41 protein-coding genes and 2 pseudogenes are annotated in these 48,863 nt (G+C 43.9%); 28 read left to right on the top strand and 15 right to left on the bottom strand.

Annotated elements, in window-relative coordinates; all coding sequences use genetic code 11:
- Positions 1 to 213 precede the first annotated feature (213 nt).
- The 5 genes from FFM80_RS10905 to FFM80_RS10885 all read left to right on the top strand — a co-directional run bounded on the left by FFM80_RS10905 (position 214) and on the right by FFM80_RS10885 (position 4,342).
- Positions 214 to 954: an amino acid ABC transporter ATP-binding protein gene (locus FFM80_RS10905; protein WP_137640818.1), complete on the top strand. Its 741-nt coding sequence runs from the start codon at positions 214 to 216 to the stop codon at positions 952 to 954.
- Between the two features lie 21 nt (positions 955 to 975).
- Positions 976 to 1,812 carry a glutamate ABC transporter substrate-binding protein gene (locus tag FFM80_RS10900; protein ID WP_137640817.1) on the top strand — a complete coding sequence of 279 codons (837 nt, stop codon included), beginning with the start codon at positions 976 to 978 and terminating at the stop codon, positions 1,810 to 1,812.
- Positions 1,812 to 2,453 carry an amino acid ABC transporter permease gene (locus FFM80_RS10895; protein WP_137640816.1) on the top strand — a complete coding sequence of 214 codons (642 nt, stop codon included), beginning with the start codon at positions 1,812 to 1,814 and terminating at the stop codon, positions 2,451 to 2,453. Before FFM80_RS10900 ends, FFM80_RS10895 begins: the two co-directional genes overlap by 1 nt.
- 17 nt (positions 2,454 to 2,470) lie before the next feature.
- The gene (locus FFM80_RS10890) at positions 2,471 to 3,124 is read left to right on the top strand and encodes an amino acid ABC transporter permease (RefSeq protein WP_137635964.1); all 654 of its coding nucleotides are present in this window, start codon (positions 2,471 to 2,473) and stop codon (positions 3,122 to 3,124) included.
- A 447-nt stretch (positions 3,125 to 3,571) separates the two neighbouring features.
- On the top strand, positions 3,572 to 4,342 hold the full coding sequence (locus FFM80_RS10885) for a formate/nitrite transporter family protein (RefSeq protein ID WP_137640815.1): 771 nt from the start codon (positions 3,572 to 3,574) through the stop codon (positions 4,340 to 4,342).
- Between the two features lie 198 nt (positions 4,343 to 4,540).
- Here the strand turns inward: FFM80_RS10885 and FFM80_RS10880 are convergent, their stop codons facing one another.
- Positions 4,541 to 5,866, bottom strand: coding sequence for an APC family permease (locus FFM80_RS10880; RefSeq protein ID WP_137640814.1), 1,326 nt, complete (start codon positions 5,864 to 5,866; stop codon positions 4,541 to 4,543).
- A 290-nt stretch (positions 5,867 to 6,156) separates the two neighbouring features.
- Between FFM80_RS10880 and FFM80_RS10875 the strand changes: the two genes are divergently transcribed.
- Both FFM80_RS10875 and asnS read left to right on the top strand, forming a co-directional pair.
- Complete coding sequence (locus FFM80_RS10875) at positions 6,157 to 7,038, top strand: sulfite exporter TauE/SafE family protein (protein WP_137640813.1); 882 nt, start codon at positions 6,157 to 6,159, stop codon at positions 7,036 to 7,038.
- An 800-nt stretch (positions 7,039 to 7,838) separates the two neighbouring features.
- A complete protein-coding gene (asnS, locus tag FFM80_RS10870) occupies positions 7,839 to 9,230 on the top strand; it encodes an asparagine--tRNA ligase (protein ID WP_137640812.1) in 1,392 nt (463 codons plus the stop codon).
- A 704-nt stretch (positions 9,231 to 9,934) separates the two neighbouring features.
- Here the strand turns inward: asnS and FFM80_RS10865 are convergent.
- The gene (locus tag FFM80_RS10865; protein ID WP_137640811.1) at positions 9,935 to 10,741 is read right to left on the bottom strand and encodes a MerR family transcriptional regulator; all 807 of its coding nucleotides are present in this window, start codon (positions 10,739 to 10,741) and stop codon (positions 9,935 to 9,937) included.
- A gap of 91 nt (positions 10,742 to 10,832) precedes the next feature.
- Here FFM80_RS10865 and FFM80_RS10860 point away from each other — a divergent pair, with 91 nt between their 5' ends.
- From FFM80_RS10860 to FFM80_RS10850, 3 genes are all read left to right on the top strand, one after another.
- Complete coding sequence (locus FFM80_RS10860) at positions 10,833 to 11,777, top strand: zinc-binding dehydrogenase (RefSeq protein ID WP_137640810.1); 945 nt, start codon at positions 10,833 to 10,835, stop codon at positions 11,775 to 11,777.
- A complete protein-coding gene (locus FFM80_RS10855) occupies positions 11,770 to 12,111 on the top strand; it encodes an MmcQ/YjbR family DNA-binding protein (protein ID WP_137640820.1) in 342 nt (113 codons plus the stop codon). Before FFM80_RS10860 ends, FFM80_RS10855 begins: the two co-directional genes overlap by 8 nt.
- Before the next feature lie 166 nt (positions 12,112 to 12,277).
- On the top strand, positions 12,278 to 12,835 hold the full coding sequence (locus FFM80_RS10850) for a biotin transporter BioY (RefSeq protein WP_137640809.1): 558 nt from the start codon (positions 12,278 to 12,280) through the stop codon (positions 12,833 to 12,835).
- An 83-nt stretch (positions 12,836 to 12,918) separates the two neighbouring features.
- Here the strand turns inward: FFM80_RS10850 and hflX are convergent, their stop codons facing one another.
- A complete protein-coding gene (gene hflX, locus FFM80_RS10845) occupies positions 12,919 to 14,205 on the bottom strand; it encodes a GTPase HflX (RefSeq protein WP_137640808.1) in 1,287 nt (428 codons plus the stop codon).
- Between the two features lie 202 nt (positions 14,206 to 14,407).
- On the bottom strand, positions 14,408 to 15,559 hold the full coding sequence (locus FFM80_RS10840) for an RNA-guided endonuclease InsQ/TnpB family protein (protein ID WP_137640807.1): 1,152 nt from the start codon (positions 15,557 to 15,559) through the stop codon (positions 14,408 to 14,410).
- Between the two features lie 330 nt (positions 15,560 to 15,889).
- Here FFM80_RS10840 and FFM80_RS10835 point away from each other — a divergent pair, with 330 nt between their 5' ends.
- Entirely contained in the window at positions 15,890 to 16,327 is a 438-nt protein-coding gene (locus tag FFM80_RS10835) for an NUDIX hydrolase (RefSeq protein WP_137640806.1), read from the top strand.
- A gap of 141 nt (positions 16,328 to 16,468) precedes the next feature.
- Positions 16,469 to 16,783 (top strand): DMT family transporter, encoded by a 315-nt coding sequence (locus FFM80_RS10830; protein ID WP_137640805.1) that lies wholly within the window; start codon positions 16,469 to 16,471, stop codon positions 16,781 to 16,783.
- Between the two features lie 306 nt (positions 16,784 to 17,089).
- Here the strand turns inward: FFM80_RS10830 and FFM80_RS10825 are convergent, their stop codons facing one another.
- The 6 genes from FFM80_RS10825 to FFM80_RS10800 all read right to left on the bottom strand — a co-directional run bounded on the left by FFM80_RS10825 (position 17,090) and on the right by FFM80_RS10800 (position 24,234).
- Positions 17,090 to 17,743, bottom strand: a complete 654-nt coding sequence (locus FFM80_RS10825; RefSeq protein ID WP_137640804.1) for a histidine phosphatase family protein — start codon at positions 17,741 to 17,743, stop codon at positions 17,090 to 17,092.
- 11 nt (positions 17,744 to 17,754) lie between these two features.
- Positions 17,755 to 18,411, bottom strand: coding sequence for a histidine phosphatase family protein (locus tag FFM80_RS10820; protein WP_137636052.1), 657 nt, complete (start codon positions 18,409 to 18,411; stop codon positions 17,755 to 17,757).
- A 174-nt stretch (positions 18,412 to 18,585) separates the two neighbouring features.
- Entirely contained in the window at positions 18,586 to 20,118 is a 1,533-nt protein-coding gene (locus FFM80_RS10815) for a hypothetical protein (RefSeq protein WP_137640803.1), read from the bottom strand.
- Positions 20,108 to 21,190: a hypothetical protein gene (locus FFM80_RS10810; RefSeq protein WP_137640802.1), complete on the bottom strand. Its 1,083-nt coding sequence runs from the start codon at positions 21,188 to 21,190 to the stop codon at positions 20,108 to 20,110. The genes FFM80_RS10815 and FFM80_RS10810 overlap by 11 nt, the downstream gene beginning before the upstream one ends.
- A 245-nt stretch (positions 21,191 to 21,435) precedes the next feature.
- On the bottom strand, positions 21,436 to 23,292 hold the full coding sequence (locus FFM80_RS10805; RefSeq protein ID WP_137640801.1) for a cation:proton antiporter family protein: 1,857 nt from the start codon (positions 23,290 to 23,292) through the stop codon (positions 21,436 to 21,438).
- Positions 23,293 to 23,310: 18 nt separating this feature from the next.
- On the bottom strand, positions 23,311 to 24,234 hold the full coding sequence (locus tag FFM80_RS10800; protein ID WP_137640800.1) for a GrpB family protein: 924 nt from the start codon (positions 24,232 to 24,234) through the stop codon (positions 23,311 to 23,313).
- A 242-nt stretch (positions 24,235 to 24,476) separates the two neighbouring features.
- Here FFM80_RS10800 and FFM80_RS10795 point away from each other — a divergent pair, with 242 nt between their 5' ends.
- Positions 24,477 to 25,490, top strand: a complete 1,014-nt coding sequence (locus FFM80_RS10795) for an ATP-binding protein (protein ID WP_171001088.1) — start codon at positions 24,477 to 24,479, stop codon at positions 25,488 to 25,490.
- Positions 25,491 to 25,588: 98 nt separating this feature from the next.
- Here FFM80_RS10795 and FFM80_RS10790 read toward each other — a convergent pair whose 3' ends face one another.
- Entirely contained in the window at positions 25,589 to 26,227 is a 639-nt protein-coding gene (locus FFM80_RS10790) for a DedA family protein (protein ID WP_137640798.1), read from the bottom strand.
- Between the two features lie 321 nt (positions 26,228 to 26,548).
- Between FFM80_RS10790 and helD the strand changes: the two genes are divergently transcribed.
- The 4 genes from helD (at position 26,549) to FFM80_RS10770 (ending at position 32,749) form a co-directional block, all read left to right on the top strand.
- Positions 26,549 to 28,855 carry an RNA polymerase recycling motor HelD gene (gene helD, locus FFM80_RS10785; protein WP_137640797.1) on the top strand — a complete coding sequence of 769 codons (2,307 nt, stop codon included), beginning with the start codon at positions 26,549 to 26,551 and terminating at the stop codon, positions 28,853 to 28,855.
- 675 nt (positions 28,856 to 29,530) lie between these two features.
- The gene (gene coaA, locus FFM80_RS10780) at positions 29,531 to 30,454 is read left to right on the top strand and encodes a type I pantothenate kinase (protein ID WP_137640796.1); all 924 of its coding nucleotides are present in this window, start codon (positions 29,531 to 29,533) and stop codon (positions 30,452 to 30,454) included.
- 94 nt (positions 30,455 to 30,548) lie between these two features.
- Positions 30,549 to 32,105 carry a glutamine-hydrolyzing GMP synthase gene (gene guaA / locus FFM80_RS10775; protein WP_137640795.1) on the top strand — a complete coding sequence of 519 codons (1,557 nt, stop codon included), beginning with the start codon at positions 30,549 to 30,551 and terminating at the stop codon, positions 32,103 to 32,105.
- Between the two features lie 233 nt (positions 32,106 to 32,338).
- Complete coding sequence (locus FFM80_RS10770; RefSeq protein WP_137640794.1) at positions 32,339 to 32,749, top strand: DUF6508 domain-containing protein; 411 nt, start codon at positions 32,339 to 32,341, stop codon at positions 32,747 to 32,749.
- Positions 32,750 to 33,236: 487 nt separating this feature from the next.
- Here FFM80_RS10770 and FFM80_RS10765 read toward each other — a convergent pair whose 3' ends face one another.
- On the bottom strand, positions 33,237 to 34,646 hold the full coding sequence (locus FFM80_RS10765) for an MFS transporter (protein WP_171001087.1): 1,410 nt from the start codon (positions 34,644 to 34,646) through the stop codon (positions 33,237 to 33,239).
- Between the two features lie 109 nt (positions 34,647 to 34,755).
- Here FFM80_RS10765 and FFM80_RS10760 point away from each other — a divergent pair, with 109 nt between their 5' ends.
- A complete protein-coding gene (locus FFM80_RS10760) occupies positions 34,756 to 35,181 on the top strand; it encodes a MerR family transcriptional regulator (RefSeq protein ID WP_171001086.1) in 426 nt (141 codons plus the stop codon).
- Between the two features lie 500 nt (positions 35,182 to 35,681).
- Here the strand turns inward: FFM80_RS10760 and FFM80_RS10755 are convergent, their stop codons facing one another.
- The gene (locus FFM80_RS10755; protein ID WP_137640791.1) at positions 35,682 to 36,551 is read right to left on the bottom strand and encodes a LysR family transcriptional regulator; all 870 of its coding nucleotides are present in this window, start codon (positions 36,549 to 36,551) and stop codon (positions 35,682 to 35,684) included.
- A gap of 191 nt (positions 36,552 to 36,742) precedes the next feature.
- On the opposite strand from FFM80_RS10755, the pseudogene citD reads away from it, so the two are divergent.
- The 7 genes and pseudogenes from citD to nadC all read left to right on the top strand — a co-directional run bounded on the left by citD (position 36,743) and on the right by nadC (position 44,244).
- Positions 36,743 to 37,025 (top strand): annotated as a pseudogene (citD, locus tag FFM80_RS14760) (citrate lyase acyl carrier protein).
- Positions 37,026 to 37,925, top strand: a pseudogene (locus FFM80_RS10745) (aldolase/citrate lyase family protein).
- On the top strand, positions 37,922 to 39,469 hold the full coding sequence (gene citF / locus FFM80_RS10740) for a citrate lyase subunit alpha (RefSeq protein WP_137640790.1): 1,548 nt from the start codon (positions 37,922 to 37,924) through the stop codon (positions 39,467 to 39,469). The pseudogene FFM80_RS10745 and the gene citF overlap by 4 nt, the downstream one beginning before the upstream one ends.
- 178 nt (positions 39,470 to 39,647) lie before the next feature.
- The gene (gene citC, locus FFM80_RS10735) at positions 39,648 to 40,706 is read left to right on the top strand and encodes a [citrate (pro-3S)-lyase] ligase (protein ID WP_137640789.1); all 1,059 of its coding nucleotides are present in this window, start codon (positions 39,648 to 39,650) and stop codon (positions 40,704 to 40,706) included.
- A 350-nt stretch (positions 40,707 to 41,056) separates the two neighbouring features.
- The gene (locus FFM80_RS10730; RefSeq protein ID WP_137640788.1) at positions 41,057 to 41,860 is read left to right on the top strand and encodes a metallophosphoesterase; all 804 of its coding nucleotides are present in this window, start codon (positions 41,057 to 41,059) and stop codon (positions 41,858 to 41,860) included.
- Between the two features lie 361 nt (positions 41,861 to 42,221).
- Entirely contained in the window at positions 42,222 to 43,421 is a 1,200-nt protein-coding gene (locus FFM80_RS10725) for an MFS transporter (protein ID WP_137640787.1), read from the top strand.
- Positions 43,405 to 44,244, top strand: a complete 840-nt coding sequence (gene nadC / locus FFM80_RS10720; RefSeq protein WP_223877343.1) for a carboxylating nicotinate-nucleotide diphosphorylase — start codon at positions 43,405 to 43,407, stop codon at positions 44,242 to 44,244. The genes FFM80_RS10725 and nadC overlap by 17 nt, the downstream gene beginning before the upstream one ends.
- A gap of 88 nt (positions 44,245 to 44,332) precedes the next feature.
- On the opposite strand, the gene FFM80_RS10715 is transcribed toward nadC, so the two are convergent.
- Both FFM80_RS10715 and FFM80_RS10710 read right to left on the bottom strand, forming a co-directional pair.
- On the bottom strand, positions 44,333 to 44,635 hold the full coding sequence (locus tag FFM80_RS10715; RefSeq protein WP_137640785.1) for a hypothetical protein: 303 nt from the start codon (positions 44,633 to 44,635) through the stop codon (positions 44,333 to 44,335).
- 115 nt (positions 44,636 to 44,750) lie between these two features.
- Complete coding sequence (locus FFM80_RS10710) at positions 44,751 to 45,293, bottom strand: sigma-70 RNA polymerase sigma factor region 4 domain-containing protein (protein ID WP_137640784.1); 543 nt, start codon at positions 45,291 to 45,293, stop codon at positions 44,751 to 44,753.
- A gap of 267 nt (positions 45,294 to 45,560) precedes the next feature.
- Here FFM80_RS10710 and FFM80_RS10705 point away from each other — a divergent pair, with 267 nt between their 5' ends.
- The 3 genes from FFM80_RS10705 (at position 45,561) to FFM80_RS10695 (ending at position 48,651) form a co-directional block, all read left to right on the top strand.
- Entirely contained in the window at positions 45,561 to 46,319 is a 759-nt protein-coding gene (locus tag FFM80_RS10705; RefSeq protein WP_137640783.1) for a hypothetical protein, read from the top strand.
- Positions 46,320 to 46,548: 229 nt separating this feature from the next.
- Entirely contained in the window at positions 46,549 to 48,363 is a 1,815-nt protein-coding gene (locus FFM80_RS10700) for a DUF2075 domain-containing protein (protein ID WP_223877342.1), read from the top strand.
- Positions 48,364 to 48,651 carry a nucleotide pyrophosphohydrolase gene (locus tag FFM80_RS10695; RefSeq protein WP_137640782.1) on the top strand — a complete coding sequence of 96 codons (288 nt, stop codon included), beginning with the start codon at positions 48,364 to 48,366 and terminating at the stop codon, positions 48,649 to 48,651.
- Positions 48,652 to 48,863: the final 212 nt, after the last annotated feature.

Below are 48,863 nucleotides of genomic sequence, written 5' to 3'. Positions count from 1 at the left end.
AGCGCCTTGAGACGCTGGCCAGTACATAGGGCTTATAGCCCTGGAGCAAACCACCCGTTTTACGGGTGGTTATGATTTTGACAAAATGACTAATTATGTATTAAACTATTTAAATAGCATTAACGAAGAATAAGAATTCTTTAACATCAAATATTAATGCAATAATTCTAAACGTCAGTCTCAGACTGATTGGAAAGCGAAGGTGACTGTTATATGTCAATGATCGAATTTCACAACGTCGAAAAGTATTATGGTGATTTTCACGCCCTCACGAATATTAATTTAACGATTAATGAAGGTGAAAAGGTTGTTTTGATCGGGCCGTCTGGTTCCGGGAAGAGTACCTTGATTCGAACCGTTAATGGGTTGGAACGGGTTCAGTCAGGACAGTTGCTAGTTAATGGTTTTGATTTGGCGGACAAGAAGACCGACATGAATAAGATTCGTAAAAACGTCGGCATGGTCTTCCAACATTTTAATTTATATGCGAATAAAACTGTTTTAGAAAATATTATGATTGCACCGCGACTCGTCTTAAAACGACCAGAAGCTGAAAATAAAAAGTTAGCGATGGATTTACTGGACAGTGTTGGTCTGGCTGATAAAGCCGGTAATTTACCAAGCCAACTCTCCGGGGGCCAATCACAACGTATCGCGATTGCGCGGTCGCTTGCGATGAAGCCTAAATGTTTGTTATTTGACGAACCAACTTCTGCACTTGATCCAGAAATGATCGATGATGTGTTGAACGTAATGAAAAACGTCGCAGCTGATTCCAGTATGACAATGCTCGTTGTGACCCATGAAATGGGCTTCGCGCGTGAAGTTGCCGATCGCGTGGTCTTTATGGCGGATGGTCAGATTTTGGAAGATGACCGGAAAGAACAATTCTTTGATGGCGAACCGACCAATGAACGGGCCCGTCAATTCTTAAGCAAAATTATTACACACTAAGCAGCCAGGGGAGGTTATTTGATGAAAAAGTTAAAACGTTACCTGGGCGTGCTCGGCATGTTGGGCGTCTTAACGCTCGTCTTAACCGCATGCGGTGGTCGCAAATCGTTATCACAACAAGATGTTTTAACGAATGATCGGACCAGCAATACGATTACTTGGGGCGTCAAAGCCGACACCAAGCTGTTTGGGTTAATGGACGTTCAGGACAATACGATTAAGGGATTCGATGCCGATGTGGCGACGGCCATTACGAAACAGATCTTAGGTAAAAATGGCAAAACCAAGTTTGTGCAAGTTACAAGTCAAACCCGGATTCCGTTGTTAAAGAATGGGAATATCGATGCGATTATCGCAACGATGACGATTAGTCCGGAACGGAAGAAGCAAGTTGATTTCTCGGACTCCTACTTCGATGCCGGCCAAGCCTTATTAGTCAAAAAGGGCAGTGCTGTGAAGTCGGTCAAAGATTTGAATAAAGCCGGCACTAAGGTCCTAGGAGTAACGGGTTCTAGTTCAGTTGCGAATATTAGAAAGTTCGCCCCTAAAGCTAAAGTCCTGGAATTATCAGATTACGCGCAAGCGATGACCGCCCTTAAGTCTGGTCAAGGGGTCGCGTTAACGACTGATAATGGGATCTTGTATGGGATGGCGACTGAAAACCCTGGTTACGAAGTCGTCGGGGGCACGTTTACCAAAGAACCTTATGGGATTGCCATCAATAAAGGGCAAGCACCATTCAAAAATAAAGTGAATGCAGCACTTAAAGAAATCGAAGCTAATGGGACTTATAACCGTTTATTGAAGAAATGGTTCGGAAATGTCACTGGCTTCAACTATAAGGAGGCGTCGCGCTAATGGCTTACATTCTAACGCACTACTGGTCAGAGTTGATTCAGGGGCTCGGCTATACCTTATTATCCAGTGTGATTGCACTGGTTTTCAGTACCGTCATTGGAACGATGTTTGCGATTTTTGAAGTCTTGCCGAATCGGGCGATGCGGATTATTGGTCGGATTTATATTGAAATTTTCCGGAATATCCCATTGCTAGTGATTGCGATGTTCTTCTATGTCATCATTCCGATGTATGTGGCCAAGATTGATGGTTTCACGGCCGGGACGATTGGGTTGACGATCTATACGTCGTCCTTTATCGCCGAAACGGTCCGAGCCGGAATTCAATCGGTTGATAACGGTCAGATGGAAGGTGCCCGTTCGAACGGGTTAACTTACTGGCAAGCGATGCGCTATATCGTGTTGCCGCAAGCCTTTAAGATTGTGATTCCGCCGTTGGGTAACCAGTTCATCAACTTGGTGAAGAATTCATCCGTGTTAGCTTTCGTGGCCGGATTCGACTTGATGTACCAAGGTAACTCGATCGCGTCGTTATCACTCGATACGATTAATAGTTACGTGGTCGTTGGGTTATTCTACTTAGTAATCACGTTACCACTCAGTTATTACATGCAGCATTTAGAAAAACGGTTAGCTAATTAAAAAGGAGGCGGCGTTGAATGCAAAACTTTATTGAAGCCTATTCGTGGGTCAACATGCGTTTCTTGCTGGAAGGCCTCTGGGTGACCGTCGAAGTGTCGATTATCTCGATTATTGCCAGCTTTATTATTGGTTCAATTTTGGGTGTCTTACGCTATGTTAAGATTAAATACTTATCAAGAGTGGTAGGCTTTGTAGTTGATATTGTGCGGAACTTACCGTTGATTTTGATCATCTTCTTCACTTACTTCGGCCTACCACATCTGGGGTTTAAACCTGGGATCATCTTTGCGGCCGTCTTGGCGATGACAATCTTCGAATCCGCAATGTTGGCAGAAATCATTCGTTCCGGGATTTTGGCTGTTGATTACGGTCAAATGGAAGGGGCGCGGGCTAACGGGATGTCTTATGTTCAAGCCCTCTGGCACATTGTCTTTCCACAAGCGATTAAGAAGACGATTCCGACGATTGTGAGTCAGTTTATCTCACTGATTAAGGATACGTCATTGGCCACGATTATCGTGTTGCCAGAATTACTGAACCATGCTCAGATTATTTACGGGCAAAACTCCGCGTACATTATTCCAATGTTTGTCATGATTGCGGTCATGTACTTCATTATTTGTTACGCGTTGTCGGTCTTATCACGGGTATTGGACAAGAAATTAGCATAAGCAGTTGCGAGCGTTCTGGGGCGATGACCTTGGAACGTTTTTTATTGGATTTGAATTGCCGTTTGGGTTGGTTCAGCATCGGCAGGAACGTGGTGACCACGTTTATTGCTAGCTATCAGAAGCTGATAAATAATTCCCCATAGCTATTGGAATGACTAGTAACCAAAGTCAACAGTGGCTGCTAGATTCAGTGTCAGAGTGATGAATGTCGAGACGCATGCGTAAAAGTGACTGACATTTAGTTTCGTTAAGTTGCCTAACAAGGGCGAAGCAAGGTGTGCCATAGTATATTGTGTTATTCCGAGCAAAAGGGCAAATATCATTTTAACTTATAACCTGACTAATTGACTGAAATGTTGAAATTAGTATGATTACCTATTCCAATTGAAAACGCTTTCATATATAATAGTGGCATATTGAGCAAAAAGCTACTAAGGGGATGCTAAGATGTTTAGTCCAGAAGAAATATTAACGCAGAGTATAGCCAAAGGAACCGCCAAGACCCAACGTTCACTGTTCACCAAGTTCCTGTTAGGGATGATTGGTGGGGCTTTGATTGGGATTAGCTTTCTGGCTAACGTCCGCGTGTCGGCGTCGATTCCAGCTAGTTTGGGAAGTGTCGCAACCTTGGTCGGGGCGACCGTCTTTCCAATTGGGTTGGTAATGATTTGCTTGGCCGGGGGGGAGTTAGCGACTGGAAATATGATGACGATCAGTACGGCGATGTATGCTAAGAAGATTAGTATCGGTAAGTATGTCGTTAATTTACTAGAGATTACCGTAGCTAACTTGGTCGGGGCAATCTTAGTGGCCTATTTCTTTGGGCACTTTGTCGGGTTGACGCACATTGGGGTCTTTAAGACGACTTTGATTACTATGGCACAATCCAAAGTCACCGCGTCGTTTTGGCAGAGTTTTGTGTCCGGTATTGGCTGTAACTGGCTAGTGGGCTTAGCGGTCTGGATGTCATTTGGGGCCAAAGATGCGGCTGGCAAAATTTTAGGCGTTTGGTTCCCAACGATGATCTTTGTCGCGGCTGGCTTCCAACATAGTATTGCCAATTGTTTCTTGATTCCGGCCGCCGTTTTCGAAGGTGGCGCGACTTGGGGTCAATTTATTAGTAACCTAATTCCCGTTTACCTTGGTAATATTGTCGGAGGTGCCATTATTGTGGGTGCAGTCTATTACTTGAGTTTTAAAGCGAAAGCAACTAAATAGCGTCAACGTTTGGTTAAAATATCACTCTGGTTGGGCCCAGCACTAGCTAACGAGTATTTAAAAACTTACGATTGATTAGTTTTAGTTCAGCCATTTAGCCGAGCGTTTTAGGAATCAACTGGCAGGTGATATTAGCTAGCACCAAGCGTAGAGACACAAAAAGGTCATCCGAGTGGATGGCCTTTTTATGTGCCGTGTTTAGGCGGTTTGATGTTGTTTGTAGTAATAAATTGGAATCCCTACGAGGACGATGATGAACGATAATAAGACGCCCGGTAGATCGGAGCCAATCTCACTGACAATCACGAACAGCGCCCCGAGAATCGCGATAATGGGCGTTACTGGAAAGCCTGGTGTTGAGAATGGCCGGACACGGTCATGATTTCGTTTGCGGAGCAAGAAGACGCCGACAAACGTTGCGACATAGAAGCAATAGACTGTAAAGATACATAAATCAGATAACCGGTCAGGATTGAAGAATGAAATCATAATGCTGGCTAAAATCAAAATCACAATTGTCGCCACAATTGGTTCGTGTGACTGGCGATTGATATAACGCAGTTGCTTAGAGAAAGGCAATTGATTCCGTTCCGCCATGGCATACATGATACGGGGGAACGTCATGATCTTCCCATTCAGACAACCGACCATCGACACAATGACGCCAATATTTAAGAGGCGCCCGCCAATAGTTCCGAAGGCGGCTTGAGCAAAGTAGACAGTCGTTTGTTGACCTAAAGCGTGAATCTTGGCAGCGGGGATAAAGTGTAAAATCCCATAAGTTACTAACGTATACGCAATCAAAACGAGTGAGATGCCTAAGATAATGGCTTGGGGCAAGACTTTTTGTGGTTCTTTAATCTCACCGCCCAAGTTGGCGACTAGAATCCAGCCATCATAGGCGAACAGGGTGGCTAGAACCGCGACCCCAAAACTACCTGTTGATTGGGTAACGGTCTTTAAAGATTGACCGAACGCATTTTGATCACCGAAGAACAAACCAAAGATGATAATGGCCGCAATCGGTAGTAATTTACCCAAAGTAGTGACAATTTGAAAAGCGGCGCCCCAGCGATTTTCAAACATATTTAAAACACCGATGAGGATGATGACCCCAATCGCTAGTGGGGCTTGCCACCAACTGGCTAAGTGGAAGAATCCAACTAATAAGATACCTAAGTAAGACGCAATTGAAGCAATAATCGCGGGACCATAGATGGAGACTTGCATCCACCCGGATAAGAAGCCCCAAATCTTCCCGTAGATTTTTTCCATATAAACATAGAGCCCACCAGTATGGGGCATTTGTGCCCCAACTTCGGCGATGGTCAGCCCGGCGGTTAAGGTGATGACCCCACCGAGTAACCAGGCTAATAGCGCGTTAGTCGTTGAACCGGCACTGTCTAAAACGGATGATTGCTTGAAGAAAATCCCGGACCCAATAACGGTCCCCACGACTAAGGATAACGCCGACCAGAATCCGAGCGAGCGATTCAGGGTTGGTGCTGTTTTTTCAGATGACATGCCTGCACGACCTCACTTTCGCTGTAGAAGCCAGCGTAAATAATTGAATGCATTTAGCATACCAAATAATACGGTTGGTGACAATTAGAAATCACGCGAAAAGGGGCATTTTTAAGCTGAATTACGAACTAATAGTTAAATTATGTTCCTAAAAGTTCGATAAATATAATTATACGGATTATAACTGTTTTGAAATGTTCGGGTCAATCAGTCGAGGAGCATGGCTAATCTTTTGGCAGCTAAATTAAAGTCAGGTATAATCTGAAAGGTGAGAGAGAAGAGGAACGAAAATGGTAATTGCAATTGTGAGTTTCCTGACGCTAAGCAGCGTGGGGTTATTTGGGTTGTTATGGCACGGTGCCCGCCAACAGCAGCATCAGACGACTGGCCGTGAGTTTGGGGCGGGGATGGCGATTGGTGCCGTGACTGACTTTTTAGACACGTTAGGCATTGGAAGCTTTGTAACGACGACGGCCATTTTTCAAGCGAGTCATTATTTAAAAGACGAACGCAAGTTGCCGGGAACTTTAAATACGGTCCATGCGATTCCTACGGCCGTTGAAGCCTTGTTCTTTGTGACGACGGTTAATGTGGAGCCATGGACGTTAATCAGCTTAGTCGTGGCAGCGGCGGTCGGGGCGGTTATCGGCAGTGAAGTGATGGTCAAGCTGAATCAACGGCGGATTCAATTAATTATGGCGGTGGCGTTAATTGTGACGGCCTTAATGATGGCAGCCAAGTTATTAGGCTGGATCAGTCTACTCGGCATCGCTAATCATGCGACCGGTCTACGCGGTTGGCCATTAGCGATTGGGATTGGTGGTAATTTTATCCTCGGGCTATTAATGGCGGCGGGGGTCGGCCTGTACGCGCCATGTATGGTGATGGTTTACTTTTTAGGACTGACGCCAATTGCGGCTTTTCCGATTATGATGTTATCTTGTGCGCTATTAATGCCAAGTTCGGCGGTTAATTTTATTCGCCGTGATCGGGTTGACTATCGAGGTTTGTTCGGCATTATTGTCGGTGGTATGGTCGGCGTGGTCATTGCCGCAACGGTGGTCAAGTCATTATCGTTAACTGCGCTCAGTTGGCTAATTGTGATCGTCAGTCTATGGACGGCGCGGTCATTATGGCGCGCAGCCGTGCGACAAAAACATCAAATGGTTTAACGTAGTATCGTATTAATAGTTGTCCGTCTCCGTTGACCAGCATGATTGCGGTGGGGCAGACCTGCAGCCGAAGTGCGGTCTGCAGGGCGCTTTCAAGCCGAAAACCACGTCTTAAAAGTCGGCCCAGACACTAACCAGGGTAAAAGTCACCCTGCTAAGTGTCTCGACACGGCAATTATGCTGGTCACTGCGACTATTGTCGGTGTCCTTATTAGTTAATCGTATAAGGTCAGCATAAGTTTGAATGGGTATAAACATATTATTTAGCGTAGGGTGGGCTGGATGATGCTCAGTGGTGTCGTTTATCTTGGCTGGTGATTTTCCAGCTTAGATAAAGCCCGGCTTATGAGACCGCTCTGTGGCTCATAAACGCGGCCACCACGTTCCAGCATCAGTCCAGACGACCCGGAGTGGCAAGTGTGAGCACAATCGCTGATTTTTTTAACCTGAAACTTCGGTTGTTTCAAAGTCAGTTCTGTGCTAATCTAACAATAGTTATATATCATTAAAAACAATAACAGCGGATAACGCCACATCGAAAACACCGTTTTAGCGAACTAAGGATAGTGCAAGCTTAGTCGAGTGATCGATGCTGGATAACCCCGTTGCTGTTGCGGGCTGAAAGATTACAAGTAAGCCTAGCCGTGTCCACCACGTTATCAAGTGGGAGCGTATGTTAGTACGTGAGTTAAAGTTGATTTTTAAATTAAAAATAATTTGGGTGGTACCGCGGAAAGACCTTTCGTCCCTTGTGATAGGGATGTTGGGTCTTTTTTTGTGCCACACGAAAGGGGTTTATTATGCAGGAAGTGTTAGTTAAAGATTTATTCGCTGGCGAACAAATCGCCGAAGACGTGACCGTTGTCTTGACCGGTTGGGTTAAGACCGTGCGGGGGTCTAAGCGCGTTGGGTTTATTGAATTAAGTGATGGGACAACCATCAAGAATGCTCAAATCGTCATGCAAAGTGACCTGGACAACTATGACGACTTGAAGAAGTTGCCATTAAGTTCCACGATCCGGGTTGAAGGGACGGTCGTTTATACGCCTGATGCCAAACAACCTTTTGAAATTCATGCGCAAAAGATTGAACTGGTTGGGGCTTCTGACAACGACTATCCGTTACAAAAGAAGAAGCATTCTTATGAATACTTGCGGACGATGGCACATTTACGTCCTCGGACCAACACATTTTATGCGGTGTTCCGGATTCGCTCATTAGCTGCTTTTGCCATCCATCAGTATTTGCAAGAACATGGCTTTACCTATGTGAACACCCCAATTATCACCAGCAGTGATAGTGAAGGTGCCGGTGAAATGTTCCGGGTCACGACTTTGGATATGAACGACTTGCCAAAGACTGATGACGGTAAAGTTGATGACAGTAAAGATTTCTTCAAGAAAGAAACTAACTTAACGGTTAGTGGTCAACTACCAGTTGAATCATTTGCGTTAGCTTTACGGAACGTTTATACCTTTGGCCCAACTTTCCGGGCTGAAAACTCACATACGTCTCGGCATGCCAGTGAATTCTGGATGATTGAACCTGAAATGGCCTTTGCTGATTTGGATGACACGATTGTCGTTTCTGAAGAATTATTAAAGTATGTAGTTAGTTATTTATTAGACCATGCCAAAGACGAACTCGATTTCTTGAACGGTGCCGTTGATGAACACTTACTTGATCGGTTACACAACACGATTGATGAAAAGTTTGCGCGGATTACGTATACGCAAGCGATTGAAGAATTGAAAAAAGCACCGGTTAAGTTCGACGTCCCTGTCTCATGGGGCTTGGACTTACAAGCTGAACATGAACGTTACTTGTGTGAACAAGTTTACAAACGCCCAACCTTCTTGACCGATTATCCACGCGAAATCAAAGCATTTTACATGCGTGATAACGATGACGGTAAAACGGTCGCTGCTGCTGACTTGTTAGTGCCACAAATCGGTGAATTAATTGGTGGGAGCCAACGTGAAGAACGGCAAGCCCAATTAGCTGAAAAGATTAAAGAATATAACTTGCCACCCGAAGAATACGCTTGGTATTTGGAACTTCGGAAGTACGGTGAAACTGTACATTCTGGTTTCGGGATTGGCTTTGAACGCCTCTTGATGTATGTCACTGGGATGGAAAACATTCGCGATGTGATCCCTTACCCACGGACACCAGGTAACGCTGAATTCTAATTGATTAATGATGATTCCTCGCAATTATTGCGGGGGACTTTTTTCTGTTAATTTGAAATGGCTAGTGATCGGTGTTAACTTGCCGCTCCGGGTGGCCTGGATTGACGCTGGAACGTGGTGGCCGCAGTTGCAAGCCAAAGGGCGGTCTCGCAAACTGGGCTTTGACTAACCCGAGTAAATCACTCGGCTAAGTCAAATTTTACCACTGAGCGTCATCCAGTCCGCCCTGCGCTAGTTGAGTGCCAGCTAATGAATTAGTATCATTGATTAAATAGGTTGATTTTGCGTAGTAGATTTGGTCGTCATGGTTATGTTGATTGCTGGTAAGTTGGTGATTAGTCTCAATTTAGATAGTGTTTAAATTGAAATTCACGGAATACTTGGTACTAGTTAGGCTACGGGATACTTTCCGAAGATACGGCTAAATGTTTTAGGCATAGCCTCTAATTTTATTGGTGACTTCATGACTATTCACTTAATTAACGTCGGGCGGTCCAGAATTGGCTCAGTGGTGTCGTTTGACTTAGCCGGTGATTTTCCGGGTTAGTCAACCCCCGGCTTATGAGACCGTACTGTGGCTCATAAACGTGGCCACCACGTTCCAGCCGATTCTGGGCCAACCAAAGTGGCAAAAAATGCTAACTTAGAACTTAACAAGCCGTACACTTTGCTATCAAAGTGTACGGCTTGTTAATTGGAATTGGTTATTGAAGTTGATATTGTAAGCGGACTAAATCAGAAGCGCCTTTACTAGTGAATTGTTCATTCAAATTCATTTGCCAGAGTTGATCACTGATTTTAAGTTGCTTTTTCTGGATATATTCGGCTAAGATCTGTAAGGAAATACAGATATTTTTCATATCATTAGTCGTGTCGATGGCGACATATTGACCGGCTGGCTTTTGTAATAGTGGTAAGTCGCCCGTATCGGTGCGGGCATCGATGGCTTTTAAGATACAGAAGGATGCCGTGGGATAACCGTTGGCGTCACTCTGGGGTAATTGTGTTAAAAAGCCGGAATCTTGTTGGTTGACAAGTTTGAGTTTGCCTAATTGCGCATAAAAGTCCGTGTAGATTTCGGCGACTTCGGCTTCGGTACAGGCGACCGATTGACGTGACCGACAGAACTGGGTCGCCGGCGTGGTGGTGATGAACGGTTGATTTTTTGTCACGGATTCGGTCGGAGTCACTTGATCAAAGCGTGTTTGCAGGGTCGTTTTAAGAATACTCAAATTGTCGATCTGCGCATCGATTTTTGTAAGGACAGCTTTTAAGTCCGTGTCCAGTGAGTTGGTCTGACGGTCGTTGCTTAGTTGTTGAATGGCAGCAATCGACAGGCCTAAGTGCCGTAATTCCAAAATAAAAGTTAATTCGTAAAGTTGGTCATAGGCGTAATACCGGTAGCCGTTTTCAGCGACCTGTTTGGGCTTAAACAAGCCCTTTTCATCATAAAAAATTAGTGTCCGCCGGGTCGTCCCCGCTAACTTGGCAAATTTCTGAATAGTTAACATCAAAGCACCTCAAATTAAAACTTGACTGTAACGTTACGTTACACTCTATACTTAGTTTATTGAAAAAGCAAAATAATTGGAGGATGATTTTATGCGTGCAGTGGTTATTGATAAGCCTGGAGATCCTGATGTGATGCACTTAGTTAACCGGCCCATTCCAGTGGCAACCGACCATCAATCCGTGATGCGGATTCATGCGTTTGGCGTCCATCGCTATGAAGCATTGACTCGAGCAGGCGGATCGCCATCAGTCAAGTTTCCCCGGGTAATTGGGGTCGAAGCTGTTGGTGAGCTTAGTCAAGTCTCAGCCAATAGTCCTTTAAAAGTTGGTCAAAAAGTGATGACGATGATGGGTGGCTTTGGTCGTGAAGTCGATGGTAGTTATCAAGACTATGCGTTAGTTGACGATGCCAATCTGTATCCAGTTGATTTTGCTGGTGATTGGGTGACCTTAGCCCAGTACCCAGAGAACTTTTACACGGCCATCGGAGCGATTGACTCACTAAAGCTAAAAGCCGGGCAGACCTTATTAGTTCGCGGTGGGACGAGTGCGGTTGGACTAGCGGCGATTAAGTTAGCCAAAGTCATGGGCTTAACGGTCACGGCGACGACACGCCGGCAAACTCAATTAGCGGCACTGATTGATAATGGTGCGGATCAAGCGGTGCTAGATGTGGATAATCAGTTGGATACGGATGCCCAATTCGATGGAATTATTGAGCTAGTTGGCACGGTCACGTTAACGAATTCGATTGCGCACCTGAATCCTGGTGGCGGGGTTTCTTTAATTGGCTTGTTAGCAGGCGAATGGATTGTGAAAAACTTCAATCCTTTCACGTTGGCAGGGAAGACGTTAACCGTCTTTGATTCCACAATTGTCCAGCAATCGCTGATTGATGAGATGTTCAAGTTGATCAATCAGTATCAGCTTGCAATTCCAATTCCGCGGGTCTTCAAGCTGGCAGACATTGTGGCGGCTCATAAGTATGTGATGGCGAGTCGTGAACTGGGGCAAGTCATTGTGGACAATGACTGAAACTGAGCTGATTAAGCTGGTACTTGATCAGACGGATGGTTATTTGGATTTTCCGTTTAATCGACCTGGTCAAAAAGCAACGGTCATCTTTTCGGTAATCAAACACCGCCGTAACGGTAAAATCGTGGCGATGGTGTATACCCAAGACGCTCAAGTGTTGATTGATGTTAAATTAACGCCGGCTCAAAATGAGGCGTTACGCTTGTCAGCGGGTGTTGAACCGGGACGTCATCTGAACAATCAGTACTGGACGACGATTAAGGTTAACGAGACGGTGGTTTCAACTGTCGAATTGAAAAATATTATTAGGGAAAGCGCGCGGTTGACGCGTTAAGAATTAAATTTAAGGTAGCTAAAACTTGCAGCATGGTGCGTTTTAGCTACTTTTTGTGTGCTTAAATTGTTTTTATTCACAAAAGGAATTGTCGCCGTTAAAAAAGTATGTTATTTTGTTGTTAACCAATAATTTAATAAAGGTTAACAACTTAGGAGTGAGCAAAATGGACAAATCAACGGCACCGCTTACATCACGCACGATTACTCAAATGGGTCTATTCTTAGCGCTAATTATTGTTTCAGGCATGTTTGCATTACCCATCCCGGGGTTGGGGGTGCCAGTCGTGCTACAAAATATGGTCATTATGCTAGCCGGGGGCTTACTGGGAAAGAAGGTAGGTCTGTTGACGAATGGCCTCTTTTTACTATTGGCTTTCGCTGGGCTACCGTTATTAGCTGGTGGTCGTGGGGGTGCGGCGGTTTTCTTAAGTCCCAGTAGTGGCTTTTTGTTAGGTTATCTAGTTTGTGTGCCAGTCATTAGCAGTTTATCGGGCTGGCTTGGAACTCAGCACTTCTGGCAGTTGTTTATTGTCTATGTCATCGGTGGCGCCCTGTGTATTAACTTTTTTGGCAGTTTTTCGTTGGCTTATTATAGTCATTTAAGCTGGGCAAACGGCTTGAAGATGGCGGCAGCCTTTGTACCCTTGGATATGGTCAAAGCCGCTCTGGCAGCATGGTTACAATTACGGTTGCAAGGCATCTTACATTTTGAAACTAAATGATGGGCTATGTTTTTTAGCACTCAAAAAAGCTACTCATGACAAGCAATCCGCTTATCATGAGTAGCTTTAGTTAACCGATCAGCTTAGGCTGGTGTGACGATGTATTTAGCATAGCGTTGGGCGTCAACCGCGTTCAGTTCAACGGTGAGTTGCGTCCCGTCAGCCAAGTAATCAGTCTTCAAAATATTAGCATGGTCGTTCAAGTAAGCCACCACATCACCATCATTGAATGGAATCAAGAGGGTTGTCGTGATGTAGTCCTTGAAGACTTTTGCTTTGATCATTTTGGTTAAGACTTGAATGGATTTTTCATCTTTAGCTGCATAAATCAATTGATCGTCGGTTTGGTTCGGATAATTAGCTTCGGTCAGATCGGCCTTGTTGTAAGCATACAACATCGGCACATCATGAACGCCGATTGCTTTTAAGGTCTCTTCAGTTGTCGCCATCATTTCCTTGTAATGTGGGTCGGCATAGTCGATGACTTGGATCAATAAGTCAGCGTTAGCGGCCTCGGATAAGGTCGAACGGAAAGCATTGATCAAGTTATGCGGCAAGTTGCTGACGAACCCAACGGTATCGCTCAGTAACAATTGTTTGTTATCTGGGAAAGTGAGTTGGCGAATACTGGTATCCAAAGTGGCGAACAACATGTTCTTTTCAAAGACTTGCTTATCTTCACCTTTACCAAAAAGTTTAACTAGGCCGTTCATCGTTGTCGATTTACCAGCGTTGGTATAGCCAACTAATGCAACGTTTGGTAAGCCGGCTTTGTCACGTTGCGCACGACGGACTTCTTCGTCTTTGTTCAATTCCTTCAGTTCATGCTTGGCATGGCTGATTCGGTCTTGAATCGTCCGGCGATTTAATTCAAGTTGGGTTTCACCAGAACCACGGTTGGTAAAGCCCCCGCCACCACCAGCAGCGGCCCCAGCTTGTTGATCCAGCCGGTTAGAAATGCTAGTCCGTAAACGTGGTAATTGATATTGTAATTGGGCAATTTTAACTTGTAACTTGGCTTCTTTACTGCGAGCGCGGTTACCAAAGATTTCCAAAATCAATCCCGTGCGGTCGATGATTTGTAACCCAGTCTCGGTCTCTAAGTTCCGAATCTGGCTAGGCGTCAAATCAGCATTAACAATCATGATGTTCAATTCTTTGGCTTCCGCCATTTCTTTAATTTCGACAACTTTTCCTTTACCGAAGAAAGTCGCAGGATTGGGTTTTTCTAGGTTTTGATCGATGCGTAAAGCCGCTTCCATGTGGTTCGCTTCGACTAACGCTTCTAGTTCTGACATCGCATAGTCATAGTTGGCGACAGTCTTGTTCATGCCGGCGATAATGACTGGTTGGACAAATATTTCGGACATTCAATCACGCTGCTATGCAAAACATGGAGAAACGTAGAAAAACAGCTTCTGCTTCTACATTCAGAGAGGTTGCATATTTCCTTTCTTTTATTTTGCTTACTACCGTTATAACGTTGGCATTCCAGTATTCCTAGTTAGAAATACCACATTGACCAGCTATGATAGTTTAAGGGCTAAGCCAGCCCCTTCGTATTATATTTGTTTAGATCAAAGCTAATAGATTAGCCACGGCGTTTTCGTCGCGCTCAAGTTTAGCCCCACAATGGTAACAATCGTATTCATTATGACGGGTACCATGTTGTTGATTACCTTGTAAACCAACTTTATCTTTACCTTGCTTAATATAACCGCAAATTGAACAACGTTGTGTGGATGGATAGAGTCGATCTGCTAGGACCAACTTTTTCCCATACCATTGGCATTTATAAGTTAGTAGCTGACGGAAATACCCGAACATTGATCGATGCAAGCCTTTCGATGCGACATGCGTCATTTGCATTTTCTTCACGGATAAATCCTCAATCACAATCGTATCAAACTGGGTAACCAGCATGGTCGTGAACTTATGCATCAAGTCATGTTGACAATCAGCAACTTGACGATAGTCTCGTTGCAACTTGTTTTTCATTGCAAGATAAGCTTTCGTTTTAGTTGCCTGTTTCCCATTAACTTGACGTTTACGTGCCAATTGACGTTGATAGAACTTAATCCGGTTGTACAAGCGACTCAATTTGAGTGGCAATGTTTTTAACACACCCAACGTATAGTTCAGGTGGCCAACATTTACATCCACGGCCGTCACTTGATTAGTCTTGATTTTCAGTTCAATAGTCACTTCAAAATTCAAGCAGGCCCAATAAATACCATTCTCACGATAAATACTAACGAACTTTAAGTTTCCACTTAAATCGACCTGCCTATTAAAACGGATATCATACCAATCTTTGGCATTATGTGGTTTATCCAACCGTAATTTACCCGCGACTAACTTAGCACGGTCAGTTTTGAATCCTTGGCGCGGTGCCCGCTTAGACTTAAACTTTGGTCGCCCCCAATCAGGTTGAGCTTGATCAAAGAAGTTCTGCCAAGCATTTCCTAAATCAGCAACCGCTAATTGCAAGGTTCGCGCTGACAAACCGTACTGCCAGTCAGCTTTATTCGCCACTAATTCATTGCGAACTAGCCATTGACTAGGCCTGGGATTATCGTCAGCGCTTAAGCAATAGGCTTCGTATAAATCGTTCCAGGTTGCTAGTGCGTTGTTCCAACAATACCGTCGATAATTACATAAATCATTGAGAGCCATCTGCATATGACTGTTAGGAAATAATCTGACCTTCTGGGTTCTAATCATGCTAATAAGCACCTCAACATCGGTAAAAGTTAGCGTAAACAATCACTCATTACGTTACTTAATCAATATAGCATAATAACTCGAAGCTAATCCTAAATTTACACAATCAATACCTACTTTACACGATTAATACAAAGGTGGCTGACCATTGTGGTGATCATATTCATACTATCCAACTCCATGTTTGCTTTCTTTAGATAATATGAATATTTTTTTATAAAACACTATATTTTAGCTAACAGTCAACACCTCCCCATGCTATAGTAGTAGTTTAAGTATAACATGGCGCATCGAAATATTAATGATGTGAGTATTATGGGAGTGATAAGGTTGGGATATGTCTTAGACTTACGGCAAAAAGTGGGGCACCAGCCACTCGTAGTGGTCGGTGCCGCGGTGATAGCGACTAATTCGGCTGGACAATTATTGTTAGTTAAGCGGACTGACAATAACCAGTGGGGGTTGCCTGCTGGTTCCACGGAACCGGGCGAGACTACCGTCCAGACGGCCCAGCGTGAATTACGTGAGGAAACTGGTTTAACGGTGGCCGACCTGCGATTAGTCAACGTGTACAGTGGGCCAAAGATGCATTATGTCTATCCGAATGGGGATGTAATCGACAGCGTGACGATCTTGTATCGTGGGCAGGTTGCTGGTGGGCAATTGGTAACTACCACTAATGAAACATCGCAGGCCAAGTACTTTGACCCAGCCAAACTGCCGACAGCGTTGACACCCTTAACGGCTTATATGCTGTCAAGCCTGTGAACTTGACGGGTAATTTTAAATTTGCTAGAGTAAGGGTATTAATTAAATAATAACTGTCGCCGGACAGCGTGCGTCAACTTCCATAGGTCATTGCGGAAGTTGGCAATCGTTGGCCGGTTTTTTATTTAGGAGGAAATGAGCATGACATGGATTTATTTAGTAGTTGCCGGGTTGTTTGAAGTGGTTTGGGCAACGATGATGAAGTTAAGTAATGGATTTAGTCACTTAGGTTATGCGGCTGCCACGGTGATTGGGATGATTTTAAGCTTCGGCTTTTTAGCGTTAGCAACGAAACATCTGCCGTTAAGTATCGCTTATCCCATCTGGACCGGGATTGGCGCAGTCGGGGCGATTCTTGTGGGGCTGGTATTCTTTAAGGAACCTATTGCGCCGATGACGTGGGTCTTTATTGCGATGCTGATTATTGGGATTATCGGTATTAAAGTGACGGGTTAGTCTCACTGCGAGTTAGCTTGCTGATTGGCCGGTCACTACGACTTAAACTAGTTTTTTAAATTGAAAGATTGGTTTTGACCGTAATGGGTTGATCCGGTCGTTTAGTGCAGGGTGGGCGGGATGATGCTCAGTGGTGTCGTTTTACTTGGGCGAGCGATTTTTAGTAAAAGCCCGGCTTGCGAGGCTGTTCTATGGCTCGCAAACGTGGCCACCACGTTCCAGCATCAATCCAGCCCAACCGGAACGGAAAACTCAGACTATCAAAAAAAGCCGCACTGCCAACTATTGACAACGCGACTGCTGAGCTTAGATTAAATCTTGCGCATAACTAACAACTTTAATGTCATCACCATCGACATCTAAGCGGGTGAGACTGCCGTTTTTCGGCCCAGTGGTAATATCGACATCGGGGCCAAAGTGAGAGACGATACTCCGAATCGTCGTCCCATGTGAGACGACCAATACCTTTTCACCGTGGTCATGATGGGACTTTAGGTAATCAAAGCCACCGTTGAGCCGTTGCCAATAAGTGGCATTATCTTCGGCTTCGTGCATCGGATCAATGGCTTTCATCATGTCACGAGTCTGTTCGATCTTGATGTGAGCGAGCAGTTCGTGCAAACTAGTCACATTGTATTGCTTACCGACCAGTGACCAGACGCGACTGCAATCGTCACCTTCATAATAGCCATAAAAGACTTCCCGAAAGTTGGCGAGCGGTGTCAACGGTTCGTCAGCGTGATTGGCGGCCGCTTTGATTAGGGTAGCGGTGTCCATTGCACGCTTGGAATCACTAGAATAGTAATGGCTGAAGTCGACATCGGCTAGGGCCTGCCCAACTTTGGTGGCGATAGCTTTGCCGTTATCAGTTAGCGGTGAATCAGACCAGCCTTGCATCCGATTGTAGAGGTTAAAATAAGTCTGGCCGTGCCGGACGAGATAAATTGAAAATTTTGACATGATTGCTCCTATTATTCGATGTGGTCTTTTTTACCGAGATAGTCCAAAGTGATGGTGTCGTCGGTAATCGTGAACTTCGTGACGCTCCCATTTTGGGGCCGAGCTGGCGACGTTAAGTTAGCAACTTCAGCGGCAATACTGTAGATCGTGTTGCCGTGACTGACGAGCAAGACTTTATCGCCATCATGGGCCTGTTGCCGTAATTCAGCTAAGCCGCCGTTAACCCGTTTCCAGAATTCAGCGTTATTTTCCGCTTGGTGGAACGGATCAGCCTCTTTAGCGAAATCCTTAGCTTTGTGAATGCCATATTTTTCAATGATATCAGAAAGGCTTGGGGCTTGATGAGGGGCTCCAATTTCGAACCAAGTCTGCGACGTATCATCGCCTTCAAAGTAGCCATAGAAGGCTTCCCGAAATGCGGGCATTGGCGTGACCGTTAAGTCGGCGTTACCACTATTCGGCAAGATCAACTTGGCGGTGTTCATGGCCCGCGGCATATCGCTAGCATAAGCAGCGTCAAAAGTGACGTCTTGCAACATCTTACCGGCGTTAATGGCATCTTGTTCACCGACAGTAGTCAGTGGTGAATCACACCAGCCTTGCATCCGGCGGTATTTATTAAAATAAGTTTGACCATGACGAATCATGTAAACTGAAAAAGTGGACATTTTGGGAACTCCTTATTTGAATACTGTAATAGTCAATTCCAACTCTACTATTCTATCATATGCCGATGAAAGTTAGGGTAATCCTTATATGTCAAAACTGTAAATCGAAAGATGTTTAAGATTTAAAATTTTCAAAATATCTTCAAAATATTTAAGAAGTTCGGAAAACTTCCTTTAATTATTCTCAGATTTGTGTGTAATGTCGTGTGAGACTGATTTAGCATCTAGGGTGCCTATGACACCATCTTGAATGATAATTTTTTTATCGAAAAAAGTATCTGTCTCCTGATTGGTGGCAATTATAGTTTGAAATTCAGAAAATTGTGATGTGATCATTGATAATAAAACGTTCAAGTTCTCTGTATCCATTTCAGAGGAAGCCGGTGAATCAAAAATTAAAGGTGGCTGAATGTTGTATGTATCATATAAGTAACGCAATATGCCTAGTCTATATGAAATTACAGTTAGACTGCGTCTTGCTCCGGATTCACTTATCTTACTTGCAAGCAAACGATTATTGTGGTGATTAATGGACCCCGATAATCCGATTTTACTTGCTAAGAATACAATTGTGTTCCAAATATCAGAATAAGCAGGTGTCTTTTTTATATCTTCTTTAAATTCTTTATTGTTTTTTATTGCAGCAGTACTGATGTCTGAAGTTGCAGCATGAGTATCTTGAAGACTAATACCCGATGATCGTAACAAGTCCAGGAGGTGTTTAAAGTTATTTTCACTATTAAATAAATTTTCTGGATCATTAGGCTCTGTATGAGTTGAAATCAGAACATCTCTTTTTTCTTTTAGGTTGTTTAATTCCTTAGACATGGTATTTTCCATATGACGATAGTGCTTTTCAAATTCAGTTAATCGAGTATTCAAATGTCTATCTTGTATAATGTTTTCATCAGTAACGTTGACAATGTTTTTTCCAACTTTAATTTTGATTGAAAGCTTTTTTAAGAGGGAATTGAAATTATTTTGATCCTTAAGACTTGAACTGTAAATCATTCGTTTGTTTTTAATGCGTGTTAGTTCAAGCTCGCGCTGACTGATTTGATCATTCAAATTCTGAATGTCACTTTCTACGTTGGCTAACTCAGCATGAGTATCCGGACTAATGTGGTATATTGAATTCAGTAGATTACCAAAGTTTGTAGTTTCTTTTTTAACTTTATCCAGAGATTTTTGTTTACTGAGAAAATCTTGATAGTCTACTTTTCCCAGAGATGCAAGTAAGGATTCAATGGAAATTTTGTAGGAACGGTCATTACCTAGTCTTTGCGTAACTACATTTCTATTCCATGCCTTATAACCACCATCTTGATCAAAGTACATAAATCCAAGTAATTGTGGCAAAATATCTACTGGAACATTTGGAAATATTAATTTCAGAACTTTATCTTCATCATTTGGAAGTGAATAGCTATTTTCATTATCATCTGATTTTAGAATGACTTTATTTCCCTTGCGATTAATTGAGATAAAAGGTGAATCCTTAAGTGTGATAACAGTTTCCGAATACATAAGCTTAAATTGGTTTGTTAATGAGACATTAAATCCAAGTCCCCAAATGAGAAATCGTATCAATGATGTTTTACCCTTGGTGTTTTTTCCGTCAGAAGACATTAGTGTGGAAGTGTCGCTCAGTGAGTATTGTTTTGGTGCAGTATTTGAATAAATTATATTGATTGAATCAATTAGCATTTTTTATTGCTCCTTTGTTAAAAAGTCTGGACATTAGCTCTTGTTCCTCTAGGCATCTTGCCAGAGCAAATCGAGTTAGGAGTCGCTGATCGCTTTCTGAGAGATTGTTGAGTTTGAAATAAGGTAAATAATTATCAAGGTAAGTATCTGTGAACTTTTCTGCATCTTCATCAGAGTAATAATAATCTACTATATCCTCCAGTCTAAAGTAATCAAGAATATCAGCCACTAATTGTCTATTAAATTCTTCCATTGAAATCGTATGTTCAATTATATCGACGAATCGATCGTATATTTGATTGATCTTTTGAGGATTGTACCTGCGACCGAATAAATCAGTCTTTGATAGGACATTATCAACAAGTACAATAGCGAATAAAAATTCAGTTCTGCTAAGTGCAAATTTTTGAGATGAGTTTGCAAATCCTTGATTAAACCAGTACTGTCTGAGCTTTTTAACGCTAGTATTAAAATGGTTAGTATCCAAAAAATCTTTGATAAGTAGATCTAGTTTTGAAAAGCGGCGGTCTCCAGATATATTAGTGAATCTACAGGTTCGAATTGACAGTTGTTTTAGAAATTGTTCGAATGATGAATTAAACTCATTGGAAGATAGTTCAGATATATCTTTATCTTTACTATTATGTAAAATATCATAAAGAATCTTTACCTGTCGTTCTGTCAATTCAGTGCCCAGTATGTCCCCATATTCGTTAGTATGAAAATTGGTTTTTCCTCCCTTATTCTTACCTAAAGGGTAGGGATAATTGACTAGATATTTAAATTCAGAATTTTTTTGTTGCTTTAAAAAGTCTTCAAATAGTCCAGTGATGGCAGATGATAATTTTTCGTTCCACCCAGTATTATTAGTTTCTTCAGCATCAATTTCCGCATAGGATTTTGCTTGACCAAAGATAATGTGATTGTTTGATAAAGTGATTTCGATATCTTGCAAAGGTCCTTCAACGTTGATTGAAGTAGCTTCATTGATGTTATTAATTGCTAATGAAATGGCGGTGACAATTTGAAATTGCCATCCAAATGACGATGGTTGTGCACTTCTATCAATCATAATGGTTCTCCTTACGTGAGCACTGTCTGGAAGTTTCTTTAAAAACTATACTATGCCTTTTGTTACTACTTGAAAAGGAAAGAATACACAGAAGTATTTGGACTATTCGTTAGTGGAAAATTTAAGGATAATCAGAAATAATATTATCAAAAATACCAAGTACCCAATGCGTTTACTGACGCAAGGATACTTGGTATTTTGGTGAATTTATGAAGAAAATGTGTTTTATTAAAAAACTAAATGCATTAATTAGCCGTTGCCAAAGCCTGGCGAATCCGTGGCGCATCTTGTTTGCTACCCGTGAAGATCAAGCGGTCACCATATTGAATGGTCGTACTCCCATTAGGCACGATAATCCGACGGTTACGGATCACCTGACTGATGGTAATGTCTTTAGCAAATTGCAAGTTCTTGATCTGTACGTTGGTGTATAAGTGGTTGACCACGCGGACTTCGTAAATACTGTTTTCGGTATGCTGCAACATGAGTAAAGTCGATGGGGACTCGATCAATGAGCGCAGCAACGTGATGTTAGCTTCCGGCGTGTTGTAGACTTCGATACCGAGCTCACGTAGTTCGTCTTCGTGTTCATTCAAGACATTGCGGTCTTCAAAGCGCACGATGATTCGGCGAACCCCATAATCATGGGCCGCTTTGGCTAACTCATAATTACGTTCAGCGTCGATATGTCCCAGGACTAAGATATCGGTATCAAAGACCCCATGATCTTCCAAGTCTTGGGCGGTGAAGTTTTCCATCAGTTCCACCGGCGCTTGGGCGTGGTACGTCTTGTAGTTTTGTGGATGGTTCGTATACATCTGCACGTCATACCAGCCTTTGCGCAGCTGCTGGGCGACAGGAACGGTACTGAGATTAGCACCGATAAAGTGCACCGCCGTCTTGACCAGATCTTCTTTTTCCGCTGAATAGAACTTGTTAAAAATTAACGGTGAGACGATGCAAGTTAAAAGGGCCGCGAGTAAAAAGGCGCCGGATTGATCGGCAGTAATCGTCTTCATTGCCTTGGCAACACGTAAGACGGCCAAGACCATCGTCATCGTGGTTGCGGTTAAGGCGGTCCCGGCAATCGCATTGGCGTGTTTGAAGCGTAACTTTAAGACCCAGAAGCCGCCAATCTTGGCAATCATGTAGGCTAAGAAGAACAGCGGAATTAAAAGTAACGTTTTGCCGCTCGTGAGTAAGGTCCGTAGATTCAAGTCAACCCCCGTCGAGATGAAGAAAATTGGGATAAAGAAGCCGTACCCAATCGAATCCAAACGTTCGCGCGTGCTTTCGCTAGGCTGGAGGAGCTTCAAGACAATCCCAGCCACGAAAGCACCGAGGATGTTTTCAGCGCCAACCGATTCAGCGACGGTGACCATCGTGACGATTAAGAAGAAGGCTAAACGAATATCTAATTGGGTGGTTGATTTATTGATATTTTGGTAGAAACGGAAAAATGGCTTGAACCGCAATAATAAGAGGGCGGCGACCGCTAAGATCAAGAGCAGTAACCACAAACTTTGTGAATCGCTACCATAGACCGAGGCGTAGAGTGTCAGGCCCATCATCGGAATCAATTCCCCGAAAACTGAGATTAGGAGCACCGTTTGGCCAAAGGCTTTGCTTAAGAGTTCCTTTTCCTTTAGCGCGGCAATCACAATACCGAGTGAAATCGTGCCGAATAAAATTGTGGCTAACCAGAAGTCACTGAAGAGCCCGGCAACTTTGAAAGCGGCGGCTAACAAGAGTGATAACACGACAATTGTGGTGTACGCATAAACCGACAAGCGAACTGGTGAGTATTTCGGTAAGTTGCCGGCTTGTTTGGCTTCCAGCGGGGTCAAAGCGGTACGGCGCTTTTTGAACAAGCTGAAGTCGATTTCAAGCCCACTCAAAAACAGTAAGACAATGACGCCAATCGTTGATAACTGGGAGATAGAACTAGTCATTGAGACAATGTTGAGTAGGCTTGGGCCGAGGATAATCCCAATGATGATTTCCATCACCGCAGTTGGTAAGCTGTTGATCTTGAATTTTGCCATCACTAGCGGTACTAGTAAGGCGGCAAATAAAATAATGACTAATGATACTTGATCCATAATTGTTCCCTCAATTCGTTAAGACAAGTTTAACTGCGTATCGTCCGCGCCCCAAAAGGCTTCGTTGATCTCTGGGTTGGTGAAGACTTGGAGTAGTTCCGCCACGCTTGGTGCCAGCTTATCAGGGGTCAGACTGGCGAGTGGTTGCCAGCTAATGGCGCCTTCATAGGAGCCCGCCAGCAAGTCACCGCTAAAGTCGGTCGTGGTATAGAGCGTGCCTAGTGAGACGTCTCCCGCATCGTTTTCGACCCAAGTGACCGTCCCGACTAATTTTAACTGATTGACAGTCAGGCCGGTCTCTTCGTAGACTTCGCGGCGCATAGCATGGACTTGCGATTCGCCGGGATCAACGTGACCGCCGGGAAAGGTGAGGCCAGTCCATTGGGCATCGATTTTATTCTCAACGACGACTTCTTGGGTGGCTGGATTGATTATCAGACACATGTTGACTAATTCGGCGCGGACAGTACGGTCGTGGTGCTCGTGTTGGTCCTTTGTTCGTAACCACTCGGTCGCTTTGGCATTAATCCCAGCCACAAAGTTAGCTTTCGCAGCGTAATAGTGGGCGTCAGCGGGTAACCCTTGGCGGACGGCCGTGTATTTGCGGCTGTCAGTTCGATGGGCATTCAAGTAATCGCGAAAGTTAATCAAGGTTTGGTAACGCGCCTCATCTAGACATAAGTGCAGGTGAAACGGTTGTCCCGCCACGATTAGCTGGATGGTCTGAGCTTGTTCCGGTACGGGCTGGCCGTGAATCGCTTCAGTCGCGGCGGTTAAGTCGGGGACTAACAGCGCGATATCGATAATCGGTCGGGCTAAAACTTTCGGCATGGCGGTACTGCCGATGTGACTGCTGGCTTTAAGCCAGGGTTGATCGTGAAATTGCTGTTGCAACTGGTCAGCTTGGTGGCGCCAGTTGGGGTTATATGAGACTAACTGCATTGATCATGACACCTCCGAATAGTGGTAATCCTAAGAAAGGATACACTTCTTAGCCGGATTTTGAAAGAAAATGCATGAATTTCAAGAAAAATCTGGGTTGGGTCACTAAAAAAGTTGATACTGGTATTGAAGTCGGAAGAAATTATTTGTTAATTGTTTATTATGAAGACTTAGGATCAGGTATCTATCTGGTTGATTAATCATGATATAATCAATTGAGGATGAGACAAGGAGGGATAGGCATGGTTTGGAACCGCAAAAAAGCTGAGGTTGAACTAACGAGGTGGTTCACACCTAGTAAGCCCGCAACTAAGAATTATGTGGATCGAGGAACTCTAGATAGGACGATTTTTCGTGAATTTTCTCAACAAGGTCGACAAGTCTTAGTTTTTGGTCCAACTGGCGCCGGTAAGACTAGTATGGTGCTTGATAATTTAGCCAAGTTAGAAGAACAATATCAAACTAAACATATCCGAATAACGATGACAAATAAGACAACCATTGACTCTTTTATTGCCGATGTAGCGAATAAATTAGAATTAAATCGGCAAATACAAACTGTTATGACAAATGAAGATAGTCGAAAAGCTGAAGGCAGTATCAAAATACTTAATTGGTTTTCTACAAAGTTTAGTGGGCAAAATCGTCGTACGCAACAGGCTGTTAATGAGCAGTATACGGGTAGTGATGATTTTTTAATTTTGGAGCAGGCATTATTCAAGCGGAATACTGTACTAGTGGTTGATGATATGGAGAATCTTACCGATAACGCGACTGATTTAAGAATTAGATTAGCAGAAATTGCGAAGAATATGTCGGATGATGCAGTTAATTATGAGAAATCATATGCAAAAATAGTATTTGTTGGTATTGCAAGTACAGCCGAGCAGCTTTGGCATGATGTTCAATCTTTAAAGAGTCGGCTAGCAACGATTACAGTGCCATACCTAAATGTTAATGAAAGTCATCAAATTATAAAAACTGGTTGGAGTAAGGCTAAGCTTGAGAGTTCTGAAGCACAAATTGAAAAGACTGCGTATATTTCAAGTGGTATCGGTAAGGTGGTTCATGAGTTACGACATGATGATAGTAAAGGTAGTAGTTCAATTAGTCCGGCATTGACTCAATTAAAAAGTTCAAAGTTAGAAATTTTAACTAGCGAGGACCGCAATTCTTGGCGTTTCCTAGATCCGATGTTTAAAGCTTATGTGCGAGAGCACAAAGCGGAACTTTTATTAAAGAAAATCGGAAATTAGTCATTCTTAAGTTAGTTCCAATTCATTGACGAATTGGAACTTTTTTAGAATAAAAAACGCTAGTACTCAAACTAACGTTCTTAAATTAAATTCAATTATTAATTGACGAAATGGCGTCGTCGTAGTGTTTTAAATAACGTCATCAGCGCGGCCGGAATAAGCGCACAGGCCAGAATGCCTAAGAAGAATAACGACAAGTGGTCTTGAACGAAATCGATCGAACCAAAGAAGTAGCCTAATGAGCTACCAACCGTGACCCAAATGCCAACGCCAAGTAAATTCCAAAGCGCAAAGGATTTTTGTGGCATCTTAGCGGCACCCGCTGATAGTGGTACAAATGTCCGAATCAATGGAATGAAGCGGCCAAACATGACGGCTTTCGAGCCATATTTACTGAAGAAGTGTTGGGCTTTAAGTTGCTTGTCATGTGGCAGATGGCGTTGTAGCCATGGTAGCCGAATCAAGTGGCACCCAATTTCAAAGTTGACGGTATCGCCAATTACCGCGGCGATGAAGAAGACAGGCACCAGCACTTGAATATCTAAGCTAGTATGGGTCGCGGCCATCGTACTGGCTAAGAAAATCAATGACTCACCAGGTAAAAATGGGAAAATCACCATGCCAGTCTCTAAGAAAATCACGGCGAATAACATGATATAACTCCAGTTACCGAGCGTGGTTAATAGGGGCACGAGAAATTGTTCTAAATGGGTTAAGATCTCGAGTACATTGGCCAACGGAAACACCTCACCTTGTTAACTTTATTTTAGGCGTCTACCTGCCAGAATACTAGATGTAAGCGGTAACTTTTTGGGCGATTTAATGAAAGTACAAGTATCATTAATAAAAGTTTAGGAGTTGAGTGGTTAGAGTTGGTTACCACTTTGGTTGAACCAAAATCGGTTGGAACGTGGCCACCATGTGCCAGCGTCAATCCAGCCCAACCGCAGCGGCAATTAAAATAACCTTACAAAAGCACATGAACATGGCTTATCGATTGAGTCTGCGCGCTGAAAGGGCTATAATTATTGTTCGATATTTATGAATGGAGGACGCTAATGACTAAGTCGATTAAAGCTGCTGAACAAGCGCACCTGGATGATGTGGTAGCGAAGATTCGCGTGGAAGAGGGCAAGCAGAGCCAAACCATCGAACGTTCGGAACACGATCAAGCCGATATTAAACAGAATTTTTATAATGATGTCAATATCAAGACCGACAGTTATGAAGGGATGATGGAAACGGGGCTGTCCGTCCGGCAACAGCAACAAATGCTGGATGAACGTCAAAATAGTTGGCAACATGCCACCAAGCAACTGTCCACGTTGAAGAAGCTGGAAAAGAATGCTTACTTTGCCCGGTTGGACTTTCATGAACACGGTGAACCTGCCACCGAAACCATTTACATTGGGCTTAGCTCATTTTCAGATAGTCCCGACCATTTCTTGATCTATGACTGGCGGGCGCCAATTTCGAGTATCTACTATGACGGTGGTCTGGGGAATGTGACTTATCAGACGCCGGATGGGCAACAAGCCGTTAACGTGAAGTTAAAGCGGCAATTGATGATTGAAGATGGTCAGATTGTGACCGTCTACGATACCGATGAAGCAGTCGGCGATTCGATGTTGCTCGAAGTCCTTGATGAAAAGTCAGATACTAAGATGAAGAGTATCGTGACGACGATTCAAAAAGAACAAAACACGATTATCCGGGATACTAGTTCGGACTTGCTGTTCGTACAAGGGGCCGCTGGGTCTGGGAAGACGTCTTCAGTCTTACAGCGAGTCGCCTACTTGCTGTATCGTTATCGTGGTAATTTAACGGCTGGCCAAGTGATCTTGTTTTCACCAAACCAGTTATTTAATGATTATATTAACCAAGTGTTACCTGAACTGGGCGAACAAAACATGGTCCAAATGACGTATTACCAATATGCGTCTTACCGGTTGCCACATATGCAGGTGGAAACCTTGCAACAACGGTTTGAGACTGAGAATACCCCAGCGATGGCCAAAATCACGAAGCTGGAAGGTAGCTTAGCGTTCTTCAAAGCCGTTACGGCGTATGGCGCCCATTTGGAACAAGCTGACATGCGTTTTCGTAACATTACGTTGAACGATGAAGTTTTGATTCCACGGGATAAGATTAAAGAAATCTATTATTCATTTAATGAAAACTATCATTTAGGTAACCGGTTGTCCGCGACCAAGGAATCCCTGATTAAAATCTTAAACCGTAAAGTGGCCGCTGAAATGCGTTCGAAGTGGGTTGAAGATGCGGTGCAAGACTTGTCACGCGAAGAGTTGAATGATTTTTATGGTAATCAACCACGGGAATTTAAGAATGGCGACGAAGAGTTCAAGTTCTTAGCTCGTAAGATCGTGATGAAACGCTTGGGCGCAGCGCGGACGCAGATTGTGCGGAACCGGTTCTTGAGCATTAACATGCAATACGCACACTTCTTACGCCATGTGCCTGATTTGGTTCATTTGGATAAGTATGGCATCAGTCGTGACGATTGGGAGACTGCGGTTGAAGCAAAGTTAGCGGCGATTAAAGACCGCCACATTTCATTGACGACCGTGTCCGCCTATATGTACTTGCATGATTTGATGACCGGACGCAAAGGCCAGCGTGAGATTCGTTTTGTCTTCTTAGATGAAATTCAAGACTATAATGCCTTTCAGTTGGCCTTCTTGAAGTTCAGCTTCCCGCAAGCCCGCTTTACGATGTTAGGGGACTTAAACCAAGCCATCTTCACGAAGGAAAATAGCCATACGTTGATTGGCGAACTCGAAACGTTATTCGATCCTGAAAAGACGCGGGTCGTCCAATTAACGAAGTCATATCGGTCCACCCAACAGATTACCGACTTTACGAAGGAAATCTTAGTTAATGGGGAAGCCGTGACGGCGTTTGATCGCCAAGGCGACTTACCGAACTTAGCGGTGACTGCTGACTTTGAAAGTGCGGTTGATCAAGTCGTTGATCAATTGGCGATGAACGATTCTGACCGCGATACAACGGCGATTATCGGGAAGACGTTAGCGGAATGTGACCGGTTGACCCAAGCCTTGAAGGCGCGGGGCGAACGCGTTACCTTGATTCGAACCGAAAATCAACGGTTAGCGCCGGGCGTGATTGTCGTGCCATCCTTCTTAGCGAAAGGCTTGGAGTTTGATGCGGTCATCGTCTGGAACGCCAACGCGACTAATTACCAGCGCGAAGATGAACGGCAACTGTTATACACGATTTGTTCACGGGCGATGCATGAATTGACCATCGTGGCGGTCGGCGAATTGTCACCACTGTTAACGCGGGTGGATCAAAGTTTGTATACCGTTAATGAAGCGGCGGTTTAATCTGGTAACAACGAGTCATCCAATTTTAAAAGTGTACGACTAATAATAATCAGCGTGATGACTGTCTTCGGATAGTCGTTGCGCTGATTTTTCGTTGTTAATACGCTTGGCGCTAGTTAAAATTGCCGCCTGCCGGTTGGTTCCTAAAACGCTGGAACGCCATGGGCCATTTTGAAGCCAAAGCCCGGTCTTCAAAACTGGCCTTGGCCTAAGTCCGAGAAAATCACTCGCACTAAGGCCAACGACACGGCTGAGCATTTTAGAAACCAACCTCTCGGCTAAATTCGTGGTCGAAAATAGATAATTATTAATTCTTGTTAACTAACGCCGGGCGGGCCAGAATTGGCTCAGTGGTGTCGTTTATCTTAGTCGTGGTTTTCGACTTAGATAAAGCCCGGCTTTCGAGACCGTGCCTTGGCTCGAAAACGTGGCCACCACGTTCCAGCCGATTCTGGTCCAACCAGAGTGGCAATTTAAGCCAACTAGCACCAAACGTGTTGTTAATGTATCGGCGGTCCTTTTTTAGAATCTGTGCGGGAAATTACAGGAGAGGTAAGCATAAAAGCTAGTTAGATTTGAGATGATTTACAGGGCCTTTTTCCGAAATCACCCTAGAGAACCGGCTAATCTATGCTATAATCAAGCCATTAATTTAGTAATGGTGGCAGACAGACTATGGAAGAGCAACTCAACTACTATCGCTTCTCACGGGAACAGTGGAAGCAGTTTTACCGCAACGGGCACGTGCCGTTGACGGCGGAAAATTTACATGAAATCAAAGCGTTTAATGACCGCATTAGTATCGAAGATGTGCGTGAAATCTATTTACCAGTCGCCCATTTATTGCAGGCGAAGTTTGAACACTACTTGTCTTGGCGGGAGACGGAATCGTCATTCTTACGTCGGCAAAACAAGCAATCGCCCTTCATCATTGGGGTCTCCGGTAGTGTGGCAGTTGGGAAGACGACGACGGCCCGGTTACTGGAACTATTATTCAAATACTTATATCCGGATCGGCGCACACAGTTGATTACGACCGATGGCTTCTTGTATTCCAATGCGGAGTTGAAAAAGATGCAGCTGATGGAACGCAAAGGTTTTCCGGAAAGCTATAACATGCCGCGCTTGATTCAATTCTTAAATGATATTAAAAGTGGCAAGCCACTCGCAAAATCACCGGTGTATTCGCACCAGACATACGATATTGTGCCGAATCGTTTTAACGTGATTACCCATCCGGACATTTTAATCGTCGAAGGGATCAACGTCTTACAATTGCCGACGAATCAACATATCTATATCAGTGATTTCACCGACTTTTCCGTGTATGTCGATGCGGACCCGGATCTGATTGAGACTTGGTACTTAGATCGGTTTGAAGCCTTGATGAAGACCGCCTTTCAAGATCCGAAGAACTATTTCTATCCATGGGCGATTGGTGACCATGGTGAAGCGATTGAAATGGCCAAACGGGTCTGGGAAGACGTAGATTTAAAAAACTTGAATGATTATATCTTGCCGACCCGGAATCGTGCGGATTTGATTTTGCACAAAGTCGCACACCATTTAATCGATGCGGTCTACTTCCGCAAGTATTAGGTCGCTAAGAATTTTCTCATAACCATTGACCGAACGTTCAGAAATCAGTATTATAGAGCTATTGAGCAACAAATAATCCAAAGGAGTGAACAACTTGGCAAAAACGGACACCGCGTCATTCGACTCGATTCTCGTGTTGGATTTTGGGAGTCAATATAACCAATTGATTACCCGGCGCATTCGTGATTTCGGTGTTTATTCGGAATTGTTACCGAATACGATTACCGCTGAAGAAATCAAAGCCCGCCACCCGAAAGGGATTGTCTTTTCTGGTGGTCCCAATAGTGTTTACGATGATGGCGCCTTTCGGGTTGATCCGGCAATCTTTAAGTTAGGAATTCCAATCTTGGGGATTTGTTACGGGATGCAACTGATGACTTACTCACTTGACGGTGGGAAGGTTGAATCCGCGGATAACCGCGAATACGGAAAAGCCAACATCCAAGTCACTAGTGACCAAGCGGACTTGTTTAAGGATACGCCTAAGGAACAATCAGTTTGGATGAGTCATGGTGACTTGGTAACGCAAGCACCCGATGGCTTTGAAGTGGTTGCCACAAGTAAGAATTGCCCGATTGCGGCGATTCAAGATGTTGATCGGAAGCTGTATGGGATTCAATTCCATGCCGAAGTCCGCAACACCGATTATGGTAACGACATCTTGCGGCACTTTGCCTTTGATGTTTGCCAAGCAGAAGCTAACTGGTCAATGGATGACTTTATCGACATGCAGATCGAAAAGATCCGCGCTGAAGTTGGCAACAAAAAAGTCTTACTCGGCCTATCTGGCGGGGTTGACTCTAGCGTGGTCGGCGTCTTATTGCATAAGGCGATTGGCACGCAATTAACCAGTATTTTCGTCGACCATGGTCTGTTACGTAAAGGCGAAGCTGATCAAGTTATGGCGAGCTTGGAAGGTAAATTTGGCTTGAACATCATCAAAGTTAATGCCAAAGAACGCTTCATGAGTAAGCTTGCTGGGGTCAGTGATCCGGAACAAAAACGGAAGATTATTGGTAACGAATTTATCCAAGTCTTCGATGAAGAAGCCACTAAGCTGCATGGTATGGAATTCCTTGCGCAAGGGACGTTGTATACCGATGTCATCGAAAGCGGAACGTCAACTGCACAAACCATCAAGTCGCATCATAACGTTGGTGGGTTGCCAGAAGACATGCAATTTAAGCTAATTGAACCTTTACGGACCTTGTTCAAGGATGAAGCTCGTGAATTAGGTGAAAAGCTGGGTATGCCTTCTGCCTTAGTTTGGCGCCAACCATTCCCAGGTCCCGGCCTCGGGATTCGAGTGATTGGTGAAATTACCGAAGATAAATTGGCAATTGTCCGTGATAGTGACTTCATCTTACGGGATGAAATCAAAAAAGCCGGCTTAGACCGCGATATCTGGCAATACTTCACCGTCTTGCCAGGCTTCAAGAGTGTCGGTGTCATGGGTGATGGTCGGACTTACGACTACACCGTTGGGATTCGGGCAGTAACTTCAATTGACGGGATGACCGCCGACTTTGCCCGCATTCCTTGGGACGTCTTGCAGAAGATTTCGGTGCGGATCGTCAATGAAGTCGATCACGTTAATCGGATCGTGTATGACGTGACGAGTAAGCCACCTTCGACTATTGAGTGGGAATAGGATTTTGTTTCAATCCGTCCCATTCAAACCGTGTCAATCATGCAGATGGTGCTTCAAACGGCCGTTGTGATTGATCCTTAAAACGGATAAAAAACAATGAATTCATGTGAGAGCATGGTACCAAATATGGTATCATGCTCTTTTTTGAATATCATATTTATTCTTCGTTTTGTAAACGGTCATTGATTTGGTAAGGATTTTTGAAATTAATAAAATAACCATAGGGGATTAAAATGAAAAAATATGGGGAACTGACAAGGTATATTTCGATCCTTGAAACTGATGATGGGGGGCGTTGGGCGCCAGTTCAAGGCAAAGGTACTAAGGCAGAGCCGATGCAGTTACCATTTGTGACTTATTCGGCAGCAGTCTATCAATTTATTAAAGATTTTTACTTTTTTGAAAAAGCTAAGGCACCTTACGTGCATCAATATAATCAGTTATTAGATAGTCAGGGGATTAAGTTGAATTCAGAATTCTTGACCATTGAGCGAATTGGAACTTTCGATGATGAAACAGTGATGACTGTAATCATGGGGATTATTCGCAATGATCGTTTTGCGGAGGGCACGTTGCGTCATTTTCTTAAAAATGGTGTGATGGTGCTGCTGTTGAAACGGTTAGCCGCTTTGGATGAAGAATGAGGCGTATTTGTTGGTTATTGGTGATTAAAAGTGGATTTTCTACACCGCGGATAGTGCGAGAATTAAGATGGCGTTTATAGTGATTAATTATCAAGTAAAGATAAGCAATTCTGGCATTCGATGTGATGCCTATAAAAACTAAAGTCATTTTTTAGAAATTTTCGGCCTGAATTTTGTGTGTCAATGTTTGCTAATAAGGATATCTGAGTAGCGGTAAAGCAAATCTTTCAGACGACGGATGGTCGATGCTATGACACGATGTATCCGGATTTACTTGAAGCTTCAAAACCGTATCTGGATTTACCTGAATAATGGTAGCCGTATTATATATGATATGAGACAACCGTCTTCTAGTTTATGACTAACTGTGAAGGCGGTTGTTTTGTTTATCATAAGCTGATTGGTGATTATTTTTAAAGCTATACAAAAAAGATTAACCCCAGTTGCTGAGATTAATCTTTTCTGAATCAATAAAAAATTTAATTTATTAGCGTGGTTGCTTGTCTTGGCGACGACTCATAACGAGTAATAAAGTTAGTATCATTAAGATTGCGGTCACCACAAAGGCGATGTGCATGCCAGCGACAAACCAGTCTGGGTGCTTAGCAGAGATTGTTGTGACATGATGACCAGCTTTTACACTCATCGTTAAATATAGGGACAGGTTAGCCAATACAACGCCGAGCACCTGGCCGATATTAGTGAGTAGCGATTGGACGGCGCCAGCAACACCTAGTTGAGGTTGTGGGATTGCCGTCATGATTAAAGTCGTGTTATTTGAAACAAATAATCCGGTACCGATACCATTGATGGCTGTCGCGACCAGCATCCATACAATCGCCGTGGTGGCACCAAAGGTCGTATACATTAATTGAGCCACTAATAGCAGGCAGGCGCCAATGATGATGATTGATTTACGATTGAAGCGATCGCCAAGACTCCCACCAAATGGGGCGGTAAATGCCATGACTACTGGAAAGGCAATCATCATTAAACCGGCGGCCCCCACTGACCATTTTAATAAATTCTGCAAGTAAAACGGGAAAACAATATCGAAAAATGAATTAACCATCATTACCAGCACCATTGCGAGTAAACTCAAGGTAAATCGCTGATTTGAGAATAGGCTTAGGTCCAGCATGGGGTCAGTATGATGATGTTCTTGCCAGCTAAACCAGACTAGTAACACCACCGACACGACTAGTAATCCCAGAACAAACGGCTGTGAAAAGCCACGGCTTTGTCCGGTTTCGAGCCACAGAATGACTGCTGCGATACCTAAGAATAAAAGCAATGCCCCCAGCCAATCGAAATGAGTGGGAAGTTGCTTCTTGGGGTCTCTTGGTAGATAGCGGATTCCCATAATGATGGCGATGACGCCAATTGGCAGGTTAATCATGAAAATGGAATTCCACATCCAATGTTGTAAGAGCAAGCCTCCCAGCGCTGGTCCCGCAATGAAACCGGCTGAAATGAATAATGTATTGTAGCCAATTGCTTGCCCTCGAGTCTCTGGTGGAAAGATTTGAGCAATTAAGCCATAACTGTTGGCCATAGTTGCGGCCGATCCAATGGCTTGGACGACGCGGGCGACTAATAAATAATTGAAGCTAACTGGAATGCTGGCCAATAGTGACCCAATGGTAAACGTAATCATACCGAACATAAAAACTCGGCTTTTTCCTAAGGTATCGCCAAGACGACCCCCAATAATCAGTAATCCCGACATGACAACCATGTAGATGATGACGATATAAGCGGTTGTACTGGTTGGCACGTGAAAATCGTGGGCCAGGATCGGCAATGCAATGTTAACGATTGATGAGTCAAGATTACCCATGATAGTGAATAAGCCAATTGCCACTAAGGCTAGCCAAATGTGTTTCGTTTGATTCAAAATTCTTCCTCCTAATGCGTGATGCTTTGCGCTAAAATCGAACAACATTGACAAGTCTAGCAGGCTCGCGTTAGGCTAAGGCAAGCATAAATTTCAGGAGGATTTTATTTTGACAACAATCAAAGTAGCAGCTGAGACGTTGGGGGTGACTGCTAACGCGTTACGGTATTACGAGCGGGTTGGCGTGCTTGATCCGATTCAGCGCGATGATAATGGTGTTCGGCATTATAATGATGATGATCTTGAAAGAGCCCGGTTGGCGTTAATCTTACGAGACATGGGAATGCCGGTTAAAGCGGTGCGGCAAGCTATGCATCAAACGGGTAGCAACCCGACTGTTGATGATTTGACCGCGTTTCGGTCGATGCTGGTCAAGCTATCGGTTCAAATTGATGAAGAACTGGTTCGGGTTAGTGCGGAGCAAGCGCATATTGTGGATAAGATTGCGATGGTCGATGCAAGTATTGAGCAGCAATTGAAGCAAGCCCATAGTGGCCTTGAACCATCTCCGAATGATCTGAACGGTCGCTGCTGATCAATTCGTAGTTGGCCTAAAATAGCTTTGGAACTATTAGGCTTTGCACAATGCATATGGTTGGTGTTAGTTGGCTTAAATGGTTAATTCTGGTCCGCCCAGTGTATTTATAAGCTAACGTTAAGTTATTACAGCTAGGAACCTTTAGCCAAGAGGTTGGTTGCTAAAATGCTGAGTACGGTACTTTTTGGACTTAGGTCGGAGTCAGTTTTAAAACCCAAAGCTAGTCTGAGCGGATAAGACCAACTAGGGTGGCCAGTCATATTTGGTTAGCACTGAGCATGTGGGAATGAGACCTAATCGTAACTATTTTCTGTTCTAAATATTCCTCATCGACGCAGACATTAAAGGTGAGGATCTTAATAGTAAAAAAATAAAAGCCATCGTGGCTTTTATTTTTTTGCCTGGGGCTGAGTTGAACTGACCAAGCATATGACGAAATAGTTGAAACCTGAATAATAGATTTTATCTGATAGCATCATTTAACCCAAGCTGTTAACTTAGTTGGGTAGTTCTGATTTAGCAGTTAGAACGTCCATGAAAGCCGCGACGGGTGGTAAATTTAAAGCTTCGGATTTTGCCATGGCGTAGGTGCTTCGCGTAAATGGGCGGTTATTCAAAGTTAGTGGTTCAGCGTAACCATCAAAGTTGGTTAAGGCAATTGCCGGGACGAGCGCCCAGCCTAATCCGTGGCGGACGAATTCGACGCAGGAGGTTAAGTTGTTGACGACCAGTGTCTGGTGGCTTAGGACGGGTAAGTGGTTTTCAATCAGCCAATCCGTCATGTCATCTTGAAAGTGACGATCTGTTTTTCGCTGGATATAAGGTAGTTCAAGGATGTGTTGCCGATCCGTTGCCGATTGACAGATCAAATCAATCGGCTCGGTAGCTAGGGGGCGTTTTATGAGTGGCCCATTGAACTCACCGCGAATGATGCCGATGTCAACCTCATCACCCGTGAGTAATTTTTGATAAATAACGCGACTATAATCAATCGTAATGTTCAGCCGAACTTTTGGATATAAGGCTTGAAATTTCACTAATAAAGCCGGGAGTTTATACTGCGCATAATCAATCGAACACCCGAGCTTAAGGGTGCCACCGACTGCCAAATCGTCGATGGCTAAGGTGTCTTGTAGGTCATTAGTTAATTTTCGGATTTGTTGTGCCGTCTGAACAGCGGCTTCACCGGCTGATGTGAATTGAACGCCGAGATTGGTTCGCCGGACTAGCTTTGAGTTTAGGCGCTTTTCGAGTTGCATTAATCTTTTTGAGAGTGAGGATTGGTTAATAAAGAGTAGTTCGGCTGCGTGTGTAATGCTGTGTGTACGTTGGATGGCAAGCAACATTTCAATATCTTTACTGTTCATGAGCAACTACCTCTCTTCATCGGATATGACCGCTAGTACATTCATTATAAGCCAACTATTTATGATAGTAATGACAAAATTATTTTTGTTATGCCTTTTGTGCATGACTATAATGCTATTTTTACCTTTTACGAACTTGATTTAACCAGCTATGATGAAAGCATAATCAAAGTTATTCAGGGGGCGCGAAGATGAAAATTACGACACAAGCGATTGCTGGGACCTTGGAGTCTAGCGATGCGCAAGTCATGTTACTACCAAGCGCTGATGGGTTGAAAGTTGACCTAGACAGTAGCGTTTTTGATCAGTATGGTCAGCATATTATTGAATTGGTAGAAGAGTTGGCCAATCGATGCCGGCACAATCAAGATCATCGATAAAGGGGCGCTGGACTGTACGATCAAAGCTCGAATTGAAACCGCTTACTATCGTTCGATTGGCAAGAAGATTGATCTAACATGGGAGGTGCTTTAAATGGTTGTTACTAAACGGATTCGACGCTCAATGATTTTTTTGAATACCCAACGAGCAGCCCTCGTTAAAGACGCCTTCGTCTACCAGCCTGATTGTGTCATCTTTGACTTAGAGGACGCGGTCGCTGAAAGTGAAAAAGACGCTGCTTGAATCCAGTTATACCAAACGCTTACGCAGTTAGATTATCAAGGCGTCGAACGTTGGGTGCGGGTTAACGCACTAGATTCTGAGCTCATTAATGAAGATATACGTGCGGCAGTAGCTGGTGGTGCGGAAGGCATTCGATTACCCAAAACGGAAACCGGCGCGGAAGTTAAGGAAGCGGCTAGCAAGATCGAAGCTGCTGAAAAGGAATTTGGCAAGGAAGTTGGGTCGACAATGCTGATGGCGGCCTTGGAATCACCGTTAGGAATTATGAATGCGTATGAGATTGCCACGGCAAATGATCGGATGATGGGGATTGCGCTAAGTGCGGGGGATTATACGCGAACGATGCATGCAAAACGGACGGTAGCTGGGACTGAACTCTTCGGTGCGCGCTCACAAATGCTAATTGCGGCTCGAGCAGCGGGAGTCATGGCCTTTGATACCGTTTATACCGATACTGATAACGAAGCGGGGTTCAAGGATGAACTGCGGTTAATTAAGAATATGGGGTTTGATGGTAAATCCTGCATCAATCCCAAGCAAATTGGCATTACACACGCTATCTTCAATCCAACCGCACCGGAAATTCAGCATGCCGAACACGTTATGCAAGCCGTTCATGATAGTAAGGCAAACGGTGTTGGGGTCTTAACGGTTGATGGTAAGATGGTCGATATTGCATGGGTTGAAGGGGCAGAACGGACCTTAAAGCTTGCAAAAGCTGCCGGAATTTATAAGGGGGCACTAGTATGATTAACAAAATTGGTCGTGAGATTCCAGATGAATTTTTAAAGCATGGTGTCGAACCTTTTCAAGGTATTTATTATCGTGATGGTTACAGCTATCAAAAAGCAGCCCCTAAAGTCCGGGCCTTTATTAAGCCCAATGGAGACAAGCTAGTTGCGTCAATTCATGATGTGATTGTAAAGTCAGGTCTGCAAGATGGAATGACTATTTCGTTTCATCATCATCTTCGTGACGGCGACTTCGTGGTCAATCTGGTGATGAAAGCCATTCACCAGATTGGTATTAAAGATTTAACGGTCTGTGCAAGTAGTCTGGGGAAAGCACATGATTATTTAGTGCCCTGTATCGAGGATGGGACAGTCACCGGTATTTCAACGAGTGGGATTAGAGACGAAATCGGAAAAGTAGTTTCTGAAGGAAAGCTAAAGCATCCTGCTGTCATTAGATCACACGGTGGTCGGGCCCGGGCTATTGAAGATGGTACCGTTAAAATCGATGTTGCTTTTATCGGGGCAGCAACTAGTGATTCATATGGGAATGCTAGCGGTAAAGGGGGTTCGGCGGATACTGGGGTCTTGTCCTATGCTGATGGGGATGCTAAGTATGCCGATAAGGTGGTTATTATTACCGATACGCTTGTGGCGGCGCCCAACTTTCCGGCCAGTATCGCCGGTGTCGATGTTGATTATGTGGTCAAAGTCGATTCAATCGGTGATCCGAAGAAAATTGCGACGGGAGCGCTGCGGTTAACTAAGGATACGCGTGAATTGAATATGGCTAAGGAAGTTGCTAAATGTATGTATCACTCAGGCTATTTCAAAGATGGCTTTAGTTTTCAAACGGGTGCTGGCGGGCCGTCTTTAGCGACAACGACGTTCTTAAAGCAGTATATGGATGCAGCGCACATTAAGTGTGGCTGGGCTATGGGTGGCGTGACCGAGCCGATTATTGACTTGTTTGACGAAGGTTACGTTAATCGAGTTTTGGATGATCAAGCGTTTGACTTGGCCGCGGTAAAGTCTGCCCAGACTAAGAATCATTTTGAAATCTCGGCTTCCCAATATGCCAATCCTTTTAATAAAGGGGCTTTTGTTAATCAGTTAAGCTTTGTTATTTTGGGTGCTTTGGAGATTGATACAGATTTTAACGTCAACGTTGTGCAAGGTTCAAATGGCGTTTTGCGTGGTGCACCAGGCGGGCATCCGGATACGGCTGCTGGGGCGGCCGTTTCTATCATCGTTGCACCGTTGATTCGGAGTCGGATGCCAACGGTACGAGATCATGTAACGTCAGTGACCACGCCGGGTGAGAGTATTGATATTTTAGTGACGGATTATGGGGTAGCGGTTAACCCACAGCGTCAGGATTTATTAAACGCATTTGAAGGGACGACGATTCCGCTTAAAACCATTGAGGAACTCCGTGATTTGGCTTATAAGTATGCTGGAAAGCCGGCTCCCGTGGCGTTTGACGACAAAGTAGTTGCGCTCGTTGAATATCGTGATGGCACTATTATTGATGTGATTCGCAAGCCTAAGCGCCTGGATTAAGCCAATTAAGCTAAATGCGGTTTTGGTTGCGACCGGCAATGACATTAGGTTGATACAAGTGAAGGATTGATTGGTAATCAGCCAGTCAATCCTATTTTATTAAGGCATGCTCTGCAATTAGATGTTAGCTGGGCAATGCGAGGGGACTTAGACACTATGGGTATGATGAGGAAGAAAAATGGATGAGGTAGTTGTGGATCTATATTTAAGCCATGCGACTGTCAAAGCCGAATGGCAGGCGTTTTTGACGTCACTTGGGATTACTAATTTTTCGGCTAAAGAAGTTGATCAGCTTGATTTTACACTGGGAATTTACCAGCATGATCAGTTAGTCGCAACCGGTTCAGTGGCTGGAAACGTGCTCAAGTACATCGGTGTCTGTAATAAAGGTGTGACGGCTGGGGCGCGCTTCAATATGATTGTGAGTGAATTAATCAATCGGGCCTTTCACCGGCAAAACTTTCATTTAATGGTCTTTACCAAGTCGGACTATGCGGCCAGCTTTCAGCACCTTGGTTTTCAGGAACTGGCGCATTCGGCTACCGCTGCCTTACTCGAAACTGGAAATCCGAATATCAGCGATTATTTAAAGCAGCTGCCACGAGTACAACCGCTGCAGCATCCCAAAATAGGCAGTATTGTGATGAATGCTAATCCCTTTACCAAGGGTCATCGTTACTTAGTGGAACAGGCAGCGCTGGAAAATGATTACGTTTACGTCTTTGTGGTGCATGCCGAGGCGTCCTTATTCAAAACTAAGGAGCGATTTGAGTTGGTGCGGGCCGGTACTGCCGATTTAGCCAATGTCATGGTTATCGATGGTGGTGAGTACATGGTCAGTTATGCGACGTTTCCGGCTTACTTTTTGAAATCGACAGAAGAGGTGATTAAATACCAAACCACGCTTGATGCACGGTTATTCCGCGAGTCGATTGCACCGGCTTTAGGTATTACTAGCCGGTATGTGGGCTCAGAACCGTTGTCCCGAACGACTTCGATCTATAATGATGTTTTAAAAGCTGAATTACCGCCTGTAATCACTTTGACTGTGGTTGATCGTAAGCAAACCGACGATGGTAACTGGATAACGGCAACGCAGGTTCGTCAGTTAATCGCTACTCATCAGATAGAGAAGCTGGCGGGGCTAGTGCCTCCAACGACCTTAGCGTTCATTGAACAGCATCAAGAGGCGTTATTGGATAGGATTAGGGCGGGTGTTAGAATTGCTGGGAATTAGTAATTGGCTTATAAATTAGAAAGTTAGTCTGGTTTGGTGGTATCAGGATCGGATTTTGCTGGAGAGTTATAAGCTTACCAGTTCACACTAAACGGGCGGCGTGAGTAGCCTTTAAAACGGATAGAAGACGATAGATTTATGTGAGAGCATGATCCCAAGTATGGTATCATGCTCTTTTTCGAATATCATATGGTACGAGCAGGATTTTCCATTAATATAAGATTTAATCTTCGCTTTGCCAGTAGAGACTGATTTGATGGGAGATTTAGGTTAGCAATGTAAGTGGTAGAATTACTATCATGTACATTCGATTGGTATTTGTTTTTTAGGATGAGTGGAAAGGAAAGCGTATGAATTATACATTTATTGGTGATATTCATTCTGCGGCGGATGACTTAGAGTTACTTTTGAAAGCACCAGCCTTACAAAATAGTCGATTAATATTTTTAGGTGATTACATTGATGGCCGCCCATCACGGATTGGAACAAAGAAGGTTGATAGTTTAAATCCCTTGGCGGTGTTGGACATGATTATGGTTAGAGTTAAAGAACATGGTGATGTTGCCTTGCTAGGTAATCATGATGATTTTTGGTTGCAAACGGCCAAGGGTGATGATTTAAGTTATCAAACGTGGCGGCTAAATGGTGGTGCTAGGACATGGCGACGCTTAGGGCTTAAGTCTAATAGTCCGCTTGTTATTGCAGATGCTTTAAAGCAAGCTCCATTGTTACGATACACCCAGTTTTTGTCCCAGTTACCAATAACCTGGATGAATGCTAACATAATGGCAGTGCATGCGGGAATTGATTGGCAGCGACCGTTAGATCAACAAGTCCGTGATGATATGTTATGGATTCGTGATGACTATTACTTTGATAAAAGTGGGACTTGGCATCATAATTTGGTAAATAAAGTTATTGTGACAGGACATACACCAGTTCAAGTACTCAAAGATGATGGTTATGGTTATATTAAAATGCAGGCTGATGAAAAGGATATACCGCGTTATTTAATCGATGCAGGTAGTCGATCTGGTGCTAAAAATGGTGGTATTTTTGCGTTAACACTTTCCAAGACGGGTGAGGTTATTGCTAAAAATTGGGTGGTTAGTGGTCGGCTGATGGATGGAAATCAGCCGTATAACTTAGAATGATTAGATTATATATAATGCCAGTTAACTGGCTGAAGTCTCTAAGACATAAAATAACCTAAACAGACACCAATGCAATATTAGATGGGCCGAGTTTTCAAACAAATTAATCTTCATTTTTAAGATGACTGTTTAAGCTCATTTCTTGGAAACTCAGATTCTTCCTAAATAAATTGCGTTCGAGCGCGCACAGTTTAATCGTTTAACAAATGTCAGTTATTGAGTAAGCTATTAAAATTATTACTCATTGACACAAACGTCAAAGACGAGTATCTTGATACCCAAGGAATAAAAGTCATTGTGACTTTTATTTTTTAACTAAATAAAAGTAAATATTACTTTTATTATACTTTGGGGGAATTAGATGCAATTATTGAAGGAATACCGGCTGTTAGCCATTATTGGTACGGCCTGGTTGTTTGATGCGATGGATGTCGCAATGTTGTCCTTTATTATGCCGTTGATCAAAACGGAATGGCAACTGGCACCGGCGCAATTGGGGTTAGTTGGGGCCACGACGTCGTTAGGGATGGTCGTGGGTGCGTTGATTTGTGGGGCGTTGGCGGATCGGATTGGTCGAAAACACGTGTTGATTTTGACCTTAGCCATCTTTTCAATTGGCAATCTGTTATTAACGTTGACGCCGAATATTATGGCGTTTATCGCTGTGCGCTTTTTAACGGGGATTGGTCTTGGTGGCGAATTACCGGTCGCGGCGACATTAGTGGCAGATAGTTATCAAGGCACGCAACGTTCGAAGATGTTAGTGCTAGCGGATAGCTTTTGGGCGATTGGTTGGATTGTGGCGTCATTATTAGCCTTTTGGGTCATGCCGCTGATTGGTTGGCGGCTCACGGTATTAATCACCGCCTGCACGATTTTATATACGTTATTATTACGGCGGCATTTACCAGAAACACCGATTGAACCACAAACGCGGCCTTCATATAAAGTCTTGTGGCGGACGCCAGTTTTTCGTCGGAAGACGCTGTTATTGGGGCTACTCTGGTTCATCGTCATGTTGACGTATTACGGGATGTTCCTATGGCTGCCAAGTATCTTGGTCATGCGGGGCTTTTCGATTGTTCACAGCTTTAGCTATACGTTATTGATGAGTTTGGCGCAGTTACCTGGGTACTATTTAGCCGCCTTCTTAATGGGAAAAATCAGTCGGAAGTCTGTTTTGACGATTTATTTGAGTGGCACGATTGTGAGTGCGTTGGCCTTTAGCTTGGCCGGCAGTAATTTCTCAGTCTTGTTGAGTGGCGCCTGGCTATCCTTCTTCGACCTCGGTGCTTGGGGAACCTTAATTGCGTTAACGCCTAGTCAATTTCCACAAGCCATTCGGGGAACCGGGATGGGTGCTGCGCAGTCGATTGGTCGCATTGGTGCGATGATTGGGCCATATGTAGTCGGCTTGCTTTTACAAATTAAGATGCCTTTACCTGGGATTTTCGGGATCTTCGTCATCTTATTATTATTGGGAATTGCTATCTTAACTTGGGGCGTTCATGATGTCGATGCCCAACAGAAAGCGGGCGTTGCTAGTGATCTTAAGTCCTAGTCAGCTTCAACCAGCCATCGCTAACTTCTTAGCTGAAGACCTCGGTCGCGGTGATATCAGTACACTAACGTTACCGAATCAATTGGTAACGGGCGAAATTATTGCGAAACAAGCGGGGATCTTGGCGGGGCAGGTGATTCCGCCAGTCGTGGCGCAAATATTAAGTGAACATGGTCACTATGAAGCAGTCATCGGTGATGGCACTTGGGTGACGCCGGGAACGGTAGTCGGTCGCATGACTGCCCCAATCGTAGAATTGTTGGCCGGTGAACGGGTGATGCTTAATCTGATGCAACGGATGAGTGGCATTGCCACGGCCACCGATGCGGCTATTAAGGAATTAGCTGACCCAAAGATTGCTATTTTAGATACTCGGAAAACATTACCCGGGTTACGGCAATTTGATAAAGCCGCCGTGGTGATTGGCGGCGGACAAAGCCATCGCTTCGGTCTCGACGATGCTGTGATGATTAAAGATAATCATTGGGTGTTGATCGATGATTTGCCGACCACGGTCCAAGCGCTACGACGACAGATTGGGCCGACGAAGATTATTGAAGTCGAAGTTGAAACACGGACCCAATTACAGGCGGCAGTTGCGAGTCAGGTGGAGATGATTATGATCGATAATCAATCACCAGCAACGGTTAAAGCGTGGCGGCAATTGATCCCCAAACCGATTAAAGTGGAAGTCTCAGGCGGCATTACGCCAACCACTTTGGCACAGTATGCGGGGACTGGTGTTGATTATATTTCGTTGGGGTATCTCACGCATAGTGTTACGGCGTTGGATTTATCTTTGGAGATTGAAACTGACAAGTAAGCCATATTAGTAGCAAGTATAAAAATTAGCCCATTACCTTAGACTCGTTTAAAACGGTCAGATAATGGGCTAATTTTTTTGGTTGAAACTACTTTTCGTCTAAATCTAATAAGTTATCTTTAGGATCATGGTGCAAGATAGTGGCGCTACCTGAGTCACGGAGTTCTCGCCACCAGGTTTCTTGTTGTGGTGAGAATGACAACTCGTTGATGTTACGGATATAATTGACGGCACTAGCAGCGTGTGCGGCCAGGTCGCTAACGTCAGTACCAGCTTCGAGTCGTTGATACGCTTTTAGCAACGGCTTTTGCAACCGTGTATCGTCAGTTGAGTTGTACAGTTGCTTGATCAAGGTCTTTACTTGGGTGTTACGGGTGTTCGTTTCAGTCATATTAAATGCCCCCTCTAATAATGATGACCAATCTACGTGATCACAAGTAGCTTGGCCAATTGACTGTAATTTCAGTGTAGCACTAGTTATGATGGCCATCAAAGTGAATGGAGAATTACGGTTGTTGATGATAAAGGTCGGTTGCGCGTTTGAGTAGACTGGCACGCCAGTTAAACACGGTGCGGCGACTGACGCCGTGGGTATGCATAATGTCCGCCACCGATTGTTCTTCTAAAAAGAATTCGGTCAGATAAATCCGTTCACCCGGTTTACATTGATCCAGCAAGGCGGTTAATAAGTCGGTCAGTAACCATTCGCGTTCCTTAACGGCCATCGGTATGACACTCATGTCAGCCGCGGCATCTAACGGGACTTGGTGTTGGGCTCTCAGTGTCTGTTTCCTTAAATAGTCAACCGTGCGCCATTTAATGCGGCGAAAGGCGAACTTTCGGAAATCGGTGAGGTTAGCGGGTAAGTCCGGTTCAAAATTCTGGTAGGTCGATAGCCAAGTCAGGTGGGCCGTGGTAACGCAATCCTCAAAGTGAGGATGACCCCGAGTGACATTGGCTGCTTTTAAGGCGCCGTACAAGAGTCGTTGGTGTTCTGGCTGGGCTAATAGGTCAAAAGCTGCTTGGTTTTCAAATCGATCAGTTCGCATGAAGTTATTCCTTTATTGGTTAGTTTTACCTTGGCCAAGGTTAGGTTCAGTATAAGTGGACGAACGTTGGGTGACTAGTTAACAAAAACGATACTTTTTAGCTAAAAACGAACCAAAAGCCTACTAATAGTAGTATTGTTATGATTTTGAAGCTTCAAATTTGCTATTTTCAGAAAACTAAGGCAATCTATGAAAGAAATAGTCATTTTGTATGGATAAGTCTGTCAGTATCGGCTTAAAGGCCGCATCTATAAAGGAGTTTCAAGTATGATAACAAGTTTCCGTGAACGGGTTCATCGTGATGAACAGTATTGGCCACCAACCGTTGACTGCTATGATTTAACGGATTTAGAAGGACTGTTGATTCGGGGGCAACGAATCGATGGGGTGCAAGTGGACTATTTGAAGACTTTCTTTGTTCTTGACACGCGTCATTTGATTAATACCGCCAATGCAATTATTTTGGATAGTGAGCGGGGCATCGTCAGTACGAGTCAGACAGTGCCACAATTAATGCAAGTCGTCATGCAGAGTCTCCGGGTCGGGTCGCAACAGCGCATGCGTGATTTGGTGGGGTTATTAGGCATGTCCAAGCATAAACTACCAATGATTTGTAAGGACATGCAGTTTTTGCCGGTCACTTTTCGGCATTTACCAGGTCATCATTGGTTTGGCGGTCATCAATATTGTCAGGCTGAAGCGGATGGCACCGGCACGACCATTCAATTGTGGAATGGGGTGCGTTTAAGTGTGCCCATTACAAAACGCGCTGTCGTGAAACAAATTCAGCGAGCGAAGTTCTTACAATTGCAATTGGCGGCGGATGATGCTTACTATCAACGATATTTGTATGGTGGTGCCATTGCTGGCAGTCAATTAGCAGATGAATTGGAATATGCTGGTTATCGGAATTTCAGCCAACGATTGAATCTGGAACAGTATGGCTTGCCAGTTGATGGGGATGATCTGGAAGGGTGGTTATTGGCTTATTTTGGCGGTCGTTGTAAGTCTGAGCAGGTTGTGTAATGTTGAATCCGGCTATCGTCTAATTGAAAGACACAGTTGATCGTTAGGGTTACACTAACAACAGTGGTCAATTCTCAAGGGTACTGGTTACCGAGACTGACCGCTATTTTTGTGTCGTAAAACAGTTAGGTTTAACGCCATCAGTGAAATTATTGAAAAGGTATCGACAGGTTACCGTGGTTTATTAGATAATAGGTATAACGAATACATAGATTGGAGCATTGCAAACTTGGATGAGACTAAATCAGTTGAACCACGGGTGGAAGTTAAGCCGGTTGTGGATGTGGTTCCTTACAATGTTGATTATGAAGAGGCTTTAGAAGCGAGCAGCCATGATGATGAGCTTATCTTTGAATATCCGACTGTTTATGTAATTACGGATAAGTCGGATAAGCCACGGCAAAATAGGTTACCAGCATTTACCGTTTATGTTGGTGAGACGAGCAATATTGGTCAACGGACGCGGCAACATCTAGATGATGATGCCAAAATCAGAGCAGATTGGAAAAAACTCAAAGATAGTCCGCATGCGGAAATGATGGTGGTTGGTGATCAGTATTTTAATAAGTCGCTAACTTTAGATATCGAAAACCGTTTGATGATGTACTTATTGAGTGTTGACCATATTCAGCATTTGAATAATCGGCGGACGAATCCCCAACGGAAGTATTTTATGTCGGATCAATTTGACCAGATTTTTGCTGGTGTCTGGGAGGCCTTGCGAGATAAGAAGCCGGAACTGTTCCCAGTGCAAAAAGATGTTGAAAATTCGGCCATCTTCAAAGCCTCACCCTTTCATTCACTCAATGAAAAGCAACTTGCGGGTAAAAATGAAATCTTTGATCGGGTTGAACAAGTCCTAACCCGTGCAAAGCAAGTGGATAATGAAAAGGCAGCGGTCATATTTATTGCAGGTCAAGCCGGAACGGGTAAAACCGTATTATTAAGCAACTTATTCAATGATTTGGTTAATAGTCAATTGACTGGTGATCGGGCGGTGACGTTGCTGATTAATCATAACGAACAGTTGACTGTGTACAAGCAGATTGCCCATAAGTTAGGGCTAGATCGCGATAATGAAGATATTGTTAGTAAACCGACCCACTTCATCAATGAACATAAAAAGCCAGGTTCAAAGAAGGCTGATGTTATTTTAGTCGATGAAGCGCATCTGCTATGGACTCAAGGTAAACAATCCTATCAAGGTAAAAATCAGTTGGATGATTTATTGAAGCTGGCAAAAGTGGTCATCATTGTTTTTGACAAGTATCAAATCCTGACGACTGAAGAGTATATGGACGATGAAGCGATTCGTGAACTAGAAGCGACTGCATCGCGTACCGGAAACACGATTACTTTGGAAGGTCAGGAACGAATGGATGCCAGCGCTGAGACGGTTGACTGGTTGCACCAATTAGCCATTAATCAACAATTGGATAAGATTCCGGACGATGAGCACTATGACTTAAAAGTAGCCCGCACACCGGATGAACTCTATCAAAAGATTAAGTATTTGGATCAAAAGAAAGGCAACGCACCTGCAAGTCTAGCCAGAATGTTGGCGACTTTCGATTGGAAGTTTGTTAAGGCTAAAAAGCTAGTCGATGGTGATACGTGGAATGTAAAGGTCGGCACTTGGGAGTTACCTTGGAACTTACAAGTGAAGGTTAAGTCACGGAAACAAAAAAAGAAGAATAAGACACTGGCTTGGGCTGAACAACCGCAAACCATTGGCGAGGTGGGGTCAACGTTTACCATTCAAGGGTTTGACTTGAACTATGCCGGCTTAATTATTGGCCCTTCGGTAACGTACCGGGATGGGAAAGTTGTCTTTAATCCCAGTGCGAGCATGAATGGTCATGCAACGAAACACCGAACTTGGAAAGGGAAGTCGATCTCAGTGGCAAAAGAGTTGTTACGCAATGAATTAAATGTTTTGCTGACGCGCGGTGTGCACGGCTTATATCTTTATGCCGTGGATGATGCGTTGCAACAGGCTTTATTGACTGCCGCTGGTACCAAACATATTCTGGAGGACTTATAGATGACCTATCAAGAAGTAGAACAAGCGTTGATTGCTTTTCGTGATAAAAAGGGTTGGCAAAAATATCATAATTTAAAGGATCTAGCCCTTTCTTTGAATTTGGAAGCCAGTGAAGTACTGGAGATTTTCCAATGGCAACCGAGCAATCATGACTTAAGTGATGAGGAACGCCAACATTTGGAAGAAGAGTTAGCAGATACGTTGATTTATGCATTTTATATGTGTGAAAAACTTCAGGTTGATCCGTTAGACATTGTTGCCAAGAAGATGAAGTTCAATCAAGGCTGACATTGGAAGACGGAAGATTAGCTTTGAAGGTTAACTAAACTAAGGGGATTTTTGTAAATGAAGAAGACATTGTTATTAGGGTCTGTTTGAAAACATCTTTTTTAGGTATAATCTTGGTAAAAACGAATTGAGGTCTTACCATGACAGTGCCTAAACGTTATGAACTTGAAGATGACCAGTGGGAACGCATTGCTTCACTATTTCCACCATAT

The sequence above is a fragment of the Lactiplantibacillus dongliensis genome (genome assembly GCF_005405105.1).
Lineage (GTDB): Bacteria > Bacillota > Bacilli > Lactobacillales > Lactobacillaceae > Lactiplantibacillus > Lactiplantibacillus dongliensis.
The sequence above is the reverse complement of the archived record's forward strand: the minus strand, read 5'-3'. Positions and strand labels throughout refer to the sequence as shown.

Bases quoted from the DNA above. Each gene is read 5' to 3' on its own strand.
- FFM80_RS10770 (WP_137640794.1), top strand. From the start codon at position 32,339: ATGAAAAAATATGGGGAACTGACAAGGTATATTTCGATCCTTGAAACT.
- FFM80_RS10895 (WP_137640816.1), top strand. From the start codon at position 1,812: ATGGCTTACATTCTAACGCACTACTGGTCAGAGTTGATTCAGGGGCTC.
- FFM80_RS10805 (WP_137640801.1), bottom strand. From the start codon at position 23,292: ATGGATCAAGTATCATTAGTCATTATTTTATTTGCCGCCTTACTAGTA.
- FFM80_RS10830 (WP_137640805.1), top strand. From the start codon at position 16,469: ATGACATGGATTTATTTAGTAGTTGCCGGGTTGTTTGAAGTGGTTTGG.
- FFM80_RS10860 (WP_137640810.1), top strand. From the start codon at position 10,833: ATGCGTGCAGTGGTTATTGATAAGCCTGGAGATCCTGATGTGATGCAC.
- FFM80_RS10880 (WP_137640814.1), bottom strand. From the start codon at position 5,866: ATGTCATCTGAAAAAACAGCACCAACCCTGAATCGCTCGCTCGGATTC.
- FFM80_RS10725 (WP_137640787.1), top strand. From the start codon at position 42,222: ATGCAATTATTGAAGGAATACCGGCTGTTAGCCATTATTGGTACGGCC.
- FFM80_RS10865 (WP_137640811.1), bottom strand. From the start codon at position 10,741: ATGTTAACTATTCAGAAATTTGCCAAGTTAGCGGGGACGACCCGGCGG.
- FFM80_RS10715 (WP_137640785.1), bottom strand. From the start codon at position 44,635: ATGACTGAAACGAACACCCGTAACACCCAAGTAAAGACCTTGATCAAG.
- FFM80_RS10900 (WP_137640817.1), top strand. From the start codon at position 976: ATGAAAAAGTTAAAACGTTACCTGGGCGTGCTCGGCATGTTGGGCGTC.
- hflX (WP_137640808.1), bottom strand. From the start codon at position 14,205: ATGTCCGAAATATTTGTCCAACCAGTCATTATCGCCGGCATGAACAAG.
- FFM80_RS10890 (WP_137635964.1), top strand. From the start codon at position 2,471: ATGCAAAACTTTATTGAAGCCTATTCGTGGGTCAACATGCGTTTCTTG.
- FFM80_RS10820 (WP_137636052.1), bottom strand. From the start codon at position 18,411: ATGTCCACTTTTTCAGTTTACATGATTCGTCATGGTCAAACTTATTTT.
- asnS (WP_137640812.1), top strand. From the start codon at position 7,839: ATGCAGGAAGTGTTAGTTAAAGATTTATTCGCTGGCGAACAAATCGCC.
- FFM80_RS10905 (WP_137640818.1), top strand. From the start codon at position 214: ATGTCAATGATCGAATTTCACAACGTCGAAAAGTATTATGGTGATTTT.
- citF (WP_137640790.1), top strand. From the start codon at position 37,922: ATGATTAACAAAATTGGTCGTGAGATTCCAGATGAATTTTTAAAGCAT.
- FFM80_RS10875 (WP_137640813.1), top strand. From the start codon at position 6,157: ATGGTAATTGCAATTGTGAGTTTCCTGACGCTAAGCAGCGTGGGGTTA.
- FFM80_RS10815 (WP_137640803.1), bottom strand. From the start codon at position 20,118: ATGCTAATTGATTCAATCAATATAATTTATTCAAATACTGCACCAAAA.
- FFM80_RS10850 (WP_137640809.1), top strand. From the start codon at position 12,278: ATGGACAAATCAACGGCACCGCTTACATCACGCACGATTACTCAAATG.
- citC (WP_137640789.1), top strand. From the start codon at position 39,648: ATGGATGAGGTAGTTGTGGATCTATATTTAAGCCATGCGACTGTCAAA.
- FFM80_RS10795 (WP_171001088.1), top strand. From the start codon at position 24,477: ATGGTTTGGAACCGCAAAAAAGCTGAGGTTGAACTAACGAGGTGGTTC.
- FFM80_RS10825 (WP_137640804.1), bottom strand. From the start codon at position 17,743: ATGTCAAAATTTTCAATTTATCTCGTCCGGCACGGCCAGACTTATTTT.
- FFM80_RS10800 (WP_137640800.1), bottom strand. From the start codon at position 24,234: ATGCAGTTAGTCTCATATAACCCCAACTGGCGCCACCAAGCTGACCAG.
- FFM80_RS10840 (WP_137640807.1), bottom strand. From the start codon at position 15,559: ATGATTAGAACCCAGAAGGTCAGATTATTTCCTAACAGTCATATGCAG.
- FFM80_RS10885 (WP_137640815.1), top strand. From the start codon at position 3,572: ATGTTTAGTCCAGAAGAAATATTAACGCAGAGTATAGCCAAAGGAACC.
- FFM80_RS10705 (WP_137640783.1), top strand. From the start codon at position 45,561: ATGATAACAAGTTTCCGTGAACGGGTTCATCGTGATGAACAGTATTGG.
- FFM80_RS10755 (WP_137640791.1), bottom strand. From the start codon at position 36,551: ATGAACAGTAAAGATATTGAAATGTTGCTTGCCATCCAACGTACACAC.
- helD (WP_137640797.1), top strand. From the start codon at position 26,549: ATGACTAAGTCGATTAAAGCTGCTGAACAAGCGCACCTGGATGATGTG.
- FFM80_RS10810 (WP_137640802.1), bottom strand. From the start codon at position 21,190: ATGATTGATAGAAGTGCACAACCATCGTCATTTGGATGGCAATTTCAA.
- FFM80_RS10695 (WP_137640782.1), top strand. From the start codon at position 48,364: ATGACCTATCAAGAAGTAGAACAAGCGTTGATTGCTTTTCGTGATAAA.
- FFM80_RS10855 (WP_137640820.1), top strand. From the start codon at position 11,770: ATGACTGAAACTGAGCTGATTAAGCTGGTACTTGATCAGACGGATGGT.
- FFM80_RS10710 (WP_137640784.1), bottom strand. From the start codon at position 45,293: ATGCGAACTGATCGATTTGAAAACCAAGCAGCTTTTGACCTATTAGCC.
- FFM80_RS10730 (WP_137640788.1), top strand. From the start codon at position 41,057: ATGAATTATACATTTATTGGTGATATTCATTCTGCGGCGGATGACTTA.
- coaA (WP_137640796.1), top strand. From the start codon at position 29,531: ATGGAAGAGCAACTCAACTACTATCGCTTCTCACGGGAACAGTGGAAG.